Source organism: Pseudomonas sp. UBA4194, assembly GCF_002379585.1.
In the GTDB taxonomy this organism is placed as follows: domain Bacteria; phylum Pseudomonadota; class Gammaproteobacteria; order Pseudomonadales; family Pseudomonadaceae; genus Aquipseudomonas.
On the sequence record NZ_DFUE01000019.1, the window covers coordinates 113,729 to 163,889 of the forward strand.

The following is a 50,161-nucleotide window of genomic DNA, read 5'->3' on the forward strand; positions in this document are numbered from 1 at the left end:
CAGGCTTTGCACGCGCTGGGCAGGCCGTTGCTGGTGGGCGTCTCGCGCAAGAGCATGGTAGGGCTTGCGTTGAACCGCCCTGTGGCGGAGCGCCTTTATGGCAGCCTTGCCCTGGCCGCCTTGGCCATGACCAAAGGCGCACGGATCTTGCGCGTGCACGATGTCGCCGAGACGGTGGATGTCGTTCGAATGATCGCTGCGGTCGAAGCGGCGGAATAAGAATTACGGAGCGTTGCTATGAGCAGGAAATATTTTGGTACCGACGGCATTCGTGGCCGGGTCGGCGAATACCCCATCACCCCGGACTTCATGCTCAAGCTGGGTTGGGCGGCAGGCATGGCGTTTCGCAAAATGGGCGTCTGCCGAGTGCTGGTGGGCAAGGACACGCGTATCTCGGGCTATATGTTCGAGTCGGCACTTGAGGCCGGGCTCTCTGCCGCTGGCGCAGACGTGCTGCTACTGGGTCCTATGCCTACCCCGGCGATTGCCTACCTGACGCGCACCTTCCATGCCGATGCGGGCATTGTCATCAGTGCATCGCACAACCCCCATGACGACAACGGCATCAAGTTTTTCTCCGGCCAGGGCACCAAGCTGCCGGACGAAGTGGAGTCGATGATCGAGGAGCTGATGGACGCGCCCATGACCGTGGCCGAGTCCAGCAAGCTGGGCAAGGTCTCGCGCATCAACGACGCGGCCGGTCGCTACATCGAGTTCTGCAAAAGCAGCGTGCCCACCAGTACCGACTTCGCCGGCCTCAAGCTGGTGATCGACTGCGCCCATGGCGCCACCTACAAGGTAGCGCCCAATGTCTTTCGCGAGTTGGGCGCGCAGGTCACCGTGCTCTCGGCGGCGCCTGATGGCCTGAATATCAACGACAACTGTGGCTCGACCCACATGGAAGCCTTGCAGGCGGCCGTACTGGTTGGTCACGCCGATCTGGGCATTGCCTTCGACGGCGACGGTGATCGCGTGCTGATGGTCGACCATACGGGCGCCATCGTCGATGGTGACGAACTGCTGTTCATCATCGCCCGTGATCTGCAGCAGCGCGGCAAGCTGCACGGCGGCGTAGTGGGTACGCTGATGAGCAACCTGGGCCTGGAGCTGGCCCTGCAAGACCTCTCGATCCCGTTCGTGCGCGCCAACGTCGGTGACCGCTATGTGATGGCGGAGCTCAAGGAGCGCGAATGGCAGCTTGGGGGTGAAAATTCGGGGCATATCGTGTGCTGCCATTACACCACAACCGGTGACGCCATCATTGCCGCCCTGCAAGTGCTGCTGGCCCTCAAGCGACGCGATGAAACCCTGGCCCACGCGCGCCAGGGCCTGCGCAAATGCCCACAGGTGCTGGTCAACGTGCGCTTCAGTGGGGGTGACGTGAATCCGGTCGAACACCCGGCGGTCAAGGAGGCCTGCGAGCGTGTAACCCACGCCATGGGCGGGCGCGGCCGTGTGCTGTTGCGCAAGTCCGGCACCGAGCCGCTGGTGCGGGTGATGGTCGAGGGCAACGACGAAAAAGCCGTTCGCGGCTATGCCGACGAGCTGGCAAAGCTGGTCACTGAAGTTTGCGCCTGATTCGGCTTGCCAGTGAACGTTGCGTTGGGTAACATCTGCGCCCACTTTGACCGACGAGGTACAGCATGCGTCGCCCCATGGTAGCTGGTAACTGGAAAATGCATGGTACCCGCGCCAGCGTCGCTGAGCTGATAGAGGGTCTGCGCAAGCAACCCTTGCCCGACGCTGTCGATGTCGCGGTATTCCCGCCTTCGCTGTTCATCGACCGTGTGGTTGATGGCTTGCAGGGCAGTAACATCGCCGTGGGTTCGCAGAACTGCGCGACACAAGTTGAGCAGGGCGCGCTGACCGGTGAAATCGCACCGAGCCAGTTGTCCGATGCACAATGTTCGCTGGTCCTGATCGGTCATTCCGAGCGTCGCCAGTTGCTTGGCGAAAGCGAAGAGATGCTGATCGAGAAGTTCAAGGCGGCTCAGGCAGCAGGTCTGATACCGGTGCTCTGCATAGGGGAAACCCTGGAAGAGCGTGAAGCCGGCAAGACGCTGGAAATTGTAGGTCGTCAGCTGGGCAGTGTCATTGCAGCCCTGGGGATCGAAGCGCTGGCCACTGCGGTGGTCGCCTACGAACCGGTCTGGGCCATTGGCACCGGGCTGACCGCCACGCCGCAGCAAGCGCAGGATGTGCACGCAGCCATTCGCGCTCAGTTGTCGGCAGAAGATGCCAAGGTCGCACAGTCTGTGCGGCTGTTGTACGGCGGTAGCGTCAAAGCGGCCAATGCGGCCGAACTGTTCGGCATGCCGGATATCGATGGGGGCCTCATTGGTGGTGCTTCCCTGAATGCAGATGATTTCGGTGCGATCTGTCGCGCCGCGGGAAACTGAGAAAATGCTGGAAACAGTCGTAGTCGTTTTTCATCTGTTGGGTGCTCTGGGCGTTGTCGCTCTGGTATTGCTGCAACAGGGTAAAGGTGCGGACGCTGGCGCGTCGTTCGGAGCAGGTGCATCAAATACTGTCTTCGGAAGCCAAGGTTCCTCTACCTTTCTTAGTAAGTTTACTGCTATACTTGCCGCCTGTTTCTTCATAACCAGCTTGGGGTTAGGTTACTTTGCTAAAGAGAAAGCTCAACAGCTGACTCAAGTAGGTTTGCCAGATCCAGCTGTTATCGAAGCACCTAAGCAAAAGCCGGCAGCAGATGATGTTCCGGTGCTTCAAGAGCAAAAGACCGAAGCGGCTCCGGCCACTGACGTTCCTCCGGCTCAAGAGCAAAAGTGATATCCGCAAGGACTTCACTGTTTCAAAAGCGGTAAGGGTTTCACGTAGTATTGCCGAGGTGGTGGAATTGGTAGACACGCAACCTTGAGGTGGTTGTGCCCATAGGGTGTAGGGGTTCGAGTCCCCTTCTCGGTACCAATTATCAGGAGAGCCCGCTGTTGCGGGCTTTCTTGTCGGTGGAAGCTTGGATTGACCCAAATCGGGTTCGGTCGTATACTTTCGCCCCAGCTTTGTCGCGGGATGGAGCAGTCTGGTAGCTCGTCGGGCTCATAACCCGAAGGTCNNGGTCGTTGGTTCAAATCCAGCTCCCGCAACCAGTTTTAGCAAGGCCCCTTTTCAAAGGGGCTTTTTGTTAGCTGGACAGTTCTTAAGCGCCGGTATTCAACGGCGTATCCGGGATGGGCGCTTCGCCCATTTTTTATTTGCACAGCATGCACGAGGGGGTTCAGGTGTCGAGCAAGCTAGAACAGTTGCAGGCCTTGTTGGCCCCGGTGGTCGTGGCCCTAGGCTATGAATGCTGGGGTATTGAGTTTTCGGCTCAGGGCCGCCATTCGCTTTTGCGTGTTTATATCGATAAAGAGGGCGGCGTGCTGGTGGATGACTGCGCCATTGTCAGTCGTCAGATCAGTGGTGTCCTGGACGTTGAAGATCCCATCAGCGTCGAATACACCCTCGAAGTTTCCTCTCCAGGCATGGAACGCCCGCTGTTCACCATCGAACAGTTTGCCGCGTACGCCGGAGCACAAGTAAAGATAAAGTTGCGCGCGCCTTTCGAGGGTCGTCGCAACTTTCAGGGCCTTCTCCACGGTGTGGAGGACCAGGATGTCGTGGTTCGTGTAGACGAAAACGAATTCCTGCTGCCGATCGATTCGATCGACAAGGCCAATATCATTCCCAGTTTTGACTGAGACATGCCAGATACTGCGGGTCCCGCGGATCCAATGGCTTGCGAAAGGCGAGGCGTACGATGAGCAAAGAAGTACTGCTGGTTGTTGAGTCGGTATCCAATGAAAAGGGTGTACCGGCAGGCGTAATATTCGAAGCGCTGGAGATTGCTCTGGCGACTGCGACAAAAAAACGCTTCGAGGACGAAGTTGACCTGCGTGTGGAAATCAACCGCCACACCGGTGCCTACGAAACATTCCGTCGCTGGACCGTGGTCGAGGAAGATGATCTCGACGATCCGGCGATCGAAACCTGGCCGAGCAAGGTCGTCCAGACCCATCCCGAAGCCAAGGTGGGTGACATCGTCGAAGAGAAGATCGAGTCGATCGAATTCGGCCGTATCGCCGCACAGACCGCCAAGCAGGTCATCGTGCAGAAGGTTCGTGAAGCCGAGCGCGCCCAAGTGGTCGACGCTTACCGCGAACGTCTGGGCGAGATCATCTCCGGTACCGTAAAGAAAGTGACCCGCGACAACGTTATCGTTGACCTGGGCAACAACGCCGAGGCCTTGCTGGCTCGCGAAGACATCATCTCGCGCGAAACCTTCCGCGTCGGTGTGCGCCTGCGTGCACTGCTCAAGGAAATTCGTACCGAGAACCGTGGTCCTCAGCTGATTCTGTCGCGTACCGCGCCGGAAATGCTGATCGAGCTGTTCCGCATCGAAGTGCCGGAAATTGCTGAAGGCCTGATCGAAGTCATGGCCGCTTCCCGTGATCCGGGTTCGCGCGCCAAGATCGCCGTTCGTTCCAAGGACAAGCGCATCGACCCGCAAGGCGCCTGCATCGGCATGCGCGGTTCGCGTGTGCAGGCGGTGTCCGGCGAGTTGGGCGGTGAGCGTGTGGACATCGTCCTGTGGGACGACAACCCGGCGCAGTTCGTCATCAATGCCATGTCCCCGGCGGAAGTCGCGGCCATCATCGTCGACGAAGACGCCCATGCCATGGACATCGCCGTGGGTGCCGACAATCTGGCCCAGGCAATTGGTCGCGGCGGGCAGAACGTGCGTCTGGCCAGCCAGTTGACTGGCTGGACCTTGAACGTGATGACCGAATCGGACATCCAGGCCAAGCAGCAAGCGGAAACCGGTGACATCCTGCGCAACTTCATCGACGAGCTGGAAGTCGACGAAGAGCTGGCACAGGTGCTGGTAGACGAAGGCTTCACCAGCCTGGAAGAGATTGCCTACGTACCGTTGGAAGAAATGCTCAACATCGACGGCTTTGACGAAGACATCGTCAACGAGCTTCGCGCTCGGGCCAAGGATCGTTTGTTGACCAAAGCCATCGCTACTGAGGAAAAGCTGGCAGACGCCCATCCGGCCGAAGACCTGCTCTCGCTTGAGGGTATGGACAAGGATTTGGCGATGGAACTGGCGGTGCGCGGCGTAGTTACCCGCGAAGACCTGGCCGAGCAGTCGATTGACGACCTGCTCGACATCGACGGCATCGACCAAGATCGTGCCGGCAAGTTGATCATGGCCGCCCGAGCCCATTGGTTCGAGTAATTGGCGCGGCCTGAGGAGAGAAGTGCATGACGCAAGTCACGGTGAAAGAACTGGCCCAAGAGGTCGCCGCACCGGTAGAGCGCCTGCTTCAGCAGATGCGTGAGGCAGGTCTGCCGCACACCGACGCCGGACAAGTTGTGACCGACAATGAGAAGCAGGCTCTGCTGGCTCATTTGAAAAGCAGCCACAAGGCGAAAGCGGAAGAACCGCGCAAGATTACCTTGCAACGCAAGACCCAAAGCACCTTGCGTGTGGCCGGTAGCAAGAGCATCAGCGTAGAAGTACGCAAGAAGAAAGTATTCGTTCAGCGCAGCCCGGAAGAAATCCAGGCCGAGCAGAAGCGCGAGCTCGAAGAGCGTCGCGCGGCAGAGAACGCTGCCCGTCAGAAAGCCGAAGAAGAAGCGCGCGCCCGCGCTGCGACCGAAGCACGCAACCAGCCAGCCGGCAACACGGCTGCTGCAGCGCCGGCTCCGGCCGCACCGGCCCCTGCGCCTTCGGTACCGGACATCGATCTGGCAGCTGTCGCTCCGGCGCCGGCTCCAGAGCGCAAGAAGGAAGAACCCCGTCGTCCCGACAAGCCTCGCAACGACGATCGTCGCAGCGGTGGCGGCGCTGGCGATGGCGAGCGCAAGAACCAGCCTCATCGTGCCACGGTCAAGGAAAAGGCGCCGACTCCGCGTGCCGCTCCGCGTACCACCGACGAAGAGAGCGATGGCTTCCGTCGTGGCGGCCGTGGCAAAGGCAAGCTGAAGAAGCGCAACGCCCACGGTTTCCAGAGCCCAACCGGCCCTGTCGTACGTGACGTGCAGATCGGCGAGACCATCACTGTCGGCGACCTCGCCGCGCAGATGTCGGTCAAGGCTGCCGAAGTCATCAAGTTCATGTTCAAACTGGGCACCCCGGCCACCATCAACCAGGTACTGGATCAGGAAACTGCCCAGCTGGTCGCTGAAGAACTGGGCCACAAAGTGACCCTGGTCAGCGATACCGCCCTGGAAGATTCCCTGGCCGAATCGCTGAAGTTCGAAGGTGAAGCGTTCGCTCGTGCACCGGTCGTGACCGTCATGGGCCACGTTGACCACGGTAAGACCTCGCTGCTCGACTACATTCGTCGCGCCAAGGTCGCTGCGGGCGAAGCCGGCGGTATCACCCAGCACATCGGCGCCTACCACGTAGAAACCGAGCGCGGCATGGTGACCTTCCTCGACACCCCGGGCCACGCCGCGTTTACCGCGATGCGTGCCCGTGGTGCCAAGGCCACCGACATCGTGATCCTGGTGGTTGCGGCTGACGACGGCGTGATGCCACAGACCATCGAAGCCGTTCAGCATGCCAAGGCTGCTGGCGTGCCGCTGGTGGTTGCAGTGAACAAGATCGACAAGCCGGGCGCCGACCTGGACCGTATCCGCAGCGAGCTGTCGGTACACGGTGTGACTTCCGAAGAGTGGGGCGGCGACACCCCGTTCGTCCCGGTCTCGGCCAAGCAAGGTACTGGCGTCGACGAATTGCTCGAAGCTGTTCTGCTGCAAGCCGAGGTCCTGGAACTCACCGCTACGCCGTCGGCTCCTGGCCGTGGTGTGGTCGTCGAGTCCCGTCTGGACAAGGGCCGTGGCCCGGTAGCCACCGTGCTGGTACAGGACGGTACGCTGCGTCAAGGCGACATGGTGCTGGTCGGCTCGAACTATGGCCGCGTGCGCGCCATGCTCGACGAGAACGGCAAGCCGATCAAGGAAGCCGGTCCGGCCATTCCGGTCGAGATCCTGGGCCTTGATGGCACCCCGGACGCTGGCGACGAGATGAGCGTTGTTGCCGACGAGAAGAAAGCCCGTGAAGTGGCTCTGTTCCGTCAAGGCAAGTTCCGCGAAGTCAAGCTGGCCCGCGCTCACGCTGGCAAGCTGGAAAACATCTTCGAGAACATGGGTCAGGAAGAGAAGAAGACGCTCAACATCGTCCTCAAATCCGACGTCCGTGGTTCGCTCGAAGCTTTGCAGGGCGCTCTGAACGGCCTGGGCAACGACGAAGTGCAAGTGCGTGTGGTCGGTGGCGGCGTCGGTGGTATCACCGAATCCGATGCCAACCTGGCACTGGCCTCCAATGCAGTACTGTTCGGCTTCAACGTGCGTGCCGATGCTGGCGCTCGCAAGATCGTCGAGCAGGAAGGTCTGGATATGCGTTACTACAACGTGATCTACGACATCATTGAAGACGTCAAGAAAGCCCTGACCGGTATGCTCGGCAGCGACGTTCGCGAGAACATCCTGGGCATCGCCGAAGTGCGTGACGTGTTCCGTTCGCCGAAGTTCGGTGCGATCGCCGGTTGCATGGTCATCGAGGGTGTGGTGTTCCGCAACCGTCCGATCCGTGTACTGCGCGAAGACATCGTTATCTTCGAAGGCGAGCTGGAATCGCTGCGTCGCTTCAAGGACGATGCGTCCGAAGTACGTGCCGGCATGGAATGCGGTATCGGCGTGAAGAGCTACAACGACGTCAAGGTCGGCGACAAGATCGAAGTCTTCGAGAAAGTCCAAGTGGCCCGTACGCTCTAAGCCGCGACCCCAAGGAACCGCATGGGTCTTCGCCCACCGGTTCTAAACGCAACGCCCGATCCGGCCCACGCCTGATCGGGCGTTTGCCGCTCTAGTTACAGGTAGTGAAACATGGCAAAAGAATACAGCCGTACCCAACGCATCGGCGACCAGATGCAGCGCGAACTGGCGCAACTGATCCGTCGTGAAGTCAAGGATCCACGCGTTGGCCTGGTCACCATCACCGCGGTGGAAGTCAGCCGCGACGTCGGCCATGCCAAGGTGTTCATCACCGTGATGGGCCAGGACAGCGCCGCCGATATTGCCCAGAGCATCAAGGTGCTGAACTCCGCCGCAGGTTTCCTGCGCATGCAACTGGCCAAGGAAATGAAGCTGCGCAGCGTGCCGCAACTGCATTTCCACTACGACGAAAGCGTCACGCGCGGTGCCCATCTGTCGGCCCTGATCGAGCGCGCCGTTGCCGAAGACAGCCAGCATCAGCCCGATGATTCGGCCAAAGAACCCAAGGAGTAATCCCGGTGGCTCAGGTCAAGCGTATCCGCCGCAATGTCAGCGGTATCATCCTGCTGGACAAGCCGTTGGGGTTCACCTCCAATGCGGCGCTGCAGAAAGTGCGTTGGTTGCTCAACGCCGAGAAGGCCGGCCATACCGGCAGTCTCGACCCCCTGGCCACTGGCGTGCTGCCGTTGTGCTTCGGTGAGGCCACCAAGTTCTCCCAGTACCTGCTCGATTCCGACAAGGGCTACGAGACCTTGATGCAGCTGGGCAAGACCACCACCACGGCGGACGCCGAGGGGGAAGTGTTACAAACTCGCGAAGTGACCGTTGGTCGTGACGACATCGAAGCTGTTTTGCCGAAATTTCGCGGTGGAATCAGCCAGATACCGCCTATGTACTCGGCACTCAAGCGTGATGGCCAGCCCTTGTACAAGCTTGCTCGTGCCGGGGAAGTAGTGGAGCGCGAGCCGCGTTCTGTTACTATTGCGCGGCTCGAATTGCTGGCAAGCGAGCAGACCACGGCCAGGTTGGCGGTGGACTGCAGCAAAGGCACCTACATCCGGACCCTGGTCGAAGACATTGGCGAGGCGTTGGGCTGTGGTGCGTACGTCGCTGAACTGCGGCGCACCCAGGCAGGCCCCTTCAGTCTGGGGCAAACGGTCACCCTCGAAGAACTCGAGCGTGTCCATGCCGAAGGTGGCAACGAGGCGGTGGACCAGTTCCTCCTGCCCTCGGACAGCGGCCTGCAGGATTGGCCACTGCTGCAGTTCTCGGAGCACAGCGCGTTCTACTGGCTCCACGGGCAACCGGTAAGGGCTCCCGAGGCGCCGAAGTTCGGCATGGTTCGGGTGCAGGATCACAATGGTCGCTTCATCGGTATCGGTGAAGTGAGCGAAGACGGGCGCATTGCGCCACGTCGCTTGATTCGGTCGGAATGACCGATCCCGGTCGCTGCGGGGTTCCGCGGCGGCTGGTCGAGGACGGCTGTCAACAGGCACGGTCGCACCTCTTCTTATCAATACAGGGTAATGCCCTGGCCTGTTGGACACTGCTCGCAGTGTCCCTAGTACTGGAGATGCCTCATGGCTCTTAGCGTTGAAGACAAAGCTCAAATCGTTGCCGACTACCAGCAAGCCGTTGGTGATACCGGTTCGCCAGAAGTGCAGGTTGCACTGCTGACCCACAACATCAACAAGCTGCAAGGTCACTTCAAGGCCAACGGCAAAGACCACCACTCCCGTCGTGGCCTGATCCGCATGGTCAACCAGCGCCGCAAGCTGCTGGACTACCTGAAGGGCAAAGACGTCAGCCGTTACGCTGCGCTGATCGGTCGTCTGGGTCTGCGTCGCTAATAGCGGCCTGACACGCGGTGACAAGCGTGGTGTGCTGTGCTCGCAGGCCTGGGCCAATGCCTGGGCCTGCGAGGGCGCCGCGCGCAATCCTGAGGTTGGTTGTCTGTCGTACCCCAGCGGGTTTGCCGCTCGGGCGGGCAGGCCTCCAGCCTCAAGTTGTATCTGGACGGTCAACGGGGCCGATTCCCCGCTCTGCCCAAGAATTCGCAAGAAACCAGTTCCCCCAAGAGCCAACAGAAGGTAGGAAACCGTGAACCCGGTAATCAAGACGTTTCAATTCGGTCAATCGACCGTAACCCTGGAAACGGGCCGCATTGCCCGTCAAGCCTCCGGCGCCGTACTGGTCACCGTCGACAACGACGTTACCGTACTGGTCACCGTGGTAGGTGCCAAGCAAGCCGACCCAGGCAAGGGCTTCTTCCCGCTGTCCGTCCACTACCAGGAAAAGACCTACGCCGCCGGCAAGATCCCTGGTGGTTTCTTCAAGCGTGAAGGCCGTCCTTCCGAGAAAGAAACCCTGACCTCGCGTTTGATCGATCGCCCGATCCGCCCCCTGTTCCCCGAAGGCTTCATGAACGAAGTGCAGGTTGTCTGCACCGTCGTTTCGACCAGCAAGAAAACCGATCCGGACATCGCTGCGATGATCGGTACCTCGGCAGCCCTGGCCATTTCCGGCATCCCGTTCGACGGTCCGATCGGCGCTGCGCGCGTGGCCTTCCATGAAAGCACCGGCTACCTGCTGAACCCGACCTACGAGCAGCAGCAGGCTTCGAGCCTGGACATGGTCGTCGCCGGTACCAAGGACGCCGTGCTGATGGTTGAATCGGAAGCCAAAGAGCTGACCGAAGACCAGATGCTGGGCGCCGTACTGTTCGCCCACGACGAATTCCAGTCGGTCATCAAGGCTGTCAGCGAGCTGGCTGCCGAAGCCGCCAAGCCCACCTGGAGCTGGACGCCAAAAGCCTGGAACACCGAGCTGCTGGGCGCCATCCGTGGCGAATTCGGCGATGCCGTTTCCCAGGCCTACACCATCACCGTCAAGGCTGATCGCTACGCCAAGCTGGGCGAGCTGCGTGACCAGATCGTCGCCCGGTTCTCCGGTGAAGAAGGCCAGCCGACTGCCGCTGAAGTCAAAGAAATCTTCGGTGAGATCGAGTACCGCACCGTTCGCGAAAACATCGTCAACGGCAAGCCGCGTATCGACGGTCGCGACACCAAGACTGTACGCCCGCTGAACATCGAAGTCGGCGTGCTGCCGAAAACCCACGGTTCGGCCCTGTTCACCCGCGGTGAAACCCAGGCGCTGGTCGTGGCTACTCTGGGCACCGCCCGCGACGCTCAGTTGCTGGACACCCTGGAAGGCGAGAAGAAAGACCCCTTCATGCTGCACTACAACTTCCCTCCGTTCTCGGTGGGCGAGTGTGGTCGCATGGGCGGCGCGGGTCGTCGTGAAATCGGCCACGGTCGTCTGGCCCGTCGTTCGGTCCAGGCCATGCTGCCCGCCGCCGACGTGTTCCCGTACACCATCCGCGTCGTATCGGAAATCACCGAGTCCAACGGCTCCAGCTCCATGGCTTCGGTCTGCGGTGCTTCCCTGGCCTTGATGGACGCCGGCGTGCCGATGAAGGCACCGGTGGCCGGTATCGCCATGGGCCTGGTGAAAGAAGGCGAGAAGTTCGCCATCCTCACCGACATCCTGGGTGACGAAGACCACCTCGGCGACATGGACTTCAAGGTAGCCGGTACCGCCAAAGGCGTGACTGCGCTGCAGATGGACATCAAGATCAACGGCATCACCGAAGAGATCATGGAGATCGCTCTGGGCCAAGCCCTGGAAGCGCGTCTGAATATCCTCGGTCAGATGAACCAGATCATCGGTACCTCCCGTACCGAGCTGTCGGAAAATGCTCCGACCATGATCGCCATGAAGATCGACACCGACAAGATCCGTGACGTCATCGGCAAGGGCGGCGCCACCATTCGCGCCATCTGCGAAGAGACCAAGGCTTCGATCGATATCGAAGACGACGGCTCGATCAAGATCTTCGGTGAGTCCAAGGAAGCGGCCGAGGCAGCTCGCCAGCGCGTTCTGGGCATTACCGCCGAAGCCGAGATCGGCAAGATCTACGTCGGCAAGGTCGAACGTATCGTCGACTTCGGTGCTTTCGTCAACATCCTGCCGGGCAAGGACGGTCTGGTTCACATCTCGATGCTCAGCGATGCGCGCGTAGAGAAAGTGACCGACATCCTCAAGGAAGGTCAGGAAGTCGAAGTACTGGTACTGGACGTGGACAACCGCGGCCGTATCAAGCTGTCCATCAAGGACGTCGCTGCTGCCAAGGCGTCGGGCGTGTAAACACCCCGGCGTGACAGGAAAGAGCCCTTCGGGGCTCTTTTTTTGCCTGCCGGTTCTGCGCCGTCGGCACTGGCCCTGAAAGCACCTTTGGGAGCGGGTTCTACCCGCGATAAGGCCCGAACCCGCAACCCAATCCCTTCAAAAACGACACCCTCATCACACCCTCACGCTTTCCTCATCCCCTGCAACAGTACCGACACATCCCCTGCCGATCATGACCCCTCATCCGTTCCCGTGCGCCTCGCCATGAAGGCGGTCGCCGTGGTGGGAGCGCACAGGACAAGGGAGACAGGCAGTGGCGACCGACAACCTGAGCATCAAGCAACAAGACCCCGCAGCACCCGCTGGCAATGAAGACGGTGGGCTGGCCTTTACCCAACTGATCACCCAGGCGTTGAAGACCCTCGAAGGCCTGAAGAAACAGGACCCGACTGTCGAAGGCATCGCTGCCAGCGAGAAAGAGGGCTATGAGTTGGTCAAGGACAACCCCTTCACCGACGCTGAGGTGGATGGCGCAACCATTGGCCCCAAGGATGAGATGGGGCCGGGGTTGGTACGGGCCGAGGTGTTCGATGGCAAGGGAGGCAGCCGCAAGGTGATCGTCTCCCAGCAGAGCAATCCCGACCTCTATGCCCGTTTCGTGTCCACCGATGAAGGCAGGCGCTACGACGACAGCAAGATCGACACCGCCCGTGAAGACGCCGACCTGGCAAAGGCCAGCGACCACGACGTGCTGGGCATGGACACCACCACCGCCGACCCCAACGATGCCAAGCGCAAACTGACGGTCAGCGAGTTGACCTGGCAGAACCTCATCGCCGATTGGAAGAAAGGCGTCGAGGACGGCTCCATCGGCAAGGACGACGACCGCGCAAAGCTGTACAACGCCCTGCGCGCCAAGTCCGCCACCGAAGGCGGGCTGGACATGGTGGTGCTGGACATTTCCATGGGCCAGAGCACGGCCAAGGTCAGTGGCGATGACCTGTCGGCGATCATCGATCAGGTCAAGCTCGACGAGCAGACCGCCGACCTGTTCGGTGCCGAAAGCGTGCAGAAGGACTTCCAGGCCCAACAGCAGAAAGCACTGGAAGCACTGCCCGACAAGGACAGGATTCTCGAAGAACTTGAGGCCACCGCGTTCTCCGAGGACTACGTAAAGTACATCGCCGACCTCAAGGCCAAAGGCGAAGATGGCCTGGCCGAAGCGGACATCAACAAGACCTATGCGTCCCTGGCCGCCTTCGATCCGGACAAGGCCGCCCAGTTTGCTCAATCGGTGATGGTTGACGCTACCGCCATCGACCTCGACAAGCTGATGGCCGACCCCACCGGCATCAACGACGAAAACACCGTGCTGGCCACCCAGGATACGGTGAAGACGCTGCTCGCCGCGCTGAAGAAAGGCGGTGTCGACATCGCTCGCCGCACTGTGGAAACCGAACGCTTCGTGCAGGAATTCCTCGGCAACAAGCAGACCGCCAAGGCATTCGGCGAGGCCCTCAAGGAACTGGGTGCAACCTTTGCCAAGAATGGCACTGTCAGCAGCGCCGACATCGACAAGGTGATGAGCAAGGACGTCTACAAGACCTTGGGCGAGGGTGCCCACGGCTCCATGCTCAAGACCATCACCGAGCTCAATGCCAATGGCGCATTGGGCTCGGCCGGCGGCTTGATCTCACTGGCCTCTGGCATCTACCAGATCGCGGGCAAGGGTGGCACCCTCGCCGACACCCCTGAGGAACGCCTGGCCATCGCCAAGGACATGGTCAGCGTACTGGGCGCCGGCCAGCACTTCGTCAATCTGGGCACCAACATCATCGACAGCATCAAGGGCACCCAGCTCAACCAGATGATGGGCCTGGACAAATCCCTGCCGCAGATTTTCGGTACGGACAAGCCCACCGAGGGGCGACCGTTCAGCCTGGTGGAAGGTGACACCAAGAAGCTCTTCGAAGACTTCAATGCTGCCGTCGATGCCGCGCCTATCGACGACAAGCAGAAGCTGGCCCACAAGCTGGACCTGTCACCGGAAGATGCGCAGAAATTCACCGACGGCTTCCGTGATGGTTTCGCCAAGAATCCCGGCCTCAAAGGCAGCACGCCCACCACCCGCGGTGTTTCGGCGTTCCTGCGCACCATGGATGCGGGCGCCAACGTATTCACGGGGGTCGCTGATTTGGTCCTGGGGGGATTGAAGATCAAATCCGGCGCGCAAGCCGGTGACGGCTCGGTCATTGCCCAAGGCGCGATCACCGTGGCTGCAGGCGCCTTCAACCTGGCCGGCGGTGGCGCGCAGATGGCCGCCCTGGTGGGCGTCAATGCCGCTCGAGCCTTCGCAGGCCCGCTGCTGTGGGCCGGCGCGGCGCTGACCGTCGCGCTCACCCCATTCCTTATCGTCGAGGACATCAAACACAACAACCGCATGGATGCCCATCGCGACGACCTGCAGAACCTGTTCGGCCAGCTCGATGAGCAGGGCCTGTTGGTGGATGACGGCGCACAGCGTTTCGAATTTCTCGACGAGTACATGTACGGCTACGGCCAGCGCGACGCGCCCGACGATGTCAGCATCTTCGAGTACCGCAAGGAGGAGTATGAGTTCTTTGCCGGCGAAGGCCACTTGCCCGAGGAGGGTTGGGATGACGTTGAACACAAGGACTACAAAGGCGACGGCGCCAACCTAGACACCCAAATGTCCTGACCTGTAGCAGCGGCGTAAGCCGCGTCCCGGTCCACCTCGTCCCATCCGGCGTACCGAAGGGAGAGGGACGCGGCTTACGCCGCTGCTACATGCAAAGTGCACGCAAGATTTTGGGCTGGCGTGCAACTTGCACGACTGATAGTTTTTTATTATGAATCAAGTCATTGATTTCAAAGGGATAATTTTATTTGAAAAAGCTGGCACAGCCCCTGCAATAGTACTTGTCACCTGCAACCGAGACCTTAACCGCTTGCAGACTTTTCAAAAAACAGGAGTGACTCGTATGAAGAAGTTCGCTATTGCTGCCGCTACTGCTACCGCCCTGACTCTGACCATGGCCAACGCTGCCTTCGCTCAGTCCACCCAAGCTCCAATGGTGGTTGCTGCCGGCGAAGTCACCCAGGCCAAAGAAGCTACCTCTGATACCTGGATCACCACCAAGGTCAAATCCGACCTGGTAACCGAGAAAGGCATTCCTGGTACCGACATCAAGGTCGAAACCAACAAAGGCGTGGTTTCCCTGTCGTCGACCGTTGCTGTGACCGAATCGCAGAAAGCGACCGCAGTACGTATCACCAAGGCTATCAAAGGCGTTAAAGCGGTCTCCGCTGACGGCCTGAAAGCCGAGTAAAAGATTCATGCGAAGGCCACAGGGATGTGGCCACTAAGGGCCCCGGCGCAGTTTGCCGGGGCTTTTTTTATGGGGCGGGGTTTGTAGGAAAGGGAGCCGTACAGTGCCCCTCTCCCTCAGGGAGAGGGCCGGGGTGAGGGGACCATTCACCACAAATCCCCAACCCCTATCCCCAACCACCATCAATTACGCTTGCTGTCGATCTCCACCAACCGACTGCCCACGAACTTCAAATACTGATACATCCCGTTGTTCGGCCCGTACACCCATTCCTCCACCGGCAACTCCACTCGCCGATTGATCGGTCCCGAGCGCTGATAACCCGTTTGCGCCTTGCTTGCCGGTGCGCCGCACTTGCGTTCCACCTCCACCGTGCGCTCGTCCAGCGACACCAGGTTGCTGGAGCAGCGCATGGTCGAGGCGGCCTCCACGCCGCTGGCGAGCATCAAAAGAGTCAGCATCCATGTACAGCGCATTGGCGTAATCATTCGGCATCCAGGTGCAAGGGGGTGACGACGCGTCCGTCTTTCTCGGCTTGGCCCAGGGCGGCGTCGATGAAGTACACACGATCATCGGCCAGTTGGCCTTTGTCTACCAGAAAGTCCTTGATACTGGCAGCGCGGGCCTGACCGAGTTGGCGCAGCAATGTGTTGTTGGAGGCCCAGGACTTGATGACCGCCTCGCGCAGGCGTGCGGTGCGTTCCTGGCGATCCAGTTGCTCCCACGCGGCTGGGGGCTGACCCTTGAGGCGGGTGCGATAGATGCCTTCGAGCATGGCCGGCTTGTCGTCCTCAGGCACTTTCATTTCCGCGGCCGTGGCGGGGACCTTGTCACCGCGGCGCTGAGCCATCTTGTAGAAGGTGCTCTGGTATTCACGCTCCAGGCGTTGCTCGGCAATCAAGGGACCGTCACTGCTCTGCGCGCTGGTGCCTTCGATTTCCAGGCGCAGGGTAGGGCGCTCCTTGAGGGCGGCGGCCAGCTTGGTCAACGCTGCCTGGGCGTCGGGCGCCAGCTCATCTGAGCCGGGTGCAAACAAGACGGTGCTCAGGTCTTGCGATCCGCCTCCGCTGACCAGCCCACCGATGAAGTTGAACGGCGCCTGGGCCGCGCGCAACACCAGGTTGCGCAGGGTTTGCCAGACGATGGGCATGACGCTGAACTGTGGGCTGTTGAGATCGCCGCTGACCGGTAGTTCGATGGCAATGCGGCCCTGGGTATCCTTGAGCAACGCGATGGCCAGGCGGATGGGCAGGTCAACCGCATCGGGGCTGTCGACTTTCTCGCCCAGTTGCAGCTGTTCCACCAGCACCTTGTTTTCTGCCTTCAGCTGACCCTTGGTGATCAGGTAGTGCAGGTCCAGATTCAATCGCCCTTTGCGAATCCGGTAACCGGCGAACTTGCCGGAGTACGGCGTGAGGGTGGTCAGCTCGACCCGCTTGAAGCTGGCGGCGATATCCAGGCTGGCCATGGGGTCGAAGGGGTTCAACGCACCGGCAATGGTCACCGGGGCGTAACGGTCGACCTTGCCCTTGATGTCGATCTTCGCCGGCTTGGGCTGACGGTTGTCGATGGTGCCGATCTGGCCGTTGAGCTGCTGCACGGCGGTGGCGAAGTTGGGCGTCAGGCTGAAGTCGGCGAAGTTGGCCGAACCGTTGTCGATGTCGATGGCGCCGATGCGGATGCCCAGCGGTTTGTCGGCAGGCGGCTTGGCCGCGGCAGGGGCCGGCTTGTCCGCCGGTTGCGGGATCAGCAGATCGTCAACGTTGGTGGTGCGGTCCTCGTTGATCATGAAGCGCACGTAGGGCTGCTCCAGATTGACCTTGGCGATGCTCAGGCTGTCGCCATGGCGATAGTCCAGACCGTCCACGGTCAAATGCTGCCATTTGAGGAAGTCGCGCTCTTTCAAGGTATCCAGGGTGTGCAACTGATCGACTTCGGCTCGCCCGGTGATGTTCATGGCCAGCGGCTCGGTGCTTTTCAGGTCGACGGCCAGGTCGCTGTCGAGCATGCCGCTGCGCAGTTCCAGTTTGATGAAGGGGCTGATGTAAGCCTGCGCCACGCGCAGATCGATATCCTTGGTGGTGACCTTGAGCCGAGCACTCACCGGAGCGAGGTCGACCTCGCCGCTGGCCTGAACCTTGCCCTGCTTGCCCAGCCCCGTATCGAGCTTGAGGCTGAAAGGCGAGCCATTGAGGCTGTCGAAGTTCTGTACATCGACATTCAGCGGGCCCAGCTCCAGGCTTACCGGGTCCTTGGGCACGCGGTCGGCCAGATGCACCTGGTAGTCGCGCAGTTGGACGTCCTTGAGCAATACCTGCCAGGGCTTGCTGGCCGCCGCGGGAGCGGTCGGCTTGGCATCGGCCGGCACGGCCTGAGCCTGGGGACTGGGCTGAGGCTGGCTGGCGAACAGCTTTTGCCAGTCCAGCTGGCCATCCGCTTCGCGGGCAGCCCAGGTTTCCAGTTTCTGGCTGCGGATCTTGCCCACCGTCACCACCTGTTTGACCAGATCCACCGCCGTATCACTCACGTCCAGCCGATGCAGGCGCACCAATGGCCGGCCATCCGGCGCCTTGATGGCAAAGGGCGCCACGCTCAGGGCCACGTTGGTGAGGTTGAGTTCGGTCTGCTTGGCCAGATTGAGGCTGTAGTCGGTGCTGAAATTTAGTTTGCCGTCTTCCAGCACCAGCGGGACGGCGTCGCGCACGTAGGGCCACCAGACTTTCATCTGGCCATCGGTGATCTTGAGTTTGCCCTGGGAGGAAATCGGGCTCAGGCCAATGCGGCCACTCCAATCGATGCGGCCACCTTCGGGACCGTCCGCTACCAGGGTCATGTCGGCGTGATCGTCCGGCAGCGTGCTGAGGTTGTTCAACTGCAGATTCATCGCGTCGTAGAGGAACTCGATGGGCTCGCTGGGGCGCATGTCCTTGAAATGCAGGTAGCCATCGCTCAGCTTGATGCTGCCGATGCGCAGGGGGAAAGGATCTGATGGCGCCTCGTCGGCGGGCTTGGGCTCGCTGGGCGGAACCTTGAACAGCTCGGCCAGGTTCAAGGTACCGCGCTTGTCGAACAGCAGCTCGGTCTTCGGCGCGTCGAGCTCTACAGCGGCCAGGTGCACGGCGCCGGTCCACAGGCTGTCGATCTGCAGGTTGGCATACAGGCGCTCGAAGCCGATCTGTTCCGCGCCAGGCTCACCGATCTGCAGGCCCCACAGCGTCAGTTCGAGGCTGAACGGGTTGAATTCCAGGCGTTGCAGATGGGCCGGTACCGTGGAGTAGTTGGCCAACTGCTGGTTGGCGATACGCAGGCCGATGCCGGGCAGTATCAGGAAGCCCAGTAACGCGTACAGGGCAACCAGTGCTACCAGGGTGGCGACTGCGCGTTTCAATCCTTTGGACATGGTGAAGGCCATCTGAGCTGATCGGAGGTGCTTGGAGTATGGCACGCCAATCCGGTTCCTCAGACTCAGGCCCTGTAAGTCATGGAATTTTCACCAATTGCTGTAGGAAAACTAGAAATTCAGAATCAGAGTTTTCAGTGGAGGCTGTCCGTCCCTGGACGGGAAATCCGCTGCCGGGGGCAGCACCTGCCACTCGCGTACGGGTCGACCGGCTTTGTCCGCGCAGCGCAGCACCTGTTCACGCCAGTCTTCGAGGCTGACTTTCGCAAGATTGTTGCAGCAGATCAGCACGCCGTTTTCAGCCGTAGTGAGGATCGCCGGCTTGAGCAGACTCTGATAATCGCGCAGCAGGTCGACGGTGCCGAAGGCGCTTTTTGCCCAGGCGGGCGGATCCAGCAGCACCAGGTCGTACTGCCGCTGTTGCAGTCGCGGGTAAGCCGGTAGCTTCTGCCCGCGGCGTTGGGTAATGGGCAGCCCTGCCAGTTGGCGAATGGCGGGGAAGTAATCGGACTGGATGAACTGCATGGGCTCAAGCTGCGGGTTCAGCGCGCCATTTTCCGCGCCCACTGCCAGGTTGCCTTCGGCAAAGTCCAGGTTGCACACCTCGCTGGCACCACCGGCTGCGGCACTCAAGCCAACGCCGCAGGTATAGGCAAACAGGTTCAGCACGCTCTTGCCCTGGCTGTGTCGTTTGACCCAGCCGCGGGCGCTGCGCAGGTCGAGAAACAGCAGAGGGTCCTGACCGGCGTGGCGACCCCGTACCCGATAGTTCAGGCCCCACTCGTGGCCCACCAGATCGGCCAGCGCTGCCTCTTCGGCGCGGTAGATCGGGTCCTGGCGATCGATGCGCGAGTTGCCCTGGGAGCGGTCGTTGTAGACCAGCAGCAAGGACAGTTGCAACGCGTGCTCCACGGCGGCATGCAGCGCCAGCAGATCTTCGCGGGCCAGGCTGCTGTGAAAGCTCTGCACCATCAGCTGCGGACCATAGCGGTCGATGGTCAGGCCGCCGGCGCCTTCCTGGCTGCCATGAAACAGCCGATAGCAATCGGTGCCCTGGGCGTGCAGCTCGGCGAGCAGCGGTTGGCGGTAGTCGAGGGCGGCGCGCAGCGCCTGGATCAAAGCGGACATGCACGGCGCCTGGATAAGGAAGGAAGCCGGCAAGTTTACCTGATGTGCCGATGCCTATGACTTGTTCAACCGCCCTTCGATCAAGCCCTCGACCACACTGGGGTCCGCCAAGGTCGAGGTGTCCCCCAGGCTATCCAGCTCGTTACAGGCGATCTTGCGCAGAATCCGCCGCATGATCTTGCCCGAGCGGGTCTTGGGCAGTGCCGGCGCCCACTGCAGCAACTCCGGCCGGGCGAAGCTGCCGATCTCCTTGCTCACCAACGCCAGCAGCTCCTTGCGCAGCGATTCGTCGACCGTCACGCCATTCATGGGCGTCACGAAGGCATAGATTCCCTGGCCTTTGACGTCATGGTGGTAACCCACCACCGCCGCCTCGGCAATCTTGTCGTGCAGTACCAGTGCGCTCTCCACTTCAGCGGTGCCGATGCGATGCCCCGAGACGTTGATCACGTCATCCACGCGCCCGGTTATCCACAGGTCGCCGTCTTCGTCGCGGCGCGCGCCATCGCCGGTGAAGTAATAGCCCGGATAAGGCTTGAAGTAGGTATCCACCATCCGCTGCGGGTCGCCCCACACGCTGCGAATCTGCCCCGGCCAACTGGCCTTGATCGCCAGCAAGCCACTGGCTGCGCCCTGCAGCTCCTTGCCCTGTTCATCCAGCAGCACCGGCTGCACGCCGAACATCGGCTGGGTCGCGCACCCAGGCTTGATCCGCCGAGTGCCTACCAGCGGGGTCAGCATGATGCCGCCGGTTTCGGTCTGCCACCAGGTGTCGACGATAGGGCAGCGCTCGCGGCCCACCTGATGGAAATACCATTCCCAGGCTTCCGGGTTGATCGGTTCGCCAACCGTACCCAGCAGGCGCAGGCTCTCGCGCGACGTGCTTTGCAGGGGCGCCGGCCCCTCGCGCATCAGCGCGCGCAACGCGGTGGGCGCGGTGTAGAAGATATTCACCTGCTGTTTATCGATGATCTGCCAGAAGCGCGATGCGTCCGGGTAATTCGGCAGACCTTCATAGATCAGCGTGGTCGCGCCGTTGGCCAGTGGACCGTAGACGATATAGCTATGGCCGGTGATCCAGCCGACATCGGCGGTGCACCAGAACACCTCACCGTCGCGGTAGTCGAACACGTACTTGTGGGTCAGCGCCGCCTGCAGCAGGTAACCGGCGGTGGTGTGCAGCACACCTTTGGGTTTGCCGGTGCTGCCCGAGGTGTAGAGGATGAACAGCGGGTCTTCGGCGGCCATGGGTTCTGGCGCGCACTCGTTGCTGACCCCATGCACGGCATCGTGATACCAGAGGTCCCGGCCACTGACCCAGTCGATGTTGCCCTGGGTGCGTTCGACCACGATCACCGTGCTCACGTCCGGACAACTGAGCAGCGCTTTGTCGACGTTGTTCTTCAGCGCAATGTACTTGCCGCCGCGCACGCCTTCGTCGGCCGTGATCACCGTGCGGCAGTCGGCATCCAGAATGCGATCGCGCAGGGCGTCGGGCGAGAACCCGCCGAACACCACCGAATGCACGGCACCGATGCGCGTGCAGGCGAGCATGGCGTAGGCCGCTTCCGGCACCATGGGCATGTAGATGCACACCCGGTCACCTTTCTTCACCCCACGCTGGCGGAGCACATTGGCCAGGCGGCAGACGTGATGATAGAGCTTGCGGTAGGTGATCTGGGCGGACTCGCTAGGGTCGTCGCCCTCCCACATGATGGCGATGCGCTCAGCGTGGCGATCCAGGTGGCGGTCGATGCAGTTGTAGCTGACGTTGAGCTGGGCACCCTGAAACCACTGCGCCTTGCCACTGTGCAAGTCACAGGCCTGCACCTGGTCCCATTCCTTGATCCAGCTGAGAAAGTGCCGGGCCTGTTCAGCCCAGAACAGCTCGGGCTGCTCGATGGATTGCCGGTAGAGCGTCAGATACTGCTCATGGCTGAGGTGGGCGGCACGGCTGACCCCATCGGCAATGGGATGGTCGCTGAGGTTGAACATGGCAGGACCCTTGGCTTGTTGGGCGACAAGTCATAAGGGTGGGTCATGCTGGGAGGGTGTCAAGTTTTCGCAGGGTCAGGGCGCCGTGCTGGCACCCTGAATGCGAGTGCATCAGCCGCGATGGCGTCCGCGGAAGTAGTTGATCAGGCCTTGGGTCGAAGCGTCTTCGGCCGGCTCTTCACTGTCGCCGATCAGACGCTGGTAAACGCCCTTGCCCAACTCCTTGCCCAGCTCCACGCCCCACTGATCGAAGGCATTGATGCCCCACAGTACGCTCTGGACGAACACCTTGTGCTCGTACATCGCCACCAGCGCGCCAAGACGACGAGGGCTGATGCGCTCGGCCACCAGGGTATTGCTTGGGCGGTTGCCTGGGATGACCTTGTGCGGCGCCAGTTTCTGCACGTCCGCTTCGTCCATGCCACGATCGCGCAGCTCGGCCTCGGCCTCGCTGCGGCTCTTGCCCAGCATCAGCGCCTGGCTCTGGGACAGACAGTTGGCGAACAGCCACTGATGGTGATCGGCCACCGGGTTGAAGCTGACCACGGGCACGATGAAGTCGGCCGGAATCATGTGGGTGCCCTGGTGCAGCAACTGGTGGTAGGCATGCTGGCCGTTACAACCCACGCCGCCCCAGATGACCGGGCCGGTGTCAGTGTTCACCGGGGTACCGTCCTGGCGCACGCTCTTGCCGTTGGATTCCATGTCCAGCTGCTGCAGGTGCTTGGTGATGTTGCGCAGGTAGTGGTCGTAAGGCAGGATCGCGTGGCTCTTGGCGTTCCAGAAGTTGCCATACCAGACACCGAGCAGGGCCAGCAGTACCGGCATGTTCTTCTCGAACGGCGCGGTCTGGAAGTGCTGGTCCATGGTGTAGGCACCCGAGAGCAGCTCCTTGAAGTTGGCGGTGCCGATCGACATCGCGATCGGCAGGCCGATGGCCGACCACAGCGAGTAGCGCCCGCCGACCCAGTCCCACATCGGGAAGATGTTCTCTTCGCGAATGCCGAAGGCGACGGCGGCAGCGTTGTTGCTCGAGACCGCGATGAAGTGGCGGTACAGTTCAGCTTCCGAGCCGCCCTGGGCCAGGTACCAACCCCGGGCTGCCTGGGCATTCTTCAGGGTTTCCAGGGTGCTGAACGACTTCGAGGAAACGATGAACAGGGTCGTCTCGGCCCGCAGTTTGGCCGACAGCTCGTGGAATTCGCTGCCATCGATGTTCGCCAGGTAGTGGCAACGCACGCCTTTCTGGGCGTAGGGCAGCAAAGCCTCGGACACCAGCTCGGGGCCCAGGAACGAACCGCCGATGCCGATGTTGACCACGTCGGTGATCGGCTTCTCGGTGAAACCGCGCCACAGGCCGTCATGAATGCGCGTTACCAGCTCGGTGATCTGATTCAGCACCTTGTGCACTTCGGGCATCACGTTGGTGCCGTTGACGTTGAGCTTGTCGCCTACCGGTCGGCGCAGGGCGGTGTGCAGTGCCGGGCGGTTTTCCGAAGCGTTGAGCAGCTCCCCGGAGAACATCGCCTTGATGGCGCCTTGCAGGTCCACTTCATTGGCCAGTTCGACCAACAGGTCACGGGTCTGGCCGGTGATGAGGTTCTTGGAGTAATCGAGAAACAGGCCGCAAGCGCTCAGGGAAAATTCATCGAAGCGGTTGGGGTCGGCGTTGAAAGCATCGCGCATGCTGAAATCTTTCATGGCTTCGCGGTGCTGGCCGAGCGCCTGCCAGGCGGGCAGGGTGGTCACGTCGTGAGGGGTGCGGTAGTACGCCATCGCTGCAAATTTCCTTTTTTTCTTGAACTGCCTTTGGACATTGAGCCTTTGGACTCTGGAAAAGGCGGCCGGGTTGCGTCGCTGTTGCATGAAACATCCATGCGCGCCGGGCAACCGTTCCAGGCGCTCATTCAGGCCTGCCAATGCACGGGTCGGACGCTGGCACCACATTAAACCGCCGGAGCCGTTCTGTCTGCGTCTGGGATGACATGGTGCCAGTACTTTTTTACAGCGCTGGCACCTGGGGAGGGTGCGATGCTAGACGTCGAGGTCCAGATGCAGGTTGTCGATCAGGCGAGTGTTGCCCAGATAGGCCGCGACCAGGATTACCAGGTCGCGATCCTCGGCCGAAGCGGGGCGCAGGCTGATGGCGTGACGAATTTCGCAGTATTCCGGTTTGAAGCCGTGTTCGGCGATGGCTTGTTGTGCTTCGTCGAGCAGCGCCGGGTAGTCACGGCGGCCTTCGCGGATGCCGCTGGCCACCTGTTGCAGCGCCTGATACAGCGCGGGAGCCTTGGCGCGTTGTTCCGGGCTCAGATAGCCGTTGCGCGAAGACAGCGCCAGGCCGTCATCGGCGCGTACGGTCGGTTCGCCGATGATCTGGATGGGCATGTTCAGATCGCGGACCATGGCGCGAATGACCGCCAGTTGTTGGTAGTCCTTCTGGCCGAAGACGGCCAGATCAGGCTGGACCATATTGAACAGCTTGCTGACCACGGTGGCCACACCTTCGAAGTGGCCGGGACGGCTGGCACCGCACAGTCCTTCGGACAGGTGCGGGACGCTGACGCGGGTCTGCACGCCCATGCCGTCGGGATACATCTCGGTCACGGTGGGGGCGAACAGCAGGTGGCAGCCGGCTTCGACCAGCTTGTCCTGATCGGCAGCCAGGGTGCGCGGGTACTTGTCCAGGTCTTCGCTGGGGCCGAACTGCAGCGGGTTGACGAAGATGCTGGCAACCACGAAGTCGGCATGCCTGGCGGCCTGGGCCACCAGGGTGGCGTGGCCACTGTGCAGGTTGCCCATGGTCGGCACCAGGCCGATACGCTTGCCTTCACGGCGAGCCTGGGCCACGGCGGCGCGCAATTCGCTGACGCTCTTGACGGTGTTCATGCACTGAATCCATGTTCTGGGGCAGGGAAACTTACCGCCTTGACGGCGGCAACATAGGCGCTCAGGGCGCTGACGATGTCCGGTTGACCGGTCATGAAGTTCTTGACGAATTTGGCGGTGCGGCCGGTGAGCGAAAGCCCGAGCATGTCGTGCATCACCAGCACCTGACCGTCCACCGCACTGCCGGCGCCGATGCCGATCACCGGTATCTTCACCGACTGGGCAATGTCGGCCCCCAGTTCGCTGGGCACGCATTCGAGCAACAGCATGGCGGCACCGGCCTGCTCAAGCGCGATGGCGTCGGCTCGCATCTGCTGCGCCTGGGTTTCCTGACGGCCCTGTACCTTGTAGCCGCCCAGCAGGTTGACCGACTGTGGGGTCAGGCCCAGGTGCGCACATACCGGGACGCCGCGCTCGGCCAGCAGCCCAATGGGTTCGGCAAGCCAGCCGGCACCTTCGAGCTTGACCATGTGCGCACCGGCCTGCATCAGGGCTGCACTGTTGCTCAAGGCTTGCTCGGTGGTGGCGTAGGCCATGAACGGCAGGTCGGCCACGATAAAGGCGCCCTGGTTGCCACGTTTGACGCAGCCCACATGGTAGGCCATGTCGGCGGTGGTGACGGGCAGGGTGCTGTCATGGCCCTGCAGTACCATACCCAGCGAGTCGCCTACCAGCAGCACTTCTACCCCGGCTGTACAGGCAGCGTGGGCAAACGTGGCGTCGTAGCAGGTCAGCATGGCGATCTTCTCACCCTTAAGCTTCAGATTCTGCAGGGTGGTCAGGGTTAACTCTGGCATGAAATGGATCCTCGGTCTGGCGCTGTGTAGACACAACATCATCTGTCGTGATGTTTGGAAACCGCCCTTCAGGGGTTGGTTTCGCGCCGTTTGGCACCTTGCGGGCGCAACGGGACGCCTATAGTCGTGAGGAGGGGGAGGGAAGTCAATTGGTGGTGTTACCGGGGTGTTACCGAGGCCCCCAAAGAACCGGGACAGCGCGATTCCACCCGGGCGTACAGTTGCTGCAAGAAGGCCCGCAGCCTGCTACATCCGCTCAAGTCCCACAAAAGGACACGCCGCCAGCAAGTCCCGCAGGCAGCGGCCATCGGCCAGCCTATGATCCTCGGCCACCAGTTCGGCCAACGGATACAACACGAAGGCCCGGGCGTGCAGGTGGTAATGGGGCACCTTCAATCGCGGCTCATCGATCACCAGATCGGCATAGGTGATGATATCCAGGTCCAGCGTACGCGGGCCCCAGCGCTCGTTGCGCTCACGGCCCTGGCTGTTCTCGATCCCTTGCAGGGCATCGAGCAGTGCCAACGGTGCCAGCGCCGTGTCCAGCGCGGCCACCGCATTGGTGTAACGCGGCTGGCCCGGCAACAACGAGTCGCTGGTATAGAAAGCCGAGGCCTGAATCAGCAGGGTGTCTGGCAGCCCGGACAAGGCCTGCAAGGCATCGCGCAGTTGTTGCTGCGGGCTGTCCAGATTGCTGCCCAGCCCGATGTGTACCCGCTGCATGCCTACTCGCCGCCGTCCGCGCGCTTGCGCTTGGTGCCGCTGCGGCGCCGCTTGCGTGGCGCCCCGGTCTCGTCCTTGCCACCGAGTTCGGCGATCATCTCGCGGCGCTCGCTGTCGTTGGCATCCTGATAGTCGGTCCACCATTCGCCCAGACCATCGGTTTCTTCGCCGGCCTTTTCCCGCAGCAGCAGGAAATCGTAGCCGGCGCGGAAACGCGGATTGTCCAGCAACAGGTCGGCACGTTTGCCGCTGCGCCGTGGCAGGCGTTCCTGCATGTCCCAGATTTCGCGGATCGGGATAGTGAAACGCTTGGGAATGGCGATGCGCTGGCACTGCTCGGCGATCAACTCGTGCGCTGCTTCCTGCATGGCAGGGATCGGCGGCATGCCACGGCTTTGCAAACGCAACACCCGCGCCGGCAGGGCAGGCCACAGCAGCGCGGCGAACAGGAACGCCGGCGTCACCGGCTTGCCCTGCTTGATGCGCAGATCGGTGTTGCGCAAGGCTTCGCTGATCAAGGTGTGGGTATAGGTCGGCGTGTCTTCCAGCGCCTGGGCACTGGCGGGGAACAGCGGATCGAACAGTTGCAGGTCGACCAGCATTTCAAAGGTATCGGTGGCGTAGCCCGAGAGGAACAGCTTGAGCACCTCTTCGAACAGGCGCGCCGAAGGAATCTCGCGCAGCATCGGCGCCAGGCCACGGATCGGTGCGGCGGTATGTTTCTCGATGCCGAAATCCAGCTTGGCGGCGAAGCGTACGGCCCGCAGCATTCGCACCGGATCTTCCTGATAGCGCTGGGTCGGGTCGCCAATCAGGCGGATCAGACGGTTGCGCACGTCGTGGACACCATTGGCGTAATCGAGCACACGCTCGCTGACCGGATCGTAATACAGCGCATTGATGGTCAGGTCGCGACGCTGGGCGTCGTCTTCCAGGGTGCCATAGACGTTATCGCGCAGAATGCGGCCGCTCTCGCTGCTGGAAGAGCGGTGGGTGTCCTGCTCTTCGTCGTCGACCGGATGATTGGCGCGAAAGGTGGCGACTTCGATGATTTCGCGGCCGAAGTGGATGTGCACGAGCTTGAAGCGTCGGCCGATCACCCGGGCGTTGCGAAACTCGCCGCGGACCTGCTCGGGCGTCGCGCTGGTGGCGACGTCGAAGTCCTTGGGCGTGATGCCCAGCATCAGATCACGTACACAGCCGCCAACCAGATAGGCCTGATAGCCTGCGTTCTGCAAACGCTCGACGATGCCCACGGCATGACGACTGAACTGGCTGCGCTGCAGCGAATGTTGACCGGCATTGAGCACTTCGGGCGTGGTTCGCCGGTGCTGCGCAGGGCTTGCGGGGGTATTCAAAGACTTGAACAGCTTCTTCAGCATGGGAGGCACTGTTTGAAGGAATTTTCGGCCATGAACGAAGAATGACCGCATGATGGGCGGGGATTCTAGCATTTAGTCGAGGGATGGTGTAGGAGGTAGCGGCGGTTGCCGCAATACAGCGCGTGCGGGGGGATGAAACGCTTGTCGTGCCTGAATCCCGGAAACTACAAGGGGAGCCGAAGCTCCCCTGGAAGTAGTTGCGTGCTCTATTTTTATTTTTGGTTTCGGGCTTCTTGTTTTTGTTGAGTGCCCTGCCCACCGAACCGCGGTTCGTGGGTGTCTCCCTATTCGGGAGCAAGAGCAAACGGATTGCTTTGGTCGCTGTGCTGTAATGATCCAGTGATCCAACCAGTTCGGGCCCTGCTTCAAAGCAGTTTTTGTATTTCTCAGCCTGGCTGCGGGTTACCCCAAAAACAACGCCTCTCCAAAAGAATCAGTTAGCTGCGCCTCCGCTGTGTTGTTCTTGTTATGCGTGAGTCGATTCGTCTTGTTTTTATTATGGGTTTGCTTTGCTTGTTGTTGTTCTTGTACCAGAGATATAGCAGGTCCCGTGCCAACAATTGCGAACCCTTCCAAAACAAGGGGTTGGCGGTGAATCAGGGTTCGAATCGTGCCACAAGGAACCCTGAATTCGTTACCGATGGAACCGGATTTTGTTACGTGTCTTGCCTAGGGTAACAGTTTGTCACGGATGGCCGTCAACCCGCTGAAACCCGCGGGCTAGAGCTGAAACGTATCAGCTCTCGCTGGCCACGCTCGACTTGCGGCGCGGTATGCCCAATCGTTGACGACGTTCCCACAGGCACTTGCGGCTCACACCCAATTTGCGCGCCAATTCGGTCTCGGTCATGTGATCCTGATGCTCGAGCACGAAGTGCTGGAAGTAATCCTCCAGCGACAGGTCTTCGGTCGGATCATGGGCCGTGTTGTTGGCGCCATTGTGCTGAGGAGGCAGGCCGATGAAGTCATCGCTGTCTTCCAGGTCGCTGAGCTCGATGTCGATGCCCAGCAGCTCTGCCGAAATCTCCGGCGTTTCACTGAGGATTACCGAACGCTCCACGGCGTTCTCCAGTTCGCGTACGTTACCCGGCCATGAATAGTGCCGGATGGCCTGCTCGGCATCGGCGGCAAAGCGCAGGTCGGTACGGTTGATGCGGGCACTCTGGCGGGCCAGAAACGCCTTGGCGATCTCGTTGACGTCGCTGCCACGTTCCCGCAGGGGCGGCAGCTTGAGCGCGATCACGTGCAGACGATAGTAGAGGTCTTCACGGAATTGCCCCAGTTTGGCCAGGCTCTTGAGGTCCCGGTGGGTGGCGGCAATCAGACGTACGTCGACCTTTTGCGATTGCACCGAGCCGACCCGACGGATTTCGCCTTCCTGAAGTACACGCAGCAGGCGCGCCTGAGCTTCCAGAGGCAGCTCGCCGATCTCATCCAGGAACAACGTACCGCCATCGGCGGCTTCGACCAGTCCGGCACGGCCGGCGCTGGCGCCAGTAAACGCCCCTTTCTCGTGGCCGAACAGCTCGGACTCGATCAGCGTTTCCGGAATCGCCGCGCAGTTCACCGAAATCATCGGCGCCTTGGCACGTCGGGACAAGTTATGCAGGGCCCGAGCTACCAGCTCCTTGCCCGTACCGGATTCACCCTGGATCAGTACGTTGGAGTCGGTGGGGGCAACCTTGCGGATCTTGCTGTAGAGATCCTGCATGGGCGGGCATGAGCCGATGATGCCGATATCGCCGTTGGCATTGTTCGCGACGGGCTTGTCCAGGCTCGGCTTGCTGGCCGGACGTTCCGGCGCCACGGTGGGGGCGTTCTGCCTATCGCGCAGGATTCGCGCCGCGGCCTGGAGCATCTCGTCATGGTCGAAGGGCTTGGCGATGTAATCCACGGCGCCCATTTTCATCGAGTCCACCGCCGAGCGCAGGCTGGCGTAGCTGGTCATGATCAGCACCGGGGTTCCCTCACCCAGCTTGATCAGCTCGGTGCCCGGAGCGCCGGGCAGGCGCAGGTCGCTGACGATGAGGTCGAACGACGGAATGCTGAAGCGCTCCTGTGCTTCCTGCACAGAGCCGGCTTCGCTGACCTGATACTGATTCCGTTCAAGCAGGCGACGCAAGGCAGATCGAATAATGGTTTCGTCTTCGACGATCAAAATATGCGGCATTGATTCAGTTCTCTCGACGGTCTCGGTTCACAGCGGACGTCGCTTCGACATGGCGTGGCAGGGTGACTCGAATTCGGGTGCCGCGCTGGCTTTTGATATCGGCCGGGCTGTCGATGGTGATCTGTCCATAATGCTCTTCAACGATGGAATAGACCAGAGCAAGCCCCAGTCCGGTTCCCTCGCCCGGATCCTTGGTAGTGAAGAAGGGTTCGAACAGGCGATCCATGATGCTTTTCGGTATTCCGGTGCCTTCGTCCTCGACGATCAGGTCTACCGTGTGCTCGCCAGCCTCGCTTTTGACCCTCACCGCACTGCCTGCAGGCGATGCATCGCGGGCGTTGGACAGCAGGTTGATCAGTACCTGGGCCAGGCGCTGCGGGTCGCCCTCGGCCCAGTGGTCGGGATCGCACAGGTTGAAGAACTGTACCTCGAAGTTGCGCCGGTTCAGGGCCAGCAGACCGATGGCATCCTGGGCCACCTCGGCCAGGTTCACGGGCTCGTCGCTGTGCTGGTGACTGCCGGCATGGGCGAAGCTCATCAGTGACTGGACAATGCGCGAGACCCGTTTGGTCTGTTCGAGAATCTGGCTGCTCAACTCGGTGATCTCGGCGTCTTCCTCGCGTTCTTCGCGCAGGTTCTGGGCCAGGCAGGCGATGCCGGTGATCGGGTTGCCGATCTCATGGGCCACCCCGGCCGCCAATCGGCCAATGCTGGCCAGGCGCTCGGAATGCACCAGTTTGTCCTCCAGCATCTGCGTTTCGGTGAGGTCTTCGACCAGTACCACCAGGCCGCTGTTACCGGGTGCCAGGGGTTCATCGATGGCGGCCTTGTGCAAGTTCAGCCAGCGAGTCTGGCCGTCCAGCGCCAGGCGCTGTTTGTGCTGGTGCTCGTCGGGCACATTGATGAAGCCGATCAGCAACGTACGCCATGGCTCGCCGATGGTCATCAGGCGCGAGCCCACCACATGCTGCGCGCCGATGCCGGTGAGGTCTTCCATGGCCTTGTTCCACATCAGGATCTCTTGGTCCTTGGCCAGCGAGCACACGCCCATCGGCAATTCCTGCAGCGTCTGGCGATGGTAGCGACGCAGCGCATCGAGCTCGGCGGCAAGGCCGGTCAGACGTGAGTGATAGTCTTCCAGCCGGCTTTCGATGAAGTGGATGTCTTCGGTGACATAGTTTTCGCTGCCCGATTTATACGGCAGGAAGGTTTCCACCATATCCTGAGCAACACTGGGGCCCATCAGGCCGGACAGGTTGGCCTCGATGCGATCGCGCAGGCGTCGCAGGGCATAGGGTCGGCGTTCATCAAAGGGCAGATAGAGGTCACGCAGCGCTTGCTCCACCTCGCGTTGCGCAGCCTTGGCGCCCAGCGGCTTGGCCAGTTGCGTGGCGAACTCCTGGGGCGAGGCCGCGTGCAGCTCGCGTCGCTGTGGCCGGCGGACGTTGTCGACTGCGCAGGCCTCGGCGGCACTGATTTCTTCCGCGCTTGCCGCGGTGAACAACGAGATCAACGTGAACAGCAGCACGTTGGCGGCCAGCGAGGCGATCGCGGCCATGTGCCAACTGGTGTCGTCGAGCACGTAGATCATGTTCAACAACGGTATATAGAAGCCCTGCAGATTGCCGATCAGCGGTAGCAGCATGGTGACCATCCACACCACCATGCCGGCCATCAGCCCGGCGATGAAGCCTCGGCGGTTGGCGGTAGGCCAATACAGCACCGACAGCACCCCCGGCAGAAACTGCAAGGTGGCGACGAAGGCGACGATGCCCAGATGCGCCAGGTCCTGCTTGGCGCCCAATATCAGGTAGAAGGCATAACCGGCCATGATGATGGCGACGATCAGCGCCCGCCGTGTCCATTTCAGCCAGCGGTAGATATTGCCCTCCGCGGGAGGCTGGTACAGCGGCAGCACCAGATGGTTGAGCATCATCCCCGACAGGGCCAACGTAGTGACGATGATCAGGCCGCTGGAGGCCGACAGGCCGCCGACGTAGGCCAGCAGTGCCAACGGCTTGCTGTTGGCGGCAATGCCGATGCCCAGGGTGAAGAACTCCGGGCTGGTGGTAGCGCCCAGGCGCAGCCCGGCCCAGAGGATCAGCGGCACCGCCAGGCTCATCAGCAGCAGGAACAGCGGCAGGCCCCAGCTGGCGCTCACCAGCGCCCGCGGGTTGAGATTCTCGGTGAACACCATGTGGTACATGTGCGGCATGACGATGGCGGAGGCGAAGAACACCAGCAGCAGGGTTCGCCAGGGCCCTTCCTGCAGGGGCGTGTGCAGGGCCGCCAGCGCCGTCTGGTTCTGCAGCAGCCATTGCTCCAGCTCATGAGGGCCGTCGAATACGCCGTACAGCGCATACAAGCCGATCCCTCCCAGTGCCAACAGCTTGATCACCGATTCGAAGGCGATGGCGAATACCAGGCCCTCGTGCTTTTCGCGGGTGGCGATATGCCGGGAGCCAAAGAAAATGGTGAACAGGGTGATCAGCACGCAGAAGCTCAGTGCTACGCGGTACTGTACCGGCTCGTGGGTGAGAATGCCGATGGAGTCGGCCACGGCCTGGATCTGCAATGCCAACAGCGGCAGCACCCCCACCAGCATGAACACCGTGGTCAAGGCCCCGGCCCAGGTGCTGCGAAAGCGGAAGGCGAACAGGTCGGCCAGTGACGACAGTTGATAGGTGCGGGTGACCTTCAGAATGGGGTAGAGCAGCACCGGCGCCAGCAGGAAGGCGCCCGATACCCCCAAGTAGCAGGCCAGGAAGCCATAGCCGTACTGGTAGGCCAGGCCCACCGTGCCATAGAACGCCCAGGCGCTGGCGTAGACGCCCAGTGACAGGGTATAGGTCAGTGGATGGCGAATGATGGCGCGCGGGATCATGCCCCGTTCACTTACCCAGGCCACGGCAAACAGCACCAGCAGGTACGCGGCACTGATCAGGATCATCTGGGTGAGGCTAAAGCTCATCGGCATCACGCTGGCTCTGCAGGATAAAAGTCACCACGATCAGAATCAGCCAGAGCAGATAAGGGCGGTACCAGGCGCCGGAGGGCTCGATCCACCAATCCATGATGGCCGGCGAGAACAGGTAGATCCCCACCACCAGGAGCAGGACCAATCGGTAGATATACATGCTGGCCTCGGCAGTGGATGGGCGGGTGCGCACAAACGGTGCGGCGATGGTAGCGGATCGGCACGCGGGTGCGAAGGGGAGTCGTACAAGGTGACGCCGGACCGGCGCCATCGCGCGCTCTCAAGGATCGCGCAGGGCTTGCGCGCAAGGCAGCGATCGGTCGGCACAGCCCTCGAGCCTTATGCCTTGATCTGCGCCTCGGCCAATGTCCGCACCCTGGCAATCGCGCCACTGTCCCAATGCGCGACCGCCCATTCCAGGACATCCGCCACGCTACCCTTGGCCAGGCCAGCCTGGGGTGCCTGCCCCAGCGCCCGCAGTGCCCGCACCAGCAACGGTGCCGCCTGGTCCGGGTCCAGCGGTGGCGAGCGGTAACGCTTGCCCAGCTTGTTGCCATCTGGCTGGATAATCAACGGCACATGCAGATAACGCGGCTGCGGCAAGCCCAGCAATTCCTGCAAATACAGATGGCGCGGCGTGGAGTCCAGCAGGTCGGCACCGCGCACGATATCGGTCACCTCCTGCCAGGCGTCGTCCAGCACCACCGCCAACTGATAGGCATACAGCCCGTCACGCCGACGAATCACGAAATCACCGGACTCACGCCCCAGGTGCTGCTCGAACAGCCCCTGCACCCGGTCTTCGAAGCGATAGACCAGTTCCGGCACGCGCACCCGTATCGCAGCATCCTCGGTCCCATGCCCGGCATTGCGACACGTACCTGGATAGATACCGTTGAACGGCTCCAGTTGCTTGCGCGAACAGATGCAGGCATACGCCAGCCCTTGGCTCAGCAGGCGGTCGATGACCTGTTGATAGGCAGCGTGCCGTTGGCTCTGGTACACCACCTCGCCGTCCCATTCCAGGCCATAGCCGTGCAGGGTCTCCAGGATAGCGGCCGGTGCGCCGGGCATTTCCCGCGGCGGGTCCAGGTCCTCCATTCGCACTCGCCAGTGGCCACCGGCAGCGCGTGCGTCCAGATAGGAGGCGAGGGCGGCCACCAGCGAGCCGAAGTGCAGGAAGCCACTGGGCGTAGGGGCGAAACGACCGATATAGGAGGGGGTTTGCATAGGAGGATTCTACGGGCAATACGAAAGCAAAGGGGCGCCTGAGCGCCCCTTTGCCGACAGGTCATTTGCCGACCTGTTTTTCCTTGATTTCAGCCAAGGTCTTACAGTCGATGCACAGGTCGGCGGTAGGGCGCGCCTCGAGGCGGCGGATGCCGATCTCGATGCCGCAGGATTCGCACCAGCCGTACTCTTCGTCTTCGATCAATTGCAGGGTCTTGTCGATCTTCTTGATCAGTTTGCGCTCGCGATCACGGGCACGCAGTTCGAGGCTGAACTCTTCTTCCTGGCTGGCACGGTCGGCCGGGTCGGGGAAGTTTGCAGCCTCATCCTTCATGTGGTCTACGGTACGATCCACTTCCTGCATCAAGTCCTGTTTCCACTTGTTCAGGATCTTGGTGAAGTGAGCTCGCATCGGCGCGCCCATGTACTCCTCGCCCTTCGTCGGAACGTAGGGAGCGAAGCCAGAAAAGTTGCCAGTACTTTGTTGCTTTTCATTGGTGGGCATGAAATTGACCGCCTCTCGCTCTACTAATCCATTGCGCAGGATGCTCCATCTCCGACACCCGCCGGCCCTGCGACTGCAAGCCGGCGAACTTACCAGATCGAATCGGGGCGCGCTACTCCCGGTTGTCGTGGCTGGGCAAGGGGTGTCGTCGCTGTAACGTGGTTGATATCGATCTTGGCTTTTCGGAAACGTTCGCCGCAAAGGTTGCGTAGAATCGGCTTTTTTTTCGCAGCAAGGATCTTCCATGGCCCAGCCCTACAGTGCGCGCAGTCGCGCCATCGAACCCTTTCACGTGATGGCACTGTTGGCCCGGGCCAACGAGTTGCAAGCGGCAGGCCACGATGTCATCCACCTGGAAATCGGCGAGCCGGACTTCACCACCGCAGCCCCTATCGTGGCGGCAGGCCAGGCCGCGCTGGCCTCGGGTCATACCCGCTACACGGCGGCCCGCGGGTTGCCGGCATTGCGCGAAGCCATCTCCGGGTTTTATGAACAGCGTTACGGATTGGCCATCGACCCGCGGCGTATCCTGATCACGCCGGGCGGTTCAGGCGCCTTGCTGCTGGCCACCAGCCTGTTGGTCGATCCCGGCAAGCACTGGCTGCTGGCCGATCCGGGCTATCCCTGCAACCGGCACTTTCTACGCCTGGTGGAAGGGGCCGCGCAACTGGTGCCCGTGGGGCCGGAGGTGCGTTACCAGCTCAATGCCGATCTTGTCGCTCGGCATTGGGACAAGGACAGTGTCGGTGCCTTGGTGGCGTCGCCGGCCAACCCCACCGGCACGCTACTGAGCCGAGAAGAACTGGCCTCGTTGAGCGCTGAAATAAAAGCCCGCAATGGCCACCTCGTGGTCGACGAGATCTATCACGGGCTCACCTACGGCTGCGACGCCACCAGCGTGCTGGAAGTCGATGACGATGCCTTTGTCCTCAATAGTTTTTCCAAGTATTTCGGCATGACCGGCTGGCGCCTGGGCTGGCTGGTAGCGCCCATCGATGCCGTCGCTGATCTCGAAAAGCTGGCACAGAACCTCTACATCAGTGCGCCAAGCATGGCCCAACATGCCGCGCTGGCCTGTTTCGAACCGGACACGCTGAACATCCTCGAGCAGCGCCGTGCCGAATTCGGTCGTCGCCGGGACTATTTATTGCCGGCGCTCAGGGCGCTTGGCTTCGGCATCGCAGTCGAGCCCGAGGGCGCGTTCTACCTGTATGCCGATATCAGCGCATTCGGCGGTGATGCCTTCGAGTTCTGCCGCTTCTTTCTGGAAACACAACACGTGGCCTTCACCCCGGGGCTGGACTTCGGTCGTCATCAAGCCACCCACCATGTGCGCTTTGCCTATACCCAGAGCCTGCCGCGCCTGGAGCAGGCAGTGGCCCGCATCGCCCGTGGCCTGCAAGCGTGGCAGGCGCAATGATCTTCACGCCGGCCCTGGAACAGGGGCGTCTGATCAAGCGTTACAAGCGCTTCCTGGCCGATATCCAGCTGGACAGCGGCGAGCTGCTGACCATCCACTGTCCCAATACCGGCTCCATGCACAATTGCATGCTGCCTGGAGGGCGTGTCTGGTTCAGTCGGTCCAACGACCCCAAACGTAAGTTGCCGGGCACGTGGGAAATCAGTGAAACCCCGCAGGGGCGGCTGGCATGTGTGAACACCGGGCGCGCCAACGCCCTGGTCGAGGAAGCGTTGCGCGCCGGCCGAATCCCCGAGCTTGCTGGCTTCACGGCACTCAAACGCGAAGTGCCCTATGGCGAGGAAAGCAGCCGGATCGATTTTCGTCTTGATTACCCTGAAGGCCAGGCTTTCGTAGAGGTCAAGAGCGTGACCCTGGGTTTTGAAGACTCCCGTATCGCAGCCTTTCCCGATGCCGTTACCCAGCGTGGCGCCAAGCACCTGCGGGAACTGGCAGGCTTGGCGCGACGCGGGGTCAGGGCGGTGCAGCTGTACTGCGTGAATCTGACTGGCATCGACGCCGTGCGCCCCGCCGAAGAAATCGACGCCCGCTACGCCGAGGCGTTGCGTCAGGCAGTGGCCGAGGGTGTCGAGGTGCTGGCCTACGGCGTGCATCTGGATGCCGGGCAGGTGTATATCGATCGCCGGCTGCACGTTCACTTGGCACGGTGAGGCGGTGGGCAGGGCTTTTGCGCAGGCAAAAAAAGACCCGGCAAAAAGCCGGGTCAATAACCGTGATTAGCCTGATGAGGAGATAATCTGAGAGTCCGAACCAAGGGCCTTTCAGTTATCACCAGTCTCGCGACTGGATGTGATAATCATAACGATTCTCATTTCAGAGTCAAGCGTTCAATCGTTTTATTTCTATCGGGCCGATAGAGCGAGCAAGGTCAGGGGTTAGCGATCTGCTTATTGAGCGTATCGATGCGTCTGGCCATGCTCTCGATCAAGCTATGGGCGATACGCGGGTTGGTCTGGGTAAGGCTGAGGAACTGATCCTTCGGAATCATCATGACCGTGCAGGGCACGCGGGTGATCACCGTGGCGCTGCGCTTTTCAGCTGTGAACACGGCCATGGCGCCGAAGATTTCATCCTTGGGCACGTCGCCTACCTTGTGGCCGTCGACGAAGGCCTCCGCATGGCCATCGATGATCACGAAAACGTGGTCGGCCTCGTCACCCTGATTGATCAGGGTTTCACCGGCAGCCACATGTTTGAAGCCGTTGGCGCTGCGAAACTCAGGGGGCTTCAGACGTGTGATCGCATCACGGGCCAGGGTCGCTTGACCGTCCAGGTATTCCAGCAGCCATTCCTGGCGCTTGGCCGAGGCGCCGATGTGCAGCAGGGCCGCCTCACGGTCGTAGGGCACCAGGCGCACGTCGCCTTCGCTGCGATAGACGCAGGAGGGCGCCTGGCGATCCAGTCGCAGGCCCAGCAGATCGCCGTCTTGCAGGTAGAACAGGGGACGATCGTTGAGCCGGGCATGGACCGTGCCGCTCTCGATTAGGTACAACCGGGCGTCATCGAACAGCCCACTCAAATCGCCGCCGTCGGCGACGTCGATAGCAGCCGCCACCGGTTCCAGGCCCTCGAGCATCTGCCCGGCAATGCTTTGCAGGCGATTGATCCACGCGTCGGCGTACGCCGGCTGTTCCCCCAATAAATACATGATTGCAATCTCTGGCTGCGTAGCGCCTGGTAAAGGTCTAGCTCTTGAGGCGTGACGATATAGATTCCAGTTGTTTATTCAAGGCCTCTTTGCGCTCGGCCGGAATGTCGTTCCAGTGCATGTCCAGCAGTGCGCCCTCAATGGCATAGAGCAGCACCTTGGAGGCGCGAAAGCCGCGGTTCTTGACGGCGCGATAGGCATCTACCGCGCCTAACCGGCGCAGGTCCGACGCCGTGTGTATGCCTACGGCGTGCAGCCATTGCGCCGAGGTCTTGCCCAGGTTCTTCAGGTGCTGAAGTTCATCGTTCATCAAGCCTCCTTGCCTTGGCCGAGCTCATGAAGGGGGTGTCGATGCTCCGCAAATCTGAGAGGAGTGTAGCGCCACTTCATAAAACCGCGGCCGTGGCAGCAGCCTAAGCCGCGTCAGCGCTCCCCCCTGTCGGCTGCCCCGCAGACCCTACAAACCCGGCAAGCGCTGACGAATCTGCTCCACCAACTTGTCCAGGCTGTCGCTTTCGTTGGTTTCCACGCGCCTGGTCTGCAGCAGTTCGGCCTGACTCAATGGCTCGCGGTTGGCTCGCTGGGCATCGATCACCTCTTGCGTGGCGTCGGAGGGGTCGTCGCTTTGCGCCTGACGTTGCTGCAGCCAGCTGGAAATCACCGCGGCCGGCGCGTTGCAGTCAAGAATCAGGAATGGCACACCGGTCGTTTCCGCGACTTCGGCCGCCGCTTCACGCTGGGCGGACTTGAGGTAGGTCGCATCGATCACGGCGGGCAGCCCGGCGCGCAGAACGGTAGCGGCCAAGGCGTGCAGGTGAGCGTAGGTGGCTTCGCTGGTACTCGCGTCATACAGGCCGGATTCGGCGGTCTGGGTATTGAACAGACGCTTGCGTTCCACATCCGAACGCAGGCGCACGGCACCGAGCGCTTCGACCAGGCGCATGGCTACATGGCTTTTACCGACGGCCGAAACACCACTGGTGACCGCCAGGAACCGCGAAGGAATGGCGCTGTAGCTCTCCGCCAGATTGGCGTAGTTGCGGTACTGCCGCAGGGTGGTCGCGCGTTCCACGCCGCTGGCTTCGGCGGGCATGCTGAACAGCGCCACCTTGGCCCTGACCAGGGCGCGGTAGGCCTTGTAGAAGTTCAACAGCTCCAGGCCACGGTAGTCACCGGTCAGCTCCAGATACTGGCTGATGAAGCGCCGGGCGAAGCTTTTCAGGCCACGGTCTTCCAGGTCCATGGCCAGGAAGCCGACGTCGGCGTAAACGTCGGTGAAGCGGAAGGGCTCGTTGAATTCGATGCAGTCGAAGATCACCACCTCGCCATCGATCACCGTGGCGTTGCCCAGATGGATATCACCATGGCATTCGCGGATGAACCCCTGAGCCTTGCGTTCGATCAGCAGCGGCTTGAGTCGCTCGAAGCTGGCTTGGGCCCAGGCTTGCAGGGCCTCGAGCTGGAGCAGGTCGTTCTTGTCGCTGAGGAAGGGGCGAATCTGCTCGAAATTCTGTTCCACCGGCGCCATCACAGCCTCCGGCGTGCCGGCCTCGTTGGCTTCGGGGACCACCGGCGCGGCCTGGTGGAAATCGGCGATCTGGCGGGCCAGCGAGTCGACATGCTGGCTGGTCAGCTCGCCGTTGGCCTGCAAGGTACTCAGCAGGTTGCCACCTTCGAACTGGCGCATCTGCAGCATGTACTCGATGGCCTCACCCGACCCATCGAGGCGAGGGGCGTCGGCGCTGCCGGTGATCGGTAACACCTGGAGATACAAATCTTGCGTCAGACGCTGGTTCAGACGCAGTTCCTCGGCACAGAAGTGCTGACGTGCCGACAGCTCGGAGAAGTCCAGGAAGCCGAAATTGACCGGTTTCTTGATCTTGTAGGCGTAGGGGCCGGTGAGCAGCACCCAGGAGATATGCGTCTCGATGACCTGGAAACCCTCCACCGGATGGGGGTACAGGGCCGGGTTCTGCAGGGCGGCGATCAGGGTTTGGCTCACGGGCGATCCTTCAAGGACAAGATGGTTTCAAGGCCGTCATTATGGCCACTGAACCGAGCGATGCAAACCGGCGAAGCGCGTCTGCCCGCGACAAATCAAAGTGCGTATAATCCGCCGCCATGACTCGAACCCGATCTTCCCGTACCCCTAAAAAACGCCCATCCGGCGGCTTGCGCACCTGGCTCGGCTGGGGCCTCAAGCTCGGCCTGGTAGGGCTCGTCATCCTTGCAGGCTTCGCCGTGTACCTCGATGCCGTGGTGCAGGAGAAGTTTTCCGGCAAGCGCTGGACCATCCCCGCCAAGGTCTACGCGCGCCCGCTGGAACTGTTCGTCGGGCAGAAGCTGGCCAAGAACGATTTCCTCACCGAGCTCGATGCCCTGGGGTATCGCCGGCAAACCGCGATCGACGGTCCGGGCACCGATTCGGTGAACGGCAACACCGTGGACCTCAATACCCGCGGCTTCCAGTTCTATGAGGGGCTGGAGCAGGCCCAGGCCGTGCGTGTGCGTTTCTCCGGCGACTATGTCTCCGAGCTCAGCGGCGCCAACGGCTCGAAGGTCGCCGTGGTACGGCTCGAGCCGCTGCTGATCGGCGGCCTGTATCCGAAGAACCTCGAGGATCGCATCCTGATCAAGCTCGATCAGGTGCCACCTTATCTGCTCGACACCCTGGTGACGGTGGAAGACCGCGACTTCTATCACCACTTCGGGGTCTCGCCGAAGTCGATTGCCCGCGCGTTCTGGGTCAACGCCTCATCCGGCGCCATGCGCCAGGGTGGCAGCACCTTGACCCAGCAGTTGGTGAAGAACTTCTACCTGACCAACGAACGCAGTCTGACCCGCAAGCTCACCGAAGCCATGATGGCGGTGCTCCTCGAACTGCACTACGACAAGCGCGAAATCCTCGAGGCTTACCTTAACGAAGTGTTCGTCGGTCAGGACGGCCAACGGGCGGTGCACGGCTTCGGCCTGGCCAGCCAGTTCTTCTTCAGTCAGCCGCTGTCCGAGCTCAAGCTGCATCAGGTGGCGCTGCTGGTGGGCATGGTCAAGGGGCCGTCTTCCTATAACCCGCGCCGCTACCCCGAGCGCGCGTTGGAACGTCGCAATCTGGTGCTCGATCTTCTCGCGCAGCAGGGCGTTGCCACTCAGGAAGCGGTGGATGCGGCGAAAAAGATGCCGCTGGGTGTGACCAAGCGCGGCAGTCTGGCCGACAGTTCGTTCCCGGGCTTCCTCGATCTGGTCAAGCGGCAACTGCGCGATGACTACCGTGACGAGGACTTGACCGAGGAAGGGCTGCGCATTTTCACCAGCTTCGATCCGATCCTGCAGATGAAAGCCGAAGCCTCGGTCAGTGAGACCTTCAAGCGGCTGTCCGGGCGCAAGGGCTCCGATGAGGTCGAGGCGGCGATGGTGGTCACCAATCCTGAAAGCGGCGAAGTGCAAGCTCTGGTAGGCAGCCGTCTCCCCGGTTTCGCCGGCTTCAACCGTGCGCTGGATGCCGTACGCCCGATTGGCTCGCTGATCAAGCCGGCGGTCTACCTGACCGCCCTCGAGCAGCCCAGCAAATACACCCTGACCAGTTGGGTGCAGGACGAGCCATTCTCGGTCAAAGGCGCCGACGGGCAGATCTGGAAGCCGCAGAACTATGAGCGCACCGCCAATGGCACCGTGTTCCTCTACCAGGGCCTGGCCCATTCCTACAACCTGTCCACGGCCCGCCTGGGCCTGGAGCTGGGTGTACCGAATGTGCTGAAGACCTTGGGCATGCTCGGCGTGCAGGTCGATTGGCCCGCGTATCCGGCCATGCTGCTCGGCGCTGGCGGTCTGTCGCCGATGCAGGTGGCAACCATGTACCAGACCCTGGCCAATGGTGGCTTCAACACACCCATGCGCGGTATCCGTAGCGTGCTCACCGCCGAAGGGGAGCCGCTCAAGCGCTATCCGTTCCAGATCCAGCAGCGCTTCGATCCGGCGTCCATCTACCTGATCCAGAACGCCATGCAGCGCGTCATGCGCGAAGGCACGGGGCGTTCGGTGTACAACGTGTTGCCGGGCAATCTGAACCTCGCCGGCAAGACCGGTACCAGTAACGACTCCCGTGACAGCTGGTTCGCAGGTTTCAGCCAGGACGTGCTGGCAGTGGTCTGGCTCGGCCGCGACGATAATGGCAAGACCCCCTTCACCGGTGCGACGGGTGCCTTGCAGGTCTGGACCAGCTTCATGAAGAAAGCCGACCCGCTGCCGCTGGACACGCCGGTGCCGGACAATATCGTGCAGGCCTGGGTCGATGCCAAGACCGGGCAGGGCTCCGATGCCAGCTGCCCCAATGCCGTGCAGATGCCGTATATTCGTGGCAGCGAACCGACTCCAGGTACCGCGTGCGGAGGCGGCGAGCAAGCCCCTGCCGATTCGGTAATGGATTGGGTCAAAGGCTGGTTGAATTAAGCAAAGAGGAAATGAAGTGAACAAGTGGTGGTTTCCTGCCTTGACGGCACTGGCTTTGCTCAACGGTTGCGCGAGCGTACAGCGCGGCTCCATTCCGGTGGTCGACTCGGGTTCGGCTGTGACCAATGGCGAGCGCGTATCCCGCACCGGCGGCTTCCGGCAGACCACGGTGATGCGTCCGCAGGCCAAGGCCCAGGCCATCGAGGAAGATTCCGGCGTGGTGGTGATGGTGCCTGGCGGCGCCGGCTCGCAGCCTATCCAGAGCTTCCCGGCACCCACTGGCAACGCGCCGATCAGCACCGGCCCGATCACGCCCGGCCCGATCATTCCGGGGCCCAGCAATTCGGCACCGATCAACACCGCGCCAGTGAACACCGCGCCAGCCTATACTCCGCCGGCCACCGGTGGCAGCCGTACCAGCACCTACACCGCGCCCATCAGCGCACCGAGCGGCATCCCGCGCAGCAGCGGCGGGCTGTCGGCCGACGAGCAGTTGGACGGGCCCGTGCTGGCGCTGCTCACCACCGCCCAGCAACAGCAGGGCGGCGGCGATCTCAATGGCGCCTCTTCGAGTCTGGAGCGCGCGCAGCGCATCGCGCCGCGTGAACCACAGGTGCTCTACAAACTGGCCCAGGTACGCCTGGCTCAAGGTGATGCCGCCCAGTCCGAACAACTGGCGCGCCGTGCCCTGACCTACGCCAATGGTCGACCCGACCTGCAATCGAGCCTGTGGAACCTGATCGCTCAGTCCCGTGAAAAACAGGGCGATAGCGCAGGCGCGGCCCTGGCGCGCCAGAAAGCCCAGAGCAGTTCGTGATGGATGGTCGTTTTCCGGCGATCGCCGAGCACCTGCTGTTGATCGAGCGCGAACTGCGTCTGCAGGGGTGGTGGCAGGACACACCGCCCAGCGCCGAGGCCCTGGCCAGTGTCGAGCCGTTCAGTGTCGACACCCTGGATTTCGATCAGTGGCTGCAGTGGATCTTCCTGCCGCGCATGAAGATGATTCTCGAGCAGGACCTGCCGCTGCCCAATGCCTCGGGCATCCTCGCCATGGCCGAAATGGTCTATGCCGACCGCGCCGAGCAGAGCCGTGGACTGCGCGCTTCGCTGGCGCGTTTCGATGAGTTGATCAGCGCCGCGCGCTAGGGCTCAGTTGCACTGGTCGCCAATCATCGTCTGCACTTCCTCGATCTTCGCCTGACGCTCCGGCTCGGTCATGCGCTTGAATTCGCCATCCACTTCCTGACGGATTCGAGGGTTGTTCTTCAACTGAGCCAGGTTGGTCCGCGCCGTGGTACAGAACTCTTTGCGCCGCGCCTCCTGATCCACCACCTGGGCCTTGACCTGCTTGTCGATGCGCCGTTGCTCGGCGTCGCCGTCAACGGCGGCAGCGGCCCCTGGGTTCGGCTGCTCGGGCGCTGGCACCGGTTTGACTGTATCCAGCGGCGTGACCTTCTGCCCCGCAGGCGGCTGCGCATCGAAATGAGTCACACCCTGCGCATCGACCCATTTATAGATCTGGCCAGCCATGGCCAGGGGTGCCAGGGCTATCAGCAGGCCGACGGCCACTAGTTGAGAACGCATGACGAGTCCTTGAATGTCCAGTGCAAGCATGAAATTACCACAGGATATAGCGTGAGAAGGGTTTCTTGCGCTATTTCAGTGCAAATGCGCAAGAAAACGCACGCGTCACTTGACTTGTACCAGTCGAATCAGAAGAATCCAAAGTCCGCTGTACAGGGACTGCCAGAAGCAGACCCACACAGCAGAGCAAAGGCGCACACCCGCGCCGACCCGTAACACCCGCAACGCGTTACCTCGCGCTGGGTGGGAAAGCCCCGCAACACTTGGGTGCTCCCAATACTTGCTCAGTCAGTGCTGACGTACGTCGGCGACCACCGTCGCTCATGCTCTGCTGGCAGTAAACCTATTAAGACCCGTTCCCTCGATGGAGCGGTATTCTGGCGTTTTAGAGGTGAACAACGTGGAGCTTTTATCTGGCGCTGAAATGGTCGTCCGCTTCTTGCGTGACGAAGGCGTTAAGCACATCTACGGGTACCCTGGTGGTGCTCTCCTGCACGTATACGATGCCCTGTTCAAGGAGCCCGAGGTCGAGCACATCCTCGTGCGCCACGAGCAGGCTGCCACCCATATGGCCGACGGCTATGCCCGTGCCACCGGCAAGGCCGGCGTGGTACTGGTGACCTCCGGCCCTGGCGCGACCAATGCCATCACCGGTATCGCCACCGCCTACATGGACTCCATTCCGATGGTGATCCTGTCCGGTCAGGTCGCAAGCACCCTGGTGGGCACCGATGCGTTCCAGGAAACCGACATGATCGGCATCTCCCGGCCCATCGTGAAGCACAGCTTCATGATCAAGCACGCCTCGGAGATTCCCGAAGTCCTGAAGAAAGCTTTCTACCTGGCCCAGTCCGGTCGTCCAGGACCCGTGGTCGTGGACATTCCCAAGGACATGACCAACCCGGCCGAGAAGTTCGAGTACGTCTACCCCAAGAAAGCCAAGCTGCGCTCCTACAGCCCGGCAGTGCGGGGCCATTCCGGGCAGATCCGCAAGGCCGTGGAAATGCTCCTGGCCGCCAAGCGCCCGGTGATGTACGCCGGCGGCGGTGTGATCCTGGGCGGCGCCTCCGAAGCCTTGACCGAGCTGGCGCAGTTGCTCGATCTGCCGGTTACCAACACCTTGATGGGCCTGGGCGCCTACCCGGGCATGGACCGTCAGTTCGTCGGCATGCTGGGCATGCACGGCAGCTACACCGCCAACCTGACCATGCATCACGCCGACGTGATCCTGGCCGTGGGCGCGCGTTTCGATGACCGCGTGATCAACGGCGCGGCGAAGTTCTGCCCGAATGCCAAGATCATTCACATCGACATCGATCCGGCGTCCATTTCCAAGACGATCAAGGCTGACGTCCCGATCGTGGGTCCGGTGGACAGTGTCCTGGCCGAAATGGTCGCGACCTTGAAGGACATCGGCGAAACACCGAACAAGGAAGCGGTTGCCAGTTGGTGGAAGCAGGTCGATGAATGGCGCGGCGACAATGGCCTGTTCCCTTACGAGAAGGGCGACGGTTCCAAGATCAAGCCACAGACGGTGATCGAAACCCTGTGCGAAGTGACCAAGGGCGAAGCCTATGTCACCTCTGACGTGGGCCAGCACCAGATGTTCGCGGCTCAGTACTACCGCTTCAATAAACCCAACCGCTGGATCAACTCCGGCGGCCTGGGCACCATGGGCTTCGGCTTCCCGGCGGCCATGGGTGTGAAGATGAGCTTTCCGGATGCTCACGTCGCCTGCGTCACCGGCGAAGGCAGCATCCAGATGAACATTCAGGAGCTGTCGACCTGCCTGCAGTACGACCTGCCGGTCAAGATAATCCTGCTCAACAACGGTGTGCTGGGCATGGTTCGCCAGTGGCAGGACATGAGCTACGGCGGCCGCCATTCCCACTCCTATGTCGAATCGCTGCCGGACTTCGTCAAGCTGGTGCAAGCCTATGGTCACGTGGGCATGCGCATCACGGACCTCAAGGACCTCAAGCCGAAAATGGAAGAAGCCTTCGCCATGACCGATCGCCTGGTGTTCCTCGATATCCAGGTCGACGTTGCCGAGCACGTCTACCCGATGCAGATCAAGGACGGCTCCATGCGCGACATGTGGCTCAGCAAGACGGAGCGGACTTAATCATGCGGCATATCATTTCGCTTTTGCTGGAGAACGAACCTGGCGCGCTGTCGCGTGTGGTCGGCCTGTTCTCCCAGCGTAACTACAACATCGAGAGCCTGACGGTTGCGCCTACCGAGGACCCGACCCTGTCGCGTCTGACGCTGACCACCGTTGGCCAGGATGAAGTGATCGAACAGATCACGAAAAACCTCAACAAATTGATCGAGGTGGTCAAGCTGGTCGACCTGTCGGAAAGCGCTCATATCGAGCGCGAACTGATGCTGGTCAAGGTGAAGGCTACTGGCGCCCAACGCGCCGAGGTCAAACGCACCACGGATATCTACCGTGGGCAGATCGTTGATGTCAGCAGTAGCGTCTACACCGTTCAGCTGACCGGCACCAGCGACAAGCTGGATAGCTTCCTGCAGTCCATTGGCACCGCCGCGATTCTCGAAACCGTGCGCAGTGGCGTCACCGGCATCGCCCGTGGCGACAAAGTGCTGAGCATCTAACCAATTTAGCGAATGGCCCGAGCGGCCAGAACAACAGGGGATATTTCATGAAAGTTTATTACGACAAAGACTGCGACCTCTCGATCATCCAGGGCAAGAAAGTCGCCATCATCGGCTACGGCTCCCAGGGCCACGCCCAGGCGTGCAACCTGAAAGACTCCGGCGTCGACGTCACTGTCGGTCTGCGCAAAGGTTCGGCCACTGTTGCCAAGGCCGAAGCCCATGGTTTGAAAGTTGCCGACGTGGCCACTGCTGTCGCTGGCGCCGACCTGGTCATGATCCTGACCCCTGACGAATTCCAGTCCCAGCTGTACAAGAACGAAGTCGAGCCGAACATCAAGAAGGGCGCCACCCTGGCCTTCTCCCACGGTTTCGCCATTCACTACAACCAGGTCGTGCCACGTGCCGACCTGGACGTGATCATGATCGCACCCAAGGCGCCAGGTCACACCGTGCGCACCGAGTTCGTCAAAGGCGGCGGTATCCCGGACCTGATCGCGGTCTACCAGGACGCGTCCGGCAACGCCAAGAACGTTGCCCTGTCCTACGCCTCGGGCGTCGGCGGTGGCCGTACCGGCATCATCGAAACGACGTTCAAGGACGAAACCGAAACCGACCTGTTCGGTGAGCAGGCCGTTCTGTGTGGCGGTACCGTGGAACTGGTAAAAGCTGGTTTCGAAACCCTGGTAGAAGCTGGCTACGCCCCGGAGATGGCTTACTTCGAGTGCCTGCACGAACTGAAGCTGATCGTCGACCTCATGTACGAAGGCGGTATCGCCAACATGAACTACTCGATCTCCAACAACGCCGAGTACGGCGAGTACGTGACCGGCCCTGAAGTCATCAACGCCGAATCCCGTCAGGCGATGCGCAATGCTCTGAAGCGCATCCAGGACGGTGAGTACGCCAAGATGTTCATCAACGAAGGCGCTACCAACTATCCTTCGATGACTGCCAAGCGTCGCAACAACGCGGCCCACGGCATCGAAGTGATCGGCGAGCAACTGCGCTCCATGATGCCTTGGATTGCCGCGAACAAGATCGTCGACAAAGCAAAGAACTGATACGGTTCCAAGCGATGAAAACGCGGCCTCGGCCGCGTTTTTTCGTTATGGTGGTCAGCTTCTGGTATAAAGCTGCAACGTTTTGCGGTCGAACCCTCGGCCCAGACGTTTGTCGAAATTTTCCACACCGTTGCAAGGTATTGTCCATGAGCGAACGTCCCGAAGAGCCAAACAAGGCTCCTGACGCTGAAAGCCTCCTGCCGATCGATGAGCATGTCGAAGAAGGGCATGACGCTGAAGGACGTAAAGTCCGGCACCGCGGTATCTATCTTCTGCCCAACCTGTTCACCACCGCGAACCTGTTCGCCGGTTTCTACTCGATCATCAACTCGATCAGTGCACAGAGCGCGGGCAACCCCGCCGAAGCGAGCAAATACTTTGCCTATGCAGCCATCGCCATCTTCGTGGCCATGGTGCTCGACAGCCTCGACGGTCGCGTTGCACGCATGACCAACACGCAGAGTGCGTTTGGTGCCGAGTACGATTCGCTGTCCGACATGGTCGCTTTCGGTGTTGCGCCGGCTTTGCTGGCCTTCGGCTGGGCTCTGGGAGACATGGGCAAGGTGGGCTGGATGGTTGCCTTCATCTATGTTGCCGGCGCTGCCTTGCGCCTTGCGCGCTTCAACACTCAGGTCGGCATCGCCGACAAGCGCTACTTCATCGGTCTGGCCAGCCCGGCTGCGGCGGGTGTGGTGGCAGGCCTGGTGTGGGCGTTCAGTGACTACGGCATCCAGGGTTCGAAGATGTCCTTCCTGGTAGCCCTGCTGGTGGCTGCCGCTGGCATGCTGATGGTCAGCAACATCAAGTACAACAGCTTCAAGGAGCTGGACCTCAAGGGTCGCGTGCCGTTTGTGGCCATTCTTGCCGTGGTGCTGGTGTTCGCCGTGGTGTTCAGTGATCCACCGCGCATCCTGCTGCTGATCTTCCTCGCCTACGCGGCGTCGGGCCCGGTTCAATACCTGTTACGAACCCGTCGTCACAAAAAGCCTGAGTAAATTCAATTTCACGCATAATCCGTAGTCTCTTGGTATGTTGAACATAGCCAAGGCTACGGAGGCATCATGCTGATCAAGCTTTCAAAGGCTTCGGACTGTAAAGAGTCCGAAGTCACCCCCGAATCGATCTACCTTTCCCGCCGTTCGCTGATGGGGGCTACCGCAGCCGCCATGGCTGTGTCCGCGTTGCCCCGATGGGCCGCTGCCGCCGATCCTTCCCGTTACGAGGGTGTAGACCCTGGCAAGGCACCATCATGGTTTGCCGACAAACTGGCGAAAACCCAGTGGCAAGCGATCAATGTGCAGGGGGAAGCCATCACTCCCTTCAAAGACGCCACGCATTACAACAACTTCTATGAGTTCGGCACCGACAAGGGTGATCCGGCCGCGAATGCTGGCACGCTGAAAACCGAACCCTGGTCCGTGGTGATCGACGGTGAAGTAGGCAAGCCCGGTCGCTATGCGCTGGAAGACTTCATGAAGCCCTACCAGTTGGAGGAGCGCATCTATCGTTTGCGTTGCGTGGAAGCGTGGTCGATGGTGATCCCATGGCTGGGCTTTCCCATCTCCGCGTTGCTCAAGCAGGTAGAGCCAACGTCCAAGGCGAAGTACATTCGCTTCGAGACGCTCAAGGACCCAGCGACCATGCCGGGCCAGCGCTCCAGTTTCGCCTTGATCGATTGGCCCTATGTAGAAGGGCTGCGGCTGGATGAAGCAATGAATCCCCTGGCGATCATGGGCGTCGGCATGTACGGCCGCGAGTTGCCCAATCAGAACGGGGCGCCGCTGCGGTTGGTAGTGCCATGGAAATATGGATTCAAGAGCGTCAAATCCATCGTGCGGATCACCTTGGTCAGCGAGCAGCCAGAAACAACCTGGGAAAACATCGCCCCCAGCGAGTACGGCTTCTATGCCAACGTAAATCCAGAGGTCGACCACCCGCGCTGGACTCAGGCTCGTGAGCGCCGTCTGCCCAGCGGACTGTTCAGCCCCAATGTGCGTGAAACCATGATGTTCAATGGCTATGCGGATGAAGTGGCATCCCTGTATGCCGGAATGGATCTGCGGAAGAATTACTGATGCGTTATCCGATGTGGCGTTTTGGGGTCTTCATGGCGGCCGGCATCTGGCCACTGCTGTGGTTGTATCAGGCGTGGATATTTGCCCTTGGGCCCGATCCGGGCAAGGTGCTGGTCGACCGGCTCGGTCTGGGTACGCTGATACTCGTATTGATCACCTTGTGCATGACGCCACTGCAGAAGCTGTCCGGCTGGCCAGGCTGGATCGCCGTACGCCGTCAGTTGGGGCTGTGGTGCTTCGCCTATGTATGCTTGCACCTTTGCGCCTATCTGTTCTTCGTTCTTGGTCTGGACTGGGGGCAGTTGGGTGTGGAGCTGAGCAAGCGTCCCTATATCATCGTCGGCGGCCTGGGTTTTCTATGCCTGCTGGCATTGGCAGTGACCTCCAATCGATATAGCCAGCGCAAGTTGGGGCGTCGTTGGAAGCAACTCCATCGGCTGGTCTATATAGTGCTGGTGTTGGGCCTGCTGCATTTTCTCTGGATCGTCCGTGCCGATCTCGAGGAATGGTCTATCTATGCCGCCATCGGTGCACTGTTGATGGCTCTGCGAGTCCCTGCAATCGCTAGGCGGATTCCGCGGTTGGGCAACAAAAAACGGCTTTCGCCCGGCAAGTCGTGAAAAAGCAGTTGACGCCCCCGCCAATCTCTCTATAATTCGCCCCACTTCCGGCGCAGACGAAACGGAAAACTCCTTGATTATCAATGAGTTAACCGAAGTAAGCAGC

Annotated in this window: 42 protein-coding genes and 2 tRNA genes (1 of these 44 only partly in view); 26 read left to right on the forward strand and 18 right to left on the reverse strand. The window is 61.3% G+C overall.

Annotated features, from left to right (window positions below; all coding sequences use genetic code 11):
- The 15 genes from folP to B3397_RS05370 form a co-directional block, all read left to right on the forward strand.
- Positions 1-219: the 3' portion of a dihydropteroate synthase gene (gene folP, locus B3397_RS05300; protein WP_296247921.1), read on the forward strand. 633 nt of this gene lie to the left of the window's left edge; the window shows 219 of its 852 coding nt (coding positions 634-852); the start codon falls outside the window, past its left edge; its stop codon occupies positions 217-219.
- Positions 220-237: 18 nt separating this feature from the next.
- Positions 238-1,578 carry a phosphoglucosamine mutase gene (glmM, locus tag B3397_RS05305; RefSeq protein ID WP_296247923.1) on the forward strand — a complete coding sequence of 447 codons (1,341 nt, stop codon included), beginning with the start codon at positions 238-240 and terminating at the stop codon, positions 1,576-1,578.
- Between the two features lie 65 nt (positions 1,579-1,643).
- Positions 1,644-2,399, forward strand: a complete 756-nt coding sequence (gene tpiA, locus B3397_RS05310) for a triose-phosphate isomerase (RefSeq protein ID WP_296247926.1) — start codon at positions 1,644-1,646, stop codon at positions 2,397-2,399.
- Between the two features lie 4 nt (positions 2,400-2,403).
- Positions 2,404-2,790 carry a preprotein translocase subunit SecG gene (gene secG, locus B3397_RS05315; RefSeq protein WP_296247928.1) on the forward strand — a complete coding sequence of 129 codons (387 nt, stop codon included), beginning with the start codon at positions 2,404-2,406 and terminating at the stop codon, positions 2,788-2,790.
- A 52-nt stretch (positions 2,791-2,842) separates the two neighbouring features.
- Positions 2,843-2,928 (forward strand) — tRNA-Leu (locus tag B3397_RS05320).
- 96 nt (positions 2,929-3,024) lie between these two features.
- Positions 3,025-3,107 (forward strand) — tRNA-Met (locus B3397_RS05325).
- 132 nt (positions 3,108-3,239) lie between these two features.
- Complete coding sequence (rimP, locus tag B3397_RS05330) at positions 3,240-3,698, forward strand: ribosome maturation factor RimP (RefSeq protein ID WP_296248005.1); 459 nt, start codon at positions 3,240-3,242, stop codon at positions 3,696-3,698.
- Between the two features lie 59 nt (positions 3,699-3,757).
- The gene (gene nusA / locus B3397_RS05335; RefSeq protein WP_296247930.1) at positions 3,758-5,239 is read left to right on the forward strand and encodes a transcription termination factor NusA; all 1,482 of its coding nucleotides are present in this window, start codon (positions 3,758-3,760) and stop codon (positions 5,237-5,239) included.
- Positions 5,240-5,265: 26 nt separating this feature from the next.
- Entirely contained in the window at positions 5,266-7,785 is a 2,520-nt protein-coding gene (gene infB, locus B3397_RS05340) for a translation initiation factor IF-2 (protein WP_296247932.1), read from the forward strand.
- A gap of 111 nt (positions 7,786-7,896) precedes the next feature.
- Positions 7,897-8,298 (forward strand): 30S ribosome-binding factor RbfA, encoded by a 402-nt coding sequence (rbfA, locus tag B3397_RS05345; protein ID WP_296247934.1) that lies wholly within the window; start codon positions 7,897-7,899, stop codon positions 8,296-8,298.
- A gap of 5 nt (positions 8,299-8,303) precedes the next feature.
- Positions 8,304-9,221 carry a tRNA pseudouridine(55) synthase TruB gene (gene truB / locus B3397_RS05350; protein WP_296247936.1) on the forward strand — a complete coding sequence of 306 codons (918 nt, stop codon included), beginning with the start codon at positions 8,304-8,306 and terminating at the stop codon, positions 9,219-9,221.
- Positions 9,222-9,365: 144 nt separating this feature from the next.
- Positions 9,366-9,635 (forward strand): 30S ribosomal protein S15, encoded by a 270-nt coding sequence (rpsO, locus tag B3397_RS05355; RefSeq protein WP_296247938.1) that lies wholly within the window; start codon positions 9,366-9,368, stop codon positions 9,633-9,635.
- Between the two features lie 250 nt (positions 9,636-9,885).
- Positions 9,886-11,991 carry a polyribonucleotide nucleotidyltransferase gene (gene pnp / locus B3397_RS05360; RefSeq protein WP_296247940.1) on the forward strand — a complete coding sequence of 702 codons (2,106 nt, stop codon included), beginning with the start codon at positions 9,886-9,888 and terminating at the stop codon, positions 11,989-11,991.
- Positions 11,992-12,286: 295 nt separating this feature from the next.
- The gene (locus B3397_RS05365) at positions 12,287-14,692 is read left to right on the forward strand and encodes an HPP family protein (RefSeq protein WP_296247942.1); all 2,406 of its coding nucleotides are present in this window, start codon (positions 12,287-12,289) and stop codon (positions 14,690-14,692) included.
- 283 nt (positions 14,693-14,975) lie between these two features.
- A complete protein-coding gene (locus B3397_RS05370) occupies positions 14,976-15,323 on the forward strand; it encodes a BON domain-containing protein (protein ID WP_296248006.1) in 348 nt (115 codons plus the stop codon).
- A gap of 182 nt (positions 15,324-15,505) precedes the next feature.
- Here B3397_RS05370 and B3397_RS05375 read toward each other — a convergent pair whose 3' ends face one another.
- The 14 genes from B3397_RS05375 to dksA form a co-directional block, all read right to left on the reverse strand.
- A complete protein-coding gene (locus tag B3397_RS05375) occupies positions 15,506-15,784 on the reverse strand; it encodes a DUF2845 domain-containing protein (RefSeq protein WP_296247944.1) in 279 nt (92 codons plus the stop codon).
- A 23-nt stretch (positions 15,785-15,807) separates the two neighbouring features.
- The gene (locus tag B3397_RS05380) at positions 15,808-18,723 is read right to left on the reverse strand and encodes a DUF748 domain-containing protein (RefSeq protein ID WP_296247946.1); all 2,916 of its coding nucleotides are present in this window, start codon (positions 18,721-18,723) and stop codon (positions 15,808-15,810) included.
- 111 nt (positions 18,724-18,834) lie between these two features.
- A complete protein-coding gene (locus tag B3397_RS05385) occupies positions 18,835-19,851 on the reverse strand; it encodes a class I SAM-dependent rRNA methyltransferase (protein ID WP_296247948.1) in 1,017 nt (338 codons plus the stop codon).
- A gap of 54 nt (positions 19,852-19,905) precedes the next feature.
- On the reverse strand, positions 19,906-21,846 hold the full coding sequence (gene acs / locus B3397_RS05390; RefSeq protein WP_296247950.1) for an acetate--CoA ligase: 1,941 nt from the start codon (positions 21,844-21,846) through the stop codon (positions 19,906-19,908).
- A 111-nt stretch (positions 21,847-21,957) separates the two neighbouring features.
- Entirely contained in the window at positions 21,958-23,622 is a 1,665-nt protein-coding gene (gene pgi, locus B3397_RS05395; protein ID WP_296247952.1) for a glucose-6-phosphate isomerase, read from the reverse strand.
- A 258-nt stretch (positions 23,623-23,880) separates the two neighbouring features.
- Entirely contained in the window at positions 23,881-24,735 is an 855-nt protein-coding gene (panC, locus tag B3397_RS05400; protein ID WP_296247953.1) for a pantoate--beta-alanine ligase, read from the reverse strand.
- The gene (panB, locus tag B3397_RS05405) at positions 24,732-25,532 is read right to left on the reverse strand and encodes a 3-methyl-2-oxobutanoate hydroxymethyltransferase (protein ID WP_296247954.1); all 801 of its coding nucleotides are present in this window, start codon (positions 25,530-25,532) and stop codon (positions 24,732-24,734) included. Before panB ends, panC begins: the two co-directional genes overlap by 4 nt.
- A gap of 246 nt (positions 25,533-25,778) precedes the next feature.
- Complete coding sequence (gene folK / locus B3397_RS05410; RefSeq protein ID WP_296247956.1) at positions 25,779-26,255, reverse strand: 2-amino-4-hydroxy-6-hydroxymethyldihydropteridine diphosphokinase; 477 nt, start codon at positions 26,253-26,255, stop codon at positions 25,779-25,781.
- A gap of 2 nt (positions 26,256-26,257) precedes the next feature.
- The gene (locus B3397_RS05415) at positions 26,258-27,637 is read right to left on the reverse strand and encodes a polynucleotide adenylyltransferase PcnB (protein ID WP_296247957.1); all 1,380 of its coding nucleotides are present in this window, start codon (positions 27,635-27,637) and stop codon (positions 26,258-26,260) included.
- Positions 27,638-28,373: 736 nt separating this feature from the next.
- The gene (locus B3397_RS05420) at positions 28,374-29,807 is read right to left on the reverse strand and encodes a sigma-54-dependent transcriptional regulator (RefSeq protein ID WP_296247959.1); all 1,434 of its coding nucleotides are present in this window, start codon (positions 29,805-29,807) and stop codon (positions 28,374-28,376) included.
- A gap of 4 nt (positions 29,808-29,811) precedes the next feature.
- The gene (locus B3397_RS05425) at positions 29,812-32,784 is read right to left on the reverse strand and encodes a sensor histidine kinase (protein ID WP_296247961.1); all 2,973 of its coding nucleotides are present in this window, start codon (positions 32,782-32,784) and stop codon (positions 29,812-29,814) included.
- The gene (locus tag B3397_RS05430) at positions 32,768-32,944 is read right to left on the reverse strand and encodes a hypothetical protein (RefSeq protein WP_226507069.1); all 177 of its coding nucleotides are present in this window, start codon (positions 32,942-32,944) and stop codon (positions 32,768-32,770) included. The genes B3397_RS05425 and B3397_RS05430 overlap by 17 nt, the downstream gene beginning before the upstream one ends.
- 179 nt (positions 32,945-33,123) lie before the next feature.
- Positions 33,124-34,014: a tRNA glutamyl-Q(34) synthetase GluQRS gene (gene gluQRS / locus B3397_RS05435; RefSeq protein ID WP_296247965.1), complete on the reverse strand. Its 891-nt coding sequence runs from the start codon at positions 34,012-34,014 to the stop codon at positions 33,124-33,126.
- Between the two features lie 61 nt (positions 34,015-34,075).
- Entirely contained in the window at positions 34,076-34,519 is a 444-nt protein-coding gene (dksA, locus tag B3397_RS05440; protein ID WP_296247967.1) for an RNA polymerase-binding protein DksA, read from the reverse strand.
- A gap of 244 nt (positions 34,520-34,763) precedes the next feature.
- Between dksA and B3397_RS05445 the strand changes: the two genes are divergently transcribed.
- On the forward strand, positions 34,764-35,939 hold the full coding sequence (locus B3397_RS05445) for a pyridoxal phosphate-dependent aminotransferase (protein WP_296247969.1): 1,176 nt from the start codon (positions 34,764-34,766) through the stop codon (positions 35,937-35,939).
- Positions 35,936-36,649: a DNA/RNA nuclease SfsA gene (sfsA, locus tag B3397_RS05450; RefSeq protein ID WP_296247970.1), complete on the forward strand. Its 714-nt coding sequence runs from the start codon at positions 35,936-35,938 to the stop codon at positions 36,647-36,649. Before B3397_RS05445 ends, sfsA begins: the two co-directional genes overlap by 4 nt.
- Before the next feature lie 218 nt (positions 36,650-36,867).
- On the opposite strand, the gene B3397_RS05455 is transcribed toward sfsA, so the two are convergent.
- The 3 genes from B3397_RS05455 to B3397_RS05465 all read right to left on the reverse strand — a co-directional run bounded on the left by B3397_RS05455 (position 36,868) and on the right by B3397_RS05465 (position 39,649).
- Positions 36,868-37,647, reverse strand: coding sequence for a Crp/Fnr family transcriptional regulator (locus tag B3397_RS05455; RefSeq protein ID WP_296247972.1), 780 nt, complete (start codon positions 37,645-37,647; stop codon positions 36,868-36,870).
- 37 nt (positions 37,648-37,684) lie between these two features.
- Complete coding sequence (locus B3397_RS05460) at positions 37,685-37,957, reverse strand: TfoX/Sxy family protein (RefSeq protein WP_296247974.1); 273 nt, start codon at positions 37,955-37,957, stop codon at positions 37,685-37,687.
- 147 nt (positions 37,958-38,104) lie between these two features.
- Positions 38,105-39,649 (reverse strand): AAA family ATPase, encoded by a 1,545-nt coding sequence (locus B3397_RS05465; RefSeq protein WP_296247976.1) that lies wholly within the window; start codon positions 39,647-39,649, stop codon positions 38,105-38,107.
- Between the two features lie 119 nt (positions 39,650-39,768).
- Here B3397_RS05465 and mrcB point away from each other — a divergent pair, with 119 nt between their 5' ends.
- Genes mrcB through B3397_RS05480 form a run of 3 tightly spaced genes read left to right on the forward strand, consistent with a single transcriptional unit; the run spans position 39,769 to position 43,239 of the window.
- On the forward strand, positions 39,769-42,093 hold the full coding sequence (gene mrcB / locus B3397_RS05470; RefSeq protein ID WP_296247978.1) for a penicillin-binding protein 1B: 2,325 nt from the start codon (positions 39,769-39,771) through the stop codon (positions 42,091-42,093).
- A gap of 16 nt (positions 42,094-42,109) precedes the next feature.
- Entirely contained in the window at positions 42,110-42,910 is an 801-nt protein-coding gene (locus tag B3397_RS05475; RefSeq protein WP_296247980.1) for a hypothetical protein, read from the forward strand.
- Positions 42,910-43,239, forward strand: a complete 330-nt coding sequence (locus B3397_RS05480) for a YqcC family protein (RefSeq protein WP_296247982.1) — start codon at positions 42,910-42,912, stop codon at positions 43,237-43,239. Before B3397_RS05475 ends, B3397_RS05480 begins: the two co-directional genes overlap by 1 nt.
- A gap of 3 nt (positions 43,240-43,242) precedes the next feature.
- Here B3397_RS05480 and B3397_RS05485 read toward each other — a convergent pair whose 3' ends face one another.
- The gene (locus B3397_RS05485; protein WP_296247983.1) at positions 43,243-43,677 is read right to left on the reverse strand and encodes a DUF4124 domain-containing protein; all 435 of its coding nucleotides are present in this window, start codon (positions 43,675-43,677) and stop codon (positions 43,243-43,245) included.
- A 400-nt stretch (positions 43,678-44,077) separates the two neighbouring features.
- Between B3397_RS05485 and B3397_RS05490 the strand changes: the two genes are divergently transcribed.
- The 6 genes from B3397_RS05490 to msrQ all read left to right on the forward strand — a co-directional run bounded on the left by B3397_RS05490 (position 44,078) and on the right by msrQ (position 50,055).
- Complete coding sequence (locus B3397_RS05490; RefSeq protein ID WP_296247985.1) at positions 44,078-45,802, forward strand: acetolactate synthase 3 large subunit; 1,725 nt, start codon at positions 44,078-44,080, stop codon at positions 45,800-45,802.
- Positions 45,803-45,804: 2 nt separating this feature from the next.
- Entirely contained in the window at positions 45,805-46,296 is a 492-nt protein-coding gene (gene ilvN, locus B3397_RS05495; RefSeq protein ID WP_296247987.1) for an acetolactate synthase small subunit, read from the forward strand.
- 47 nt (positions 46,297-46,343) lie between these two features.
- Positions 46,344-47,360 (forward strand): ketol-acid reductoisomerase, encoded by a 1,017-nt coding sequence (gene ilvC, locus B3397_RS05500; RefSeq protein ID WP_296247989.1) that lies wholly within the window; start codon positions 46,344-46,346, stop codon positions 47,358-47,360.
- A gap of 146 nt (positions 47,361-47,506) precedes the next feature.
- Complete coding sequence (pssA, locus tag B3397_RS05505; RefSeq protein ID WP_296247991.1) at positions 47,507-48,355, forward strand: CDP-diacylglycerol--serine O-phosphatidyltransferase; 849 nt, start codon at positions 47,507-47,509, stop codon at positions 48,353-48,355.
- A gap of 66 nt (positions 48,356-48,421) precedes the next feature.
- Entirely contained in the window at positions 48,422-49,435 is a 1,014-nt protein-coding gene (gene msrP, locus B3397_RS05510) for a protein-methionine-sulfoxide reductase catalytic subunit MsrP (RefSeq protein ID WP_296247993.1), read from the forward strand.
- Entirely contained in the window at positions 49,435-50,055 is a 621-nt protein-coding gene (msrQ, locus tag B3397_RS05515) for a protein-methionine-sulfoxide reductase heme-binding subunit MsrQ (RefSeq protein ID WP_296247995.1), read from the forward strand. The genes msrP and msrQ overlap by 1 nt, the downstream gene beginning before the upstream one ends.
- Positions 50,056-50,161 lie beyond the last annotated feature (106 nt).

Coding starts and splice junctions, on each gene's coding strand:
- glmM (WP_296247923.1), top strand. CDS start 238: ATGAGCAGGAAATATTTTGGTACCGACGGCATTCGTGGCCGGGTCGGC.
- tpiA (WP_296247926.1), top strand. CDS start 1,644: ATGCGTCGCCCCATGGTAGCTGGTAACTGGAAAATGCATGGTACCCGC.
- secG (WP_296247928.1), top strand. CDS start 2,404: ATGCTGGAAACAGTCGTAGTCGTTTTTCATCTGTTGGGTGCTCTGGGC.
- nusA (WP_296247930.1), top strand. CDS start 3,758: ATGAGCAAAGAAGTACTGCTGGTTGTTGAGTCGGTATCCAATGAAAAG.
- infB (WP_296247932.1), top strand. CDS start 5,266: ATGACGCAAGTCACGGTGAAAGAACTGGCCCAAGAGGTCGCCGCACCG.
- rbfA (WP_296247934.1), top strand. CDS start 7,897: ATGGCAAAAGAATACAGCCGTACCCAACGCATCGGCGACCAGATGCAG.
- rpsO (WP_296247938.1), top strand. CDS start 9,366: ATGGCTCTTAGCGTTGAAGACAAAGCTCAAATCGTTGCCGACTACCAG.
- B3397_RS05370 (WP_296248006.1), top strand. CDS start 14,976: ATGAAGAAGTTCGCTATTGCTGCCGCTACTGCTACCGCCCTGACTCTG.
- B3397_RS05375 (WP_296247944.1), bottom strand. CDS start 15,784: ATGCTGACTCTTTTGATGCTCGCCAGCGGCGTGGAGGCCGCCTCGACC.
- B3397_RS05380 (WP_296247946.1), bottom strand. CDS start 18,723: ATGTCCAAAGGATTGAAACGCGCAGTCGCCACCCTGGTAGCACTGGTT.
- B3397_RS05385 (WP_296247948.1), bottom strand. CDS start 19,851: ATGTCCGCTTTGATCCAGGCGCTGCGCGCCGCCCTCGACTACCGCCAA.
- acs (WP_296247950.1), bottom strand. CDS start 21,846: ATGTTCAACCTCAGCGACCATCCCATTGCCGATGGGGTCAGCCGTGCC.
- pgi (WP_296247952.1), bottom strand. CDS start 23,622: ATGGCGTACTACCGCACCCCTCACGACGTGACCACCCTGCCCGCCTGG.
- panC (WP_296247953.1), bottom strand. CDS start 24,735: ATGAACACCGTCAAGAGCGTCAGCGAATTGCGCGCCGCCGTGGCCCAG.
- panB (WP_296247954.1), bottom strand. CDS start 25,532: ATGCCAGAGTTAACCCTGACCACCCTGCAGAATCTGAAGCTTAAGGGT.
- folK (WP_296247956.1), bottom strand. CDS start 26,255: ATGCAGCGGGTACACATCGGGCTGGGCAGCAATCTGGACAGCCCGCAG.
- B3397_RS05415 (WP_296247957.1), bottom strand. CDS start 27,637: ATGCTGAAGAAGCTGTTCAAGTCTTTGAATACCCCCGCAAGCCCTGCG.
- B3397_RS05420 (WP_296247959.1), bottom strand. CDS start 29,807: ATGCCGCATATTTTGATCGTCGAAGACGAAACCATTATTCGATCTGCC.
- B3397_RS05425 (WP_296247961.1), bottom strand. CDS start 32,784: ATGCCGATGAGCTTTAGCCTCACCCAGATGATCCTGATCAGTGCCGCG.
- B3397_RS05430 (WP_226507069.1), bottom strand. CDS start 32,944: ATGTATATCTACCGATTGGTCCTGCTCCTGGTGGTGGGGATCTACCTG.
- gluQRS (WP_296247965.1), bottom strand. CDS start 34,014: ATGCAAACCCCCTCCTATATCGGTCGTTTCGCCCCTACGCCCAGTGGC.
- dksA (WP_296247967.1), bottom strand. CDS start 34,519: ATGCCCACCAATGAAAAGCAACAAAGTACTGGCAACTTTTCTGGCTTC.
- B3397_RS05445 (WP_296247969.1), top strand. CDS start 34,764: ATGGCCCAGCCCTACAGTGCGCGCAGTCGCGCCATCGAACCCTTTCAC.
- sfsA (WP_296247970.1), top strand. CDS start 35,936: ATGATCTTCACGCCGGCCCTGGAACAGGGGCGTCTGATCAAGCGTTAC.
- B3397_RS05455 (WP_296247972.1), bottom strand. CDS start 37,647: ATGTATTTATTGGGGGAACAGCCGGCGTACGCCGACGCGTGGATCAAT.
- B3397_RS05460 (WP_296247974.1), bottom strand. CDS start 37,957: ATGAACGATGAACTTCAGCACCTGAAGAACCTGGGCAAGACCTCGGCG.
- mrcB (WP_296247978.1), top strand. CDS start 39,769: ATGACTCGAACCCGATCTTCCCGTACCCCTAAAAAACGCCCATCCGGC.
- B3397_RS05480 (WP_296247982.1), top strand. CDS start 42,910: ATGGATGGTCGTTTTCCGGCGATCGCCGAGCACCTGCTGTTGATCGAG.
- B3397_RS05485 (WP_296247983.1), bottom strand. CDS start 43,677: ATGCGTTCTCAACTAGTGGCCGTCGGCCTGCTGATAGCCCTGGCACCC.
- ilvN (WP_296247987.1), top strand. CDS start 45,805: ATGCGGCATATCATTTCGCTTTTGCTGGAGAACGAACCTGGCGCGCTG.
- ilvC (WP_296247989.1), top strand. CDS start 46,344: ATGAAAGTTTATTACGACAAAGACTGCGACCTCTCGATCATCCAGGGC.
- pssA (WP_296247991.1), top strand. CDS start 47,507: ATGAGCGAACGTCCCGAAGAGCCAAACAAGGCTCCTGACGCTGAAAGC.
- msrP (WP_296247993.1), top strand. CDS start 48,422: ATGCTGATCAAGCTTTCAAAGGCTTCGGACTGTAAAGAGTCCGAAGTC.
- msrQ (WP_296247995.1), top strand. CDS start 49,435: ATGCGTTATCCGATGTGGCGTTTTGGGGTCTTCATGGCGGCCGGCATC.